This window comes from Streptomyces sp. OZ13 (genome assembly GCF_052068155.1).
Taxonomy (GTDB): domain Bacteria; phylum Actinomycetota; class Actinomycetes; order Streptomycetales; family Streptomycetaceae; genus Streptomyces.
Genome location: NZ_JBQHCZ010000027.1, coordinates 1 through 45,974 on the forward strand (window position 1 = coordinate 1; position 45,974 = coordinate 45,974).

General features: G+C 71.0%; 43 protein-coding genes, 1 pseudogene and 1 riboswitch. Of the genes and pseudogenes, 14 read left to right on the plus strand and 30 right to left on the minus strand.

The window, feature by feature from the left end; all coding sequences use genetic code 11:
• Positions 1-292: 292 nt before the first annotated feature.
• From ACTMTU_RS34875 to ACTMTU_RS34885, 3 genes and pseudogenes are all read right to left on the minus strand, one after another.
• The gene (locus ACTMTU_RS34875; protein WP_441267442.1) at positions 293-751 is read right to left on the minus strand and encodes a nuclear transport factor 2 family protein; all 459 of its coding nucleotides are present in this window, start codon (positions 749-751) and stop codon (positions 293-295) included.
• A 138-nt stretch (positions 752-889) separates the two neighbouring features.
• Positions 890-1,858: a non-homologous end joining protein Ku gene (gene ku / locus ACTMTU_RS34880; RefSeq protein ID WP_441267443.1), complete on the minus strand. Its 969-nt coding sequence runs from the start codon at positions 1,856-1,858 to the stop codon at positions 890-892.
• Positions 1,859-2,134: 276 nt separating this feature from the next.
• Positions 2,135-2,284 (minus strand): annotated as a pseudogene (locus ACTMTU_RS34885) (LmrA/YxaF family transcription factor); the annotation flags it as partial.
• Between the two features lie 146 nt (positions 2,285-2,430).
• On the opposite strand from ACTMTU_RS34885, the gene ACTMTU_RS34890 reads away from it, so the two are divergent.
• Positions 2,431-3,264: a hypothetical protein gene (locus ACTMTU_RS34890; RefSeq protein WP_441267444.1), complete on the plus strand. Its 834-nt coding sequence runs from the start codon at positions 2,431-2,433 to the stop codon at positions 3,262-3,264.
• 64 nt (positions 3,265-3,328) lie between these two features.
• Here ACTMTU_RS34890 and ACTMTU_RS34895 read toward each other — a convergent pair whose 3' ends face one another.
• The 4 genes from ACTMTU_RS34895 to ACTMTU_RS34910 all read right to left on the minus strand — a co-directional run bounded on the left by ACTMTU_RS34895 (position 3,329) and on the right by ACTMTU_RS34910 (position 8,204).
• The gene (locus ACTMTU_RS34895) at positions 3,329-4,777 is read right to left on the minus strand and encodes a GH1 family beta-glucosidase (RefSeq protein ID WP_441267445.1); all 1,449 of its coding nucleotides are present in this window, start codon (positions 4,775-4,777) and stop codon (positions 3,329-3,331) included.
• A gap of 64 nt (positions 4,778-4,841) precedes the next feature.
• A complete protein-coding gene (locus ACTMTU_RS34900) occupies positions 4,842-5,771 on the minus strand; it encodes a carbohydrate ABC transporter permease (protein WP_441267446.1) in 930 nt (309 codons plus the stop codon).
• The gene (locus ACTMTU_RS34905; RefSeq protein ID WP_441267447.1) at positions 5,768-6,790 is read right to left on the minus strand and encodes a carbohydrate ABC transporter permease; all 1,023 of its coding nucleotides are present in this window, start codon (positions 6,788-6,790) and stop codon (positions 5,768-5,770) included. Before ACTMTU_RS34905 ends, ACTMTU_RS34900 begins: the two co-directional genes overlap by 4 nt.
• A 100-nt stretch (positions 6,791-6,890) precedes the next feature.
• A complete protein-coding gene (locus tag ACTMTU_RS34910) occupies positions 6,891-8,204 on the minus strand; it encodes an ABC transporter substrate-binding protein (RefSeq protein WP_441267448.1) in 1,314 nt (437 codons plus the stop codon).
• A gap of 284 nt (positions 8,205-8,488) precedes the next feature.
• Here ACTMTU_RS34910 and ACTMTU_RS34915 point away from each other — a divergent pair, with 284 nt between their 5' ends.
• Both ACTMTU_RS34915 and ACTMTU_RS34920 read left to right on the plus strand, forming a co-directional pair.
• A complete protein-coding gene (locus tag ACTMTU_RS34915; RefSeq protein ID WP_441267449.1) occupies positions 8,489-9,505 on the plus strand; it encodes a LacI family DNA-binding transcriptional regulator in 1,017 nt (338 codons plus the stop codon).
• 199 nt (positions 9,506-9,704) lie between these two features.
• Positions 9,705-11,174, plus strand: a complete 1,470-nt coding sequence (locus tag ACTMTU_RS34920; protein ID WP_441267450.1) for a hypothetical protein — start codon at positions 9,705-9,707, stop codon at positions 11,172-11,174.
• A 338-nt stretch (positions 11,175-11,512) separates the two neighbouring features.
• On the opposite strand, the gene grpE is transcribed toward ACTMTU_RS34920, so the two are convergent.
• The 3 genes from grpE to ACTMTU_RS34935 form a co-directional block, all read right to left on the minus strand.
• Entirely contained in the window at positions 11,513-12,406 is an 894-nt protein-coding gene (gene grpE, locus ACTMTU_RS34925; RefSeq protein WP_441267451.1) for a nucleotide exchange factor GrpE, read from the minus strand.
• A 47-nt stretch (positions 12,407-12,453) separates the two neighbouring features.
• Entirely contained in the window at positions 12,454-14,343 is a 1,890-nt protein-coding gene (gene dnaK, locus ACTMTU_RS34930) for a molecular chaperone DnaK (protein ID WP_441267452.1), read from the minus strand.
• 109 nt (positions 14,344-14,452) lie between these two features.
• The gene (locus ACTMTU_RS34935) at positions 14,453-14,932 is read right to left on the minus strand and encodes a J domain-containing protein (protein ID WP_441267453.1); all 480 of its coding nucleotides are present in this window, start codon (positions 14,930-14,932) and stop codon (positions 14,453-14,455) included.
• A 162-nt stretch (positions 14,933-15,094) separates the two neighbouring features.
• Here ACTMTU_RS34935 and ACTMTU_RS34940 point away from each other — a divergent pair, with 162 nt between their 5' ends.
• From ACTMTU_RS34940 to ACTMTU_RS34950, 3 genes are all read left to right on the plus strand, one after another.
• Positions 15,095-15,496, plus strand: a complete 402-nt coding sequence (locus tag ACTMTU_RS34940; protein WP_441267454.1) for a hypothetical protein — start codon at positions 15,095-15,097, stop codon at positions 15,494-15,496.
• 73 nt (positions 15,497-15,569) lie between these two features.
• Entirely contained in the window at positions 15,570-16,052 is a 483-nt protein-coding gene (locus ACTMTU_RS34945; protein ID WP_441267455.1) for a hypothetical protein, read from the plus strand.
• Between the two features lie 325 nt (positions 16,053-16,377).
• Positions 16,378-16,848: a Rieske (2Fe-2S) protein gene (locus tag ACTMTU_RS34950; protein WP_441267456.1), complete on the plus strand. Its 471-nt coding sequence runs from the start codon at positions 16,378-16,380 to the stop codon at positions 16,846-16,848.
• On the opposite strand, the gene ACTMTU_RS34955 is transcribed toward ACTMTU_RS34950, so the two are convergent.
• Positions 16,835-17,485, minus strand: coding sequence for a cysteine hydrolase (locus ACTMTU_RS34955; protein WP_441267457.1), 651 nt, complete (start codon positions 17,483-17,485; stop codon positions 16,835-16,837). The two genes, ACTMTU_RS34950 and ACTMTU_RS34955, sit on opposite strands and share 14 nt — an antisense overlap.
• Before the next feature lie 157 nt (positions 17,486-17,642).
• On the opposite strand from ACTMTU_RS34955, the gene ACTMTU_RS34960 reads away from it, so the two are divergent.
• The gene (locus ACTMTU_RS34960; protein ID WP_441267458.1) at positions 17,643-18,110 is read left to right on the plus strand and encodes a pyridoxamine 5'-phosphate oxidase family protein; all 468 of its coding nucleotides are present in this window, start codon (positions 17,643-17,645) and stop codon (positions 18,108-18,110) included.
• Here the strand turns inward: ACTMTU_RS34960 and ACTMTU_RS34965 are convergent.
• Positions 18,099-19,013 carry a LysR family transcriptional regulator gene (locus ACTMTU_RS34965; protein ID WP_441267459.1) on the minus strand — a complete coding sequence of 305 codons (915 nt, stop codon included), beginning with the start codon at positions 19,011-19,013 and terminating at the stop codon, positions 18,099-18,101. The two genes, ACTMTU_RS34960 and ACTMTU_RS34965, sit on opposite strands and share 12 nt — an antisense overlap.
• A 73-nt stretch (positions 19,014-19,086) precedes the next feature.
• Between ACTMTU_RS34965 and ACTMTU_RS34970 the strand changes: the two genes are divergently transcribed.
• The gene (locus tag ACTMTU_RS34970) at positions 19,087-20,073 is read left to right on the plus strand and encodes a DMT family transporter (RefSeq protein ID WP_441267460.1); all 987 of its coding nucleotides are present in this window, start codon (positions 19,087-19,089) and stop codon (positions 20,071-20,073) included.
• A gap of 236 nt (positions 20,074-20,309) precedes the next feature.
• Here the strand turns inward: ACTMTU_RS34970 and ACTMTU_RS34975 are convergent, their stop codons facing one another.
• On the minus strand, positions 20,310-21,641 hold the full coding sequence (locus ACTMTU_RS34975; RefSeq protein ID WP_441267461.1) for an aminotransferase class I/II-fold pyridoxal phosphate-dependent enzyme: 1,332 nt from the start codon (positions 21,639-21,641) through the stop codon (positions 20,310-20,312).
• A 23-nt stretch (positions 21,642-21,664) separates the two neighbouring features.
• On the opposite strand from ACTMTU_RS34975, the gene ACTMTU_RS34980 reads away from it, so the two are divergent.
• The gene (locus ACTMTU_RS34980; protein WP_441267462.1) at positions 21,665-22,336 is read left to right on the plus strand and encodes a pyridoxamine 5'-phosphate oxidase family protein; all 672 of its coding nucleotides are present in this window, start codon (positions 21,665-21,667) and stop codon (positions 22,334-22,336) included.
• A gap of 79 nt (positions 22,337-22,415) precedes the next feature.
• Here ACTMTU_RS34980 and ACTMTU_RS34985 read toward each other — a convergent pair whose 3' ends face one another.
• The 3 genes from ACTMTU_RS34985 to ACTMTU_RS34995 form a co-directional block, all read right to left on the minus strand.
• The gene (locus ACTMTU_RS34985; protein ID WP_441267477.1) at positions 22,416-23,357 is read right to left on the minus strand and encodes a DMT family transporter; all 942 of its coding nucleotides are present in this window, start codon (positions 23,355-23,357) and stop codon (positions 22,416-22,418) included.
• 207 nt (positions 23,358-23,564) lie between these two features.
• Positions 23,565-24,575, minus strand: coding sequence for an EamA family transporter (locus ACTMTU_RS34990; RefSeq protein WP_441267463.1), 1,011 nt, complete (start codon positions 24,573-24,575; stop codon positions 23,565-23,567).
• 12 nt (positions 24,576-24,587) lie between these two features.
• On the minus strand, positions 24,588-25,277 hold the full coding sequence (locus ACTMTU_RS34995; RefSeq protein ID WP_441267464.1) for a Clp protease N-terminal domain-containing protein: 690 nt from the start codon (positions 25,275-25,277) through the stop codon (positions 24,588-24,590).
• A gap of 256 nt (positions 25,278-25,533) precedes the next feature.
• On the opposite strand from ACTMTU_RS34995, the gene ACTMTU_RS35000 reads away from it, so the two are divergent.
• Positions 25,534-25,962 carry a type II toxin-antitoxin system Rv0910 family toxin gene (locus ACTMTU_RS35000; RefSeq protein WP_441267465.1) on the plus strand — a complete coding sequence of 143 codons (429 nt, stop codon included), beginning with the start codon at positions 25,534-25,536 and terminating at the stop codon, positions 25,960-25,962.
• 104 nt (positions 25,963-26,066) lie between these two features.
• On the opposite strand, the gene ACTMTU_RS35005 is transcribed toward ACTMTU_RS35000, so the two are convergent.
• Complete coding sequence (locus ACTMTU_RS35005) at positions 26,067-26,669, minus strand: PadR family transcriptional regulator (RefSeq protein ID WP_441267466.1); 603 nt, start codon at positions 26,667-26,669, stop codon at positions 26,067-26,069.
• Between the two features lie 139 nt (positions 26,670-26,808).
• Between ACTMTU_RS35005 and ACTMTU_RS35010 the strand changes: the two genes are divergently transcribed.
• Positions 26,809-27,630 carry a PhzF family phenazine biosynthesis protein gene (locus ACTMTU_RS35010; RefSeq protein WP_441267467.1) on the plus strand — a complete coding sequence of 274 codons (822 nt, stop codon included), beginning with the start codon at positions 26,809-26,811 and terminating at the stop codon, positions 27,628-27,630.
• 69 nt (positions 27,631-27,699) lie between these two features.
• On the opposite strand, the gene ACTMTU_RS35015 is transcribed toward ACTMTU_RS35010, so the two are convergent.
• Together ACTMTU_RS35015 and ACTMTU_RS35020 are read right to left on the minus strand one after the other, a co-directional pair.
• On the minus strand, positions 27,700-28,500 hold the full coding sequence (locus ACTMTU_RS35015; protein ID WP_441267478.1) for a CPBP family intramembrane glutamic endopeptidase: 801 nt from the start codon (positions 28,498-28,500) through the stop codon (positions 27,700-27,702).
• 118 nt (positions 28,501-28,618) lie between these two features.
• Entirely contained in the window at positions 28,619-30,127 is a 1,509-nt protein-coding gene (locus ACTMTU_RS35020; protein WP_441267468.1) for a glutamate--cysteine ligase, read from the minus strand.
• A 474-nt stretch (positions 30,128-30,601) separates the two neighbouring features.
• Here ACTMTU_RS35020 and ACTMTU_RS35025 point away from each other — a divergent pair, with 474 nt between their 5' ends.
• Together ACTMTU_RS35025 and ACTMTU_RS35030 are read left to right on the plus strand one after the other, a co-directional pair.
• Entirely contained in the window at positions 30,602-31,192 is a 591-nt protein-coding gene (locus ACTMTU_RS35025; RefSeq protein ID WP_441267469.1) for a hypothetical protein, read from the plus strand.
• 329 nt (positions 31,193-31,521) lie between these two features.
• Complete coding sequence (locus tag ACTMTU_RS35030) at positions 31,522-31,728, plus strand: DUF5999 family protein (RefSeq protein ID WP_441267470.1); 207 nt, start codon at positions 31,522-31,524, stop codon at positions 31,726-31,728.
• An 83-nt stretch (positions 31,729-31,811) separates the two neighbouring features.
• Here the strand turns inward: ACTMTU_RS35030 and gcvP are convergent, their stop codons facing one another.
• Complete coding sequence (gene gcvP, locus ACTMTU_RS35035) at positions 31,812-34,697, minus strand: aminomethyl-transferring glycine dehydrogenase (RefSeq protein ID WP_441267471.1); 2,886 nt, start codon at positions 34,695-34,697, stop codon at positions 31,812-31,814.
• A gap of 180 nt (positions 34,698-34,877) precedes the next feature.
• A riboswitch (glycine riboswitch) is annotated at positions 34,878-34,975 on the minus strand.
• 113 nt (positions 34,976-35,088) lie between these two features.
• Here gcvP and ACTMTU_RS35040 point away from each other — a divergent pair.
• Positions 35,089-35,472, plus strand: coding sequence for a PRC-barrel domain-containing protein (locus ACTMTU_RS35040; protein WP_441267472.1), 384 nt, complete (start codon positions 35,089-35,091; stop codon positions 35,470-35,472).
• Between the two features lie 92 nt (positions 35,473-35,564).
• Here the strand turns inward: ACTMTU_RS35040 and ACTMTU_RS35045 are convergent, their stop codons facing one another.
• From ACTMTU_RS35045 to ACTMTU_RS35090, 10 genes are all read right to left on the minus strand, one after another.
• A complete protein-coding gene (locus tag ACTMTU_RS35045; RefSeq protein ID WP_441267473.1) occupies positions 35,565-37,202 on the minus strand; it encodes a DNA polymerase IV in 1,638 nt (545 codons plus the stop codon).
• A gap of 67 nt (positions 37,203-37,269) precedes the next feature.
• Entirely contained in the window at positions 37,270-37,815 is a 546-nt protein-coding gene (locus tag ACTMTU_RS35050) for a MerR family transcriptional regulator (RefSeq protein ID WP_244258316.1), read from the minus strand.
• A 235-nt stretch (positions 37,816-38,050) separates the two neighbouring features.
• Positions 38,051-38,524 carry a bifunctional nuclease family protein gene (locus ACTMTU_RS35055; protein ID WP_005320145.1) on the minus strand — a complete coding sequence of 158 codons (474 nt, stop codon included), beginning with the start codon at positions 38,522-38,524 and terminating at the stop codon, positions 38,051-38,053.
• A gap of 53 nt (positions 38,525-38,577) precedes the next feature.
• On the minus strand, positions 38,578-39,321 hold the full coding sequence (gene ftsR, locus ACTMTU_RS35060; protein ID WP_441267474.1) for a transcriptional regulator FtsR: 744 nt from the start codon (positions 39,319-39,321) through the stop codon (positions 38,578-38,580).
• A 42-nt stretch (positions 39,322-39,363) separates the two neighbouring features.
• Positions 39,364-40,239, minus strand: coding sequence for an FHA domain-containing protein (locus tag ACTMTU_RS35065; RefSeq protein ID WP_229835089.1), 876 nt, complete (start codon positions 40,237-40,239; stop codon positions 39,364-39,366).
• Between the two features lie 148 nt (positions 40,240-40,387).
• Positions 40,388-41,236: a DUF881 domain-containing protein gene (locus ACTMTU_RS35070; protein ID WP_441267475.1), complete on the minus strand. Its 849-nt coding sequence runs from the start codon at positions 41,234-41,236 to the stop codon at positions 40,388-40,390.
• 2 nt (positions 41,237-41,238) lie between these two features.
• Positions 41,239-41,571, minus strand: coding sequence for a small basic family protein (locus tag ACTMTU_RS35075; protein ID WP_003970459.1), 333 nt, complete (start codon positions 41,569-41,571; stop codon positions 41,239-41,241).
• Positions 41,568-42,494 (minus strand): DUF881 domain-containing protein, encoded by a 927-nt coding sequence (locus ACTMTU_RS35080; RefSeq protein ID WP_441267476.1) that lies wholly within the window; start codon positions 42,492-42,494, stop codon positions 41,568-41,570. The genes ACTMTU_RS35075 and ACTMTU_RS35080 overlap by 4 nt, the downstream gene beginning before the upstream one ends.
• Before the next feature lie 98 nt (positions 42,495-42,592).
• Positions 42,593-45,088 (minus strand): mannose-1-phosphate guanyltransferase, encoded by a 2,496-nt coding sequence (locus ACTMTU_RS35085; protein ID WP_189470220.1) that lies wholly within the window; start codon positions 45,086-45,088, stop codon positions 42,593-42,595.
• A gap of 122 nt (positions 45,089-45,210) precedes the next feature.
• Positions 45,211-45,819 carry a CDP-alcohol phosphatidyltransferase family protein gene (locus tag ACTMTU_RS35090; protein ID WP_005320121.1) on the minus strand — a complete coding sequence of 203 codons (609 nt, stop codon included), beginning with the start codon at positions 45,817-45,819 and terminating at the stop codon, positions 45,211-45,213.
• Between the last annotated feature and the right edge of the window lie 155 nt (positions 45,820-45,974).

Below are 45,974 nucleotides of genomic sequence, written 5' to 3' on the forward strand. Positions count from 1 at the left end.
TCTACTACCAGGTCGCCCCCTCCGTGGTGGCAGCCATGTCCGCCCTGCTCGACCTGCGCGCCTGACCCGTCCCGCACCGGCTGGTACGGCCGGGCGGCCGGCAGCCCGTGAGGTACGCCTTGGATCCCTCACGCAGCCCGGCGTGACCGGGCCGGGACCCGCTTCGACGCCGCGCCCCGCGCGGGTCCTGGTGAAGCCGCCGGTCTCCGCCCTGGCGCGGCGCGCCCCCGGCCGCCTCAAGGCCTGACGGCCCCCAGCGATGACCGAGGGCCGGGGCCCGGCCGACCCGCGCTCACGGGGCGCAGGCCTCGGCGATCGACAGGCTGTTCTCGTACAGGTGGTGCCGGGTGATCCGGCCGTCCTCGACGGTGAGGTGCAGCGCGAACGGGCCCTCGAAGGACTTTCCCGTCGCACGTACGGTGCCCGACACCTGCCCCATCAGGACGGCGTCGGCGCCGTCGACGAGGAAGGTGTCGACCGAGGCGCGCGCGTCCTCGGGCACGGTGTGCTCCATCAGCTCCGTGAACTGGGCGGCGCATTCTGCGGCGGTGGACCGCGGGCGGATCCAAGGGACGGCGGGGTTCTCGGCGAGCACCCAGTCGACCTTCTCGGCGAAGAGCGAGACGAGCCGCACGGTGTCCCCGGCCAGCCGCGCGGCAAGGAACTCCCCCACCACGGCCCGGGTGGCGTCGGCGACGGAACTGGCGGTGGTGGCGGCACTCGCCGTTGCGGCAGTGGACGTGACGGACATGGCGCTCTCCTCGCGGCTGCGGCCGGATCCCGGCAGGGGTTCCCGCCGATGTGCTCGATCCTGCCCGGGGAAGGGAGAGCGGTCGATTACGCCGGGGGTAATGAGCGTCCCCGCCGGAGAACCCGGCCTCGGCGCAGGCTAGGAGGCGCGTGGCTTCCGCCGTTCGGTGGCCTTCTTCGCAGTGGCCTTCTTGGTGGTCTTGGCCGTGGTCCCGGCGGTGGTCTTCTTGGCCGCGGTCTTCTTCGCGGGCGACTTCTTGGCCGCATTCTTGGCCGCCGCCTTCTTCTTCGGCTCGGGCATCTCGTGCACCGTGGCGTGCTCGCCCTCGCCACGGGACTCACGTGCCCGGGTGACGGAGGCGGTGAGAGCGGCCATCAGGTCGACGACCTGGCCGCCCGGCTCCGCCGCCTCCGCGGCGGGGGCGGGCTGCTTGCCTTCTGCCTTGGCGGCGATGAGCTCCTCGAGGGCCTCGCGATAGTGGTCGGTGTAGTGGGAGATGTCCTCCTCCCCCATCGCGTCCATGAGCGCGATGGCCCCGTCGACCTCCGAATCGTCGATCTCCACGGCCGGCGGCGCCAGCGACTCCGGAGACCTGATCTCGTCCGGCCAGTGCATCGAATGCAGGACCAGGGCCTCGTCCTTGACCCGCAACAGTCCGAGGCGCTCGCGGCCGCGGAGCGCGAACTTGGCCACCGCGACCTTCGAAGACCGCTGCAGTGCCTGCCGCAGCAGCTTGTACGGCTTGGCCGCGACCTGACCGTCGCCCTCCAGGTAGTACGAGTCGCCGATCCGTACCGGGTCGATCGACCCCGCCGGCACGAACGCCACGATCTCGATCGCCTTCGCCGTCGGCAGCGGAATCTCCGCCAGGTCCTCGTCCGTCACGGCGACCAGCTGGTCCTTCGAGACCTCGTAGCCCTTCACGATCTCGTTGTCGGACAGCTGCTTCCCGTCCAGCTCGCAGACCTTGCGGTAGCGCACCCGGCCCATGTCCTCCAGGTGGACCTGCCGGAAGGAGATGTTGTGGTTCTCCGTGGCGGGCACGACCTTGATCGGGATCGTGACCAGCCCGAAGCTGATGGCGCCGGACCAGATGGGACGGGGCATGAACAACCTCCAGTAAGGCCCCGAGCACGCTCACGCAGGCCTCGGATTTCGTGGCACAGTCTCAGCCGCGATGGCACATCAGGCACTTATGCCGCCATTGTGAGACTCCCCGTTCGGGGCTGCCACCTCTTCGGGTGCCGGCGGTTCCGGCCCGGCCCTCCGAAGGACGAGCGCTGACACCTTTGCTGTACAGGGGGCCTGTGGGCCGTGAGGGTGCCGGATGGACGCCGCGGAGCCCACCCCGATTCCGCCGCACCCGGCACACGTGGCGCCGGGTCACTTCGCGGTCGCGGCGGCGATGAGGCCCTGGAGCTGCTCGGTGGTGCGCTCGAGGGGCTGGGTGCTGCGCCGGGCGCGGCACAGGGCGACCGTGCCCTCGACGGCCGCGATCACGAGCGTGGCGAGCTGCGCGGCCTGCTCGGCCTCGGCACCATGCGCCGCTGCCGTCCGGCCTCGACCCGGTCACGATGGCCTCGGCCGGCGACAACGTCTTCGTCCGCGACACCGGCCCGCCGGTCGCGGACGTGCCAAGGGGCTGACGGGCCCGGACCGTCCGCCTTACGATCATGCTCATGTCGATCACTCCGTCCTCCCTCCCCGTCCTCCAGGGCCGCGGCGGCGCCGTCCTCACCGCCGACCGGGACGCGCTCGTCCTGGACCGCCCGCGGGAGCAGGTCACCTTCGTTCCGGCAGCCGTCGCGCGGGTACGCGCCGAGGGCAGGACGGTGACGATCGAACTGCGGGCCCCTCGCGGGACCGCCCCGACCGTCTACCAGGTGGAGGACGTGAGCGAGGCAGCCGCCGCCGTCTTCGCCGACGGAGTGAACGCGATGCTCCCGGACCGGGAGGACGACGAGACGGACGGCACCGCCCTGACCGTCGTCCGCGCCCTCACTCCCACCTGGCACCAGAGGTTCGTGCGCCGGCTTCTGTGGGGCCTGCTCGGATTCTTCGTGGCGCTCGTCGCCTTCACCGTGGTCGCCGGTCTGGCAGGCACCGCGGCGTCGGTCATCTTCATGCTCCCGATCGGCGGTATCACCTGGGTGTGCCTCGGGGTCGGCGTGTACACCGTGCGTCGGTGGCTGCGCGAGCGGTGGCTGCGCCGGCACGGCATCACCGTGACCGCCACGGCGGCGGCGACGCCGGGCGCGTACGTGTACATGGACGGCACCGGCACGTACCGGGGCTTCGTGCACGGCGACGACGGCCCGTACGTCACCGTCAGCTACGACCCGCGCGATCCTGCGGACGTGCTGGTCCCGCAGGCCCCGCACCTGCGTCTCCTGAACACGGTGCTCGGCTCGTTCCTGCTCCTCTGCTCGCTCGGCGGCGTGGCCCTGCTGGTCCTGGTGGTGGTGGACGCGCTCACCGGCGGCGAGCTCAGCCGCGGCGCGGACGGCGTCTAACCGTTTCGTGAAGCCGTGCGGGCCAGGTCCGGTGCCGCGCACCGAACCTGGCCCTTGACGGACGTCAGTCGAGGGGCGTCAGCGCGCCCGTGCGCGCCAGTTGCGCGTACCAGCGCGAGCTCGCCTTGGGGATGCGCCTGCCCGTCGGGTAGTCGACGTAGACCGTGCCGAAGCGCTTGCTGTAGCCGTAGCCCCACTCGAAGTTGTCCAGCAGCGACCAGAGGAAGTAGCCGCGAACGTCCACGCCCGCCTCCATCGCCCGGTGCACCGCCGTGAGGTGACCGTGCAGATAGGCGATCCGGTCCGGGTCGCGGACCTCGCCGCTCGGGTCGACGTAGTCGTCGAAGGCCGCGCCGTTCTCGGTGATCACGAGGGGCATGCCCGGCAGGTCCGCGCCCAGGCGCAGCAGGAGGTCGTGCATGCCGGTCGGGTCGACCGCCCAGCCCATGGCGGTGGTGCTGCCGGGCGGGAGGTGGAAGGCCACGTTGTCGGCGCCGATCCAGGGGCTGTGGTTGCTTCTGCCGTGGCCGTCGGAGCCGTGGCTCGTCCCGTCGGCCGCGGCGGACACCAGTGTCGGCGTGTAGTAGTTGACGCCGAGGAAGTCGAGCCGCTGCTTGATGTCGGCGGTGTCGCCGTCGCGTACGAAGGACCAGTCCGTCAGGTGGGACGTGTCCTCCAGCAGGTCGGCGGGGTAGGCCCCTTCGAACATCGGCCCGGTGAAGACCCGGTTGGCGAGGGCGTCGATGCGGCGCGCCGCGGCGACGTCGGGCGCCTGCCCGGTGAGCGGGCGCACATGGTGGATGTTGAGGGTGACGGACACCTGGGCGCTGCCGGGCAGCGCGGCGCGCAGCGCCTGAACCGCCTTGCCGTGCGCCAGGTTGAGGTGGTGCGCGGCCCGCAGGGCTGCGACCGGCTCGGTGCGGCCGGGTGCGTGCACACCGGAGCCGTAGCCGAGGAAGGCGCTGCACCAGGGCTCGTTGAGGGTGGTCCAGGTGCGGACCCGGTCGCCGAGCGCGTCGGCGGCGAGTGCGGCGTACTCCGCGAACCGGTCGGTGGTGGCCCGCTCGGGCCAGCCGCCGGCGTCCTCGAGCTCCTGCGGCAGGTCCCAGTGGTAGAGCGTGGCGACCGGCTGGATGCCCTTGTCCAGCAGTTCGTCGGTGAGCCGGCGGTAGAAGTCCAGTCCCTTCTGCACCGCCGGGCCGCGGCCGGTCGGCTGCACCCGCGGCCAGGCGATCGAGAACCGGTACGCGCCGACGCCGAGGTCGGCCATGATCGCGACGTCCTCACGCCAGCGGTGGTAGTGGTCGGTGGCGATGTCGCCGGTGTCGCCGTTGCGGACCTTGCCCGGGGTACGGGCGTAGGTGTCCCAGATGGAAGGGGTGCGGCCGTCCAGCGCGGCCGCTCCCTCGATCTGGTACGCGGCGGTCGCCGTGCCCCACAGGAAGTCCTGCGGGAAGGTGCGGGTGGCGGGCGCCTGGTCGGCGGGGGCGACGTGCCGGGTTGCGGTGGTCACGTGGGTCCTTCCGGTGACGGGAGAGAAAGGGAGAAAGGAAGAGGGGGCGTCCGGCCCACGGCGCTCAGCCCTTGACGGCGCCCTGCATGATGCCGCCGACGATCTGGCGGCCGAAGACGACGAACATCGCCAGGAGCGGCAGCGTGCCCAGCAGGGCGCCGGCCATGATCAGTGACTGGTCGCGGATGTATCCGGCGCTGAGCTGGGTGAGCGCGACGGGCACCGTCGGGTTGCTCATGTCCAGGGCGATGAACGGCCAGAAGAAGTCGTTCCACGCGTGCACGAACGTGATCATGAACAGCACGGACATCGCGGGCCTGGCGATCGGCAGCACGATGCTCCAGAAGATGCGGAGCGAGTGCGCGCCGTCCACCCGGCCGGCCTCGACGAGTTCGTCGGGCAGGGCCTCGGCGAGGTACTGCCGCATGAAGAACACGCCCACGGCGCTGACCAGGGTGGGGAAGATGACGGCGGGCAGCTTCTGCCCCCAGCCCAGGTCGCTCATCATCATGAACAGCGGTACGACGCTGAGTTGGGGCGGCACCATCATCGTGCCGATGACCAGCATCAGCAGCACGTTGCGCGCCTTGAACCGCAGCTTGGCGAAGGCGAAACCGGCGAGCGTGGCGAAGAGCACCGTCGCCATCGCGATGCAGCCTGCGACGATCAGGCTGTTGATCATCGCCTTGCCCATGGCGGCCTCGTCCCAGGCCCTGGCCAGGTTCTCGAACAGGTTCGGCCCGGGCAGCAGCGGCGGCGGGGTCTGGGTCACCCGTGTGTTGTCCGTCGAGGCCGCCACCATCGTCCAGTACAGGGGGAAGAGCGAGGTGAGCGCCGCGATCGCGAGGAGCACGTAGGCGAGCGGGCCGGCGTGGTGCTGACGGCCGGCCCGCATCCGCATCCGCATCATCGGACGGCGGCGGGCCCTGCCGGGTGTTTCCTGCACGGCGGCGGGCCCGTGCTCGGCCCGGACCGGGAGGCTGTCGGTGGTCATGATGCGGTGCTCCTGGTCGGTCCGGACCTGCGGGACGCGGCGCGCCTGACGACGCGCTGGACGACGAAGACGAGGACCAGCAGGAGGAACATCACCCATGCCACGGTCGCGGCCCGGCCCATCTGGTAGTTCTTCCAGCCCTCCTCGTACAGCAGCAGTCCGAGGGTCTGGTACTGGTTGTCGGCGCCGCCGGTGATGCCGTTCGGCCCCTGCCCGAAGATGAGGGGTTCGCCGAACAGCTGTGTCGCGCCGATCGTCGAGAGCACGATGGTGAAGACGATGGTGGAGCGGATTCCGGGGACGGTGACGGTGAGGAACTGCTGCCAACGGGAGGCGCCGTCGATGGCGGCCGCTTCGTAGCGCTCCCGCGGGACGGCCTGCATGGCGGCGAGGTAGAGCAGTGCGTTGTAGCCGGTCCACCGCCAGATCACGATCGTGGAGATGGCGATCTGGGCGGCCCACTTGTTGTTCTCGAAGTCGACGTTGTCGAAGCCGACCAGGCCCAGCATCCAGTTGATCATGCCGAAGTCGCGCTCGAAGAGCATGGTGAACACGAGCGCGGCCGCACCGACCGAGGTGGCGTACGGGGTGAGGGCGGCCACCCGGAAGAAGGTCGAGCCGCGCATTCGGTAGTTGAGCAGGTGGGCGAGGCCGAGCGCCATCAGCAGCTGCGGCACGGTGGAGATCACGCCGAGGGTGATGGTGTTGCCGACCGCGTTCCAGAAGCGTTCGTCCTCCCACAGCGCGACGTAGTTGTCGAAGGCGACCCACTCCATGACGTTCATGGTGGCGAGCTCGACCCGGTGCAGGGAGATCCACGAGGTGTAGACGAGCGGATAGAAGCTGAAGGCCGCGAAGATGATGAAGAACGGGGCGACGAAGGCGTAGGGCGCGCCGCGCACGTCCAGGCGGTGGAGCAGGGCGCGCCGGCGCGGAGGCGCGCCGGCATCGTGCGGGCCGGGCGCCGGAGACTTGCCGACGGGTCCGCCGGCCGGCGCGACGGGGGTGGAAGCGGCCACGGGGACAACCTTCCTGTGAGGCCTGGTACGGAGGGCTCGACCCCGGTGACCGCCTGCCCCCGGGCGGGGCGGCGCGGTCACCGGGCGGACGGGGGCGGGCTCAGCCGGTGGCCTTCTTGATCCGCTCGTCGGTGGTCTTCCAGGCCTCTTCCGGGCTCTTGTTCTGGGACTCGATCAGCGTCAGACCCTGCGAGAAGATGTCCTTGATCGTGCCGTCCTTGCGTCCGAGGACCTGCTCGTCCGGGATCTCCTGGGCCGCTGCGCCGAAGATCTCGCCGATGGGCGCCCCGCCGAAGTACTCCTGCTCGGCGCCGGTCACGGCCGGCGACGTCAGCGCCTTCTGCGAGGACGGGAAGTTCCCGAGCTTCTGGAAGACGAACTCCTGCTGCTCGGGCGCGGTGAGCCAGGCGACCAGCTTCTTCGCCTCTTCCTTGACCGGGCTCTTCTCCATCACGCCGAGGAAGGAGCCACCCCAGTTGGCGCCCTTGGGTGCCTTGGCGACGTCCCACTTGCCCTTGTTCTTCGGCCCGGCCTTCTCCGTGATGTGGCCGAGCATCCACGCGGGGCAGACGGTGGTGGCGAAGGTGCTGTTGGCCAGGCCGGGGTCCCATCCCGGCTGGAACTGACGCAGTTTGGCGGTCAGTCCGCCGGTCGCGGCCTGCGAGGCGAGGTCCCAGGCAGCGGTGACGGTGGGGCTGTCCTGGTAGATCAGCTCTCCGTCCTTGTTGTAGAACTGCTCGGAGTTGCCGTAGATCATCGCGTTGAACAGGCCGCTGGCACTGTCCATGAAGGCGACGCCGTCACCCTTGAAACCGGCCTTGAAGTCCTTGCCGGCCTGGACGAACTTCGACCAGTCGCCCGCCCACAGCTTTGCGACCTCGTTCCGGTCCGTAGGCAGTCCGGCCTGCTCGAACAGGTCCTTGCGGTAGCAGACGGCCATCGGGCCGATGTCCGTGCCGAGTCCGATGAGCTTCTTGTCCGGGGTGGTGACCTGGCTGAGCTTCCAGGGCAGATAGTGGTCGATGCCGGGTACGCCGGAGAGGTCGACGAACTTGTCGGCCTGGGTGTCCACGAGCTCCTTGGCCCGGCCGATCTCTATGCCCTGGATGTCCTTCAGTCCGCTGCCGGCCGCCAGGTGCGTCTGCAGGGCCGTGTAGTAGGTCTGCTCGTCACCGGCCACCTCGGCCTTGATCGTGACGTTCGGGTTCTCCTTCATGTAGCGGTCCAGCAGACCGGTCTCCTTGTACCCCATGACGCCGAAGAGGCCCATGGTGATGGTGACCTTGCCGTCCTTGACGCCGCCGCCGGTACCGGAGTCGCCGCCGCTGCTGCAGCCGACGATCAGGCCGAGGGCAGCGAGCACGGAGACGGTCCCCGTAATTCTTGTACGCAACAGCTTCTGATTCCTGATCATGATGTCCTCCCCAGCGACGGTGCCGATGCACCGGAATGCGAACTCGTAAGCCCGCTGAACGGCCCGATTCATCGATGGGCACGTTCCCACGTTACGATGGGAACGTGCCCACCAAGGTGCACGAAGACTGACGGCCCCGTTGCGTGCCTGTCAAGAACTTGAAACCAGATCGTCTTCCGAGGCACATCTCGGAGGCGAACCGGCATGATCGCCGGGCACAGCGCGGACTTCTGGCAAAATGCGCTGCCTGGCGGCGTGTCACGCCGATCGACGAGGGAGGAGCCATGGGGGGCAGCCGGCGGCCGACCATCAAGACCGTGGCCGCGCGGGCGGGTGTGGGCCGCACGACGGTTTCGCGCGTCATCAACGGTTCGGAGCTCGTCAGCGACGAGGCACGGGACGCGGTCCTGGCGGCGATCGCGGAGCTGGGTTACGTCCCGAACTCCGTCGCCCGGGGCCTGGTCACCAGCAGGACCGACGCGATCGCCCTGGTGATCCCTGAGTCGGAGAGCCGGCTGGGCTCGGAGCCGTACTTCTCCGCGGTCATCCGGGGGGTGAGCACGGGCCTGGCCGACACCAGGACCCAGCTCCAGCTGGTTCTCGTCCGGGACAAGGGCGAACAGGACCAGCTCACCGACTCGGTCGCCGCGCGCCGGGTGGACGGCGTGCTGCTGGTCTCCGTGCACGAGAAGGACCCCCTGCCGGGGCTCCTCGAGGACATGGGGCTGCCGACCGTGCTGGCCGGCCGCCGCTCCCCCGCCGAGTCGCTGAGCCACGCCCACTCCGACAACGTGGGCGGCGCCGGCGCCGCCGTGCGGCACCTGGTGGAACGGGGCCGGCGGACCATCACTACGATCACCGGCCCGCTCGACATGGACGTCGGCCGGAGCCGTCTGCGCGGCTGGCGCGACGCCTTGGACGCGGCGGGCCGGGACTCCGGCGAACACCTCGTCGCCGCCGCCGACTTCACCGAGGAGGGCGGCAGGCAGGCCATGCGTTCGCTTCTTGAACGTATCCCGGAACTCGACGCCGTCTTCGTCGCGTCGGACGTGATGGCCGCCGGCGCGATGAGCGAGCTGCGCGCGCAGGGCCGGCGCATCCCCGAGGACGTGGCGGTGATCGGCTTCGACGACTCCTTCATCGCCCGGCACACCGACCCTCCGCTGACGACCGTGCGCCAGCCCATCGAGGAGATCGGACGCACCATCGCCCGCATCCTGCTGGCCGAGATCACCGACCCGGGCGCCCCGCGCCGGCACGTGGTCCTGCCCACGGAACTCGTCGTGCGCGACTCCACGTGACGTCCGCGGGCGGCGGACCTCATGAGGTCCCCGCAGCCGCCGGAATACCGGGCAGGTAGAACGAGCAGTACGGAACCTGGCGGCGGTGCGGCCCACCGCAGTGGATCGGAAGGTCGGCCTCGTGGGGGGCGGGCACAGGCCCTGCGAGAGACGCAGGTACCCGGCGGGGATCTTCAGCAGCCGAGTAGGGTTCGGCCGCATGGACGATCACGCCCTGGAGCTGCTGCGCACCCGTCCGGAGCTCGCCGAACTCGCCGCGTTCCCGTTCAACTTCGACATCGGCCGTGCCGATCACGTGGAGGACGTCCGGCTGGCGTCCGGCGCCCCGCTGGAAGCGGTCGCCGGGGACGACACCGGCGGCACGTACTTCGTCTGCGGCGACGGCGCGGTGCTGTACGCGTCCTCGGAAGGCGACGCCGTACTGATCGCCGACAGTGTCACCGAGGCACTGGAGACGGTCATCAGGCTGCCCCGGTGGTGCGAGGGCGTCCGCCCGGGCCTCGACGAGGAGCAGCTGCTCGCCGCGGTGCGCGAGGGGGACGAGGAGGCGCGCGAACAGTTCGCCCCCGAACTGGACGCCCAGCGGGCGGCATTGCTGAGCGGGCTGGGCCTGCCCGAGCGTCCCCTCGTCGAGCTGGCCGCCAGGGCGGAGGCCGCCGCGGGGCGCACAGAGCCGGACCATGTCCTGCTCAATGCCGAGGAGTTGACGGCATACCGCCTGCCCGGAAACTCTCCGCGCCGCTCGCTGTGCGACGTCGTGCTGGCGCCGGGGCGGGAGGCCCTGGAAAGGATGCGGTCCGGCGTGCCCGGCTCCTGGGACGAGGCGGGCGGCGACGCGGTGCTGCGGGCCGGGGTGATCCGGGCCGCGCAGTACGACCGCCGGGCGGAGGATCTGCCGTTGCTGCGCTTCCTGCTGGAACGCGAGAACACCGAACGGACCGAATGGTTCGAGGAACGCAGCCTTGCCGCCGTGCTGGTGGGCCTGTACGGCCGCGCGGAGGATGTGCCGCTGCTGCGGGAGGCGACCGGCGGCCTGGTGACGGACGCCGCCGGCGTCTTGGACGAGGCCCGGAAGGAAGACGCGGAGCACCACGGCCGGGACCCCTCGACGCAGAGCGAGTTCACGTGGGTCGAGCTGGCCCGCCGGCAGGGCCGCACGGAGCACGCCCGGGTCGCGCTGATCCGCATGCTGGACGACACGGGCCCGGACGCGGCGCGGCTCAAGGAGTTGAGCCGCGCGCTGGAACGGCTCGGCGACCACGCGCAGGCCGCCCGAGCGCAGTTCGACCTGCTGTCGCTGCGGGACACGGGGTGGGACCTGGCTGCGGAAGCCTACGTCCTGGCCCGGCTGGAACTGCGCAAGGGCGATCTGACGGCGGCGCGACGGGCGTTGGAGCGTGCGCGGGCGGCGGTGGGACTCGACGGCGCCGTGCCGGACGAAACGGTGTCCGAGTGGCACCGCCGGGGCCTCGGCCGGATGATCACGGAGCAGCATCTGGAGCTGGTGCTCGCGGCCGTGGAGGCCGGCGAGGCGGAGCTCGCGCGGGAGACGATGGGGCACGGGAAGGTCCTGCTGACCACGATCGCCAAGCAGTTCCGCTCGTCGCTGGGTGATCTGCCGGCGCGGGCGACGTGGGCCGTCGCACGGCTCGGCCGGGGGCCGTCGTAGCTCGCGCCCGGCTCAGTCCGACGTGCGTCGCAGGACGAGCCCCGGCGGTCGCGGTGGACGCGGGGATGCGCGGCCAAGGCGCGCGGCAGCCATTCGCCGCTGCCGAAGCCCAGGTTCAGCACGCGTTCGGCGCCGGGTCGGATGCCGTGCCGGAGCAGCAGGCGCCGTAAAAGCTTCTCCCGGCTCACCCATGCCGAGCGCCCCGTGGCGTCCCCGCTGGGAGGACGCCTCGGTACGTCCACCGGCGCGGCTCGGCAGGGCCGGTGGACGCCCGCACCTGCTTTTCCGGGCGCGCGGGCGGGCCGGGCGCCGGTGTCCGGCCGGACGCAGGACGCCCGTCACACGTCGGACCTGGTCCCGAGCCGGCCGCCCTCCCCCGGCCCGCCGTCCGGCCGTTCCCGACGCGAGTCCCGTTCGCTGGCGACCGGCGGGCCGTGCCCACCAACAGCGCCCCCGCCCGAACCGGTGTCCCCGTACGAACCGGTGTCCGCATCCGTGCGGGTGCCCGCCCCACCCGTGCCGGTGGCCGGTGGACCGGTGACGACTACCTGCGCGGGCCGCAGGAGATGGTCTCCGACCCGGTAACCGGGCCGCAGCACGCTGCTGCAGACCGGCCGCTCCTGCTGTTCCGACTCCGTGTAGTCGAGCGCCTCATGAGCCGTCGGATCGAACGGCTCCCCCACCTCTCCGACGGACTGCAGGCCGAGCGCGGCCAGTCGGTCCGCGAGGAGGTCGGCGACGGACGTGAACCCCTTCGAGTCCTCGCCGTGTTCGCGCGCCCGGACGACGACGTCCAGGACCGGCAGGAGAGCGCCGAGCACGTTGGACACGGCGATCTCCTGCACCGCCCTGCGGTCACGTCGCACGCGCTTGCGGTAGTTGTCGTACTCGGCCTTCGTCCGTTGCAGGTCGGCGGTCCGCTCGGACAGCTGTGACCGCAGCTTCGCGATCTCCGACGCTTCGTCGCCGCCATGCGCGTCGGCCGCCGGCGCCCGCTCCGGTGGCCGGTCCTGAACCCGCCCCTGCCCGTGGCCCGCAGCATGGCCGTGCTCCGGCTCCGGCTCCGGGCGCGGCCCCCGTGCCTGGTCCGGGCTCGCCCCCGCATCCGCACCGGGGTTCCGCGGCGCCGCGGCGCCGGTGTCCTCCGCCGAGGTCGCGGGCCCGGGGGCCTCGGTGGTCCCCCGCAGCTCGAGGGTGACCGGATCGATGCGGCGCCGGTCGCGGATGATCACGGGTGGACGCTGTTCCTTCCTGTGAGCGCGTCGGTCGTTCGGGACGCTCATCCTTCGCCTCCCTGCCGCCGGTCCTCGTCGACGATCTCGGCGTCGACCACCTCGTCGTCCGCCGGGCCCTGTCCGTCGCCGGCCGCCTGGCCACCGGCGGCCCCTGCGCCGCCCGTCGCGCCGGCCCCGCCCTCGGGCCGGGCATGGGCGTAGATGGCGGAGCCGACCTTCTGGGCGGCCACGCTGACCTTCTCCGTGGCCTCGCGGATCGCGCTCGTGTCGTCGCCCTTGAGCTTCTCCTTGAGGTCGCCGATCGCCGTCTCGACCTCCTCCCGTGCGTCCTGCGGGACCTGGTCCGCCTGGTCGCGCAGCAGCTTCTCGGTGTTGTACACCAGGCCCTCCGCCTGGTTGCGGGTCTCGGCCGCCTCCTTGCGGCGCCGGTCCTCCTCCGCGTGCTGTTCGGCCTCGCGCATCATGCGGTCGATGTCCTGCTTGGGCAGGGCGGAGCCGCCGGTGACGGTCATCTTCTGTTCCTTGCCCGTGCCGAGGTCCTTCGCGGTCACGTGCATGATGCCGTTGGCGTCGATGTCGAACGTGACCTCGATCTGCGGCACGCCGCGCGGGGCCGGCGGCAGACCGGTCAGCTCGAACATGCCGAGCTTCTTGTTGTACGCCGCGATCTCACGCTCGCCCTGGAAGACCTGGATCTGCACGGACGGCTGGTTGTCCTCGGCCGTCGTGAAGACCTCGGACCGCTTGGTCGGGATCGTGGTGTTGCGCTCGATGAGCTTGGTCATGATGCCGCCCTTGGTCTCGATGCCGAGGGACAGCGGGGTCACGTCCAGCAGCAGCACGTCCTTGACCTCACCGCGCAGCACACCGGCCTGGAGCGAGGCGCCGATGGCGACGACCTCGTCCGGGTTCACGCCCTTGTGCGGTTCCTTGCCGGTCAGTTCCCTGACCAGCTCGGTGACGGCGGGCATACGGGTCGAACCGCCGACCAGGATCACATGGTCGATGTCGCCGACACTGATGCCGGCGTCCTTGATCGCGTTGTGGAAGGGGGCCTTGCAGCGCTCGAGCAGGTCGGACGTCAGCTGCTGGAACTGGGCACGCGTCAGCTTCTCGTCCAGGTGCAGCGGGCCTTCCGCGGAGGCCGTGATGTAGGGCAGGTTGATCGTCGTCTCGGTCGCGGAGGACAGCTCGACCTTCGCCCGCTCCGCGGCTTCCCGCAGCCGCTGAAGGGCCATCTTGTCCTTCGAGAGGTCGATGCCATAGCCGTTCTTGAACTGCTTGACCAGATGGTCGACGACGCGCTGGTCCCAGTCGTCGCCGCCGAGATGGGTGTCGCCGTTGGTGGCCTTCACCTCCACCAGGCCCTCACCGATGTCCAGCAGCGAGACGTCGAAGGTCCCGCCACCGAGGTCGAAGACGAGGACCGTCTGGTCGTTCTCCTTGTCCAGGCCGTACGCGAGCGCGGCGGCGGTGGGCTCGTTGATGATCCGCAGCACCTTGAGACCGGCGATCTCCCCCGCCTCTTTGGTGGCGGTGCGCTGCGAGTCGTTGAAGTATGCGGGCACGGTGATCACGGCGTCGGTCACGTCCTCGCCGAGATAGGCCTCCGCGTCCCGCTTCAGCTTCTGCAGCACCCGGGAGGAGATCTCCTGCGCGGTGTAGCGCTTGCCGTCGATGGAGCCCGAGTCCGGGAAGCGCCACTGCGCCTCCCCCATGTGCCGCTTGACCGACCGGGCTGTGCGTTCGACGTTGGTCACCGCCTGACGCTTGGCGATCTCCCCGACGAGCACTTCGCCGCTCTTCGCGAAGGCGACCACCGAGGGCGTGGTCCGCGCACCCTCCGTACTGGCGATGACGGTCGGCTCGCCGCCTTCGAGGACGGCCACCACCGAGTTCGTCGTACCGAGGTCGATACCGACTGCACGGGTCATCTCAGCTCTCCTTCCTGCACAGGCTCGTCGGCGCGCCCGCCGGGGGCGCGCCGCGCCGGAGGTCCGACCGCGGTGGGCACCGCACCACCGCTCGTGCGGAGACGGCGGTTCACGGCCACTGCCACGGGTCCACGTCCATGGCCCATCGCAGCAGCAGGGTCAGCGGATCCGAGGAGTACGGGGCCTCCTGCGGAAGAACGTGTACCCGGACAGGGCCCGCGCGCACGCCCGGCGCCCGCAGCGCGCCTCCCAGGACCACCGGCGGCTCTGCCGGCGGGGGTCCGGCGGGTCGCGTACGGGTCGGAGGGCCGGGCGCCCGGTCGGCCGTCACCGGGATCCGCCGGGCGCCGGAGGCCCGTCCGCGGTGGCGGTCGTCGTCGTAGCGCTGCCGCAGCTCCGGGTCACGGAGGATGGCGTACGCCGCCACGACGGCGGCGAGCTCCTCGAGCCGCGTCGCTCCGTCCGGGCCGGAGTCCGGGTGCAGGGCCCGGACCTGCCGGCGGTACGCCGTGGTGATCTGGCGGGGCGTCGCGGACGGCTCGACGCCGAGCACCGTGTAATGGTCACGGGAGGGATACGGCCCCGGCATCTCGCCCACCTCCTTTCCCAGCGGGGCGGCAGCACCCTGAACCGGGCTGATCCTCGACAAATATGTACATAAAACTTGAGTCGGGTGTTGTCAAGGCTATTCCTGCGGAGATACCTAATATGGAAGCTGCAGGCCGCATCCGACGGGATGGAGGTGGACGACGTGATCACCGAGATGGCAGTCGAGCGCGTGGAGTTCACCTGCGGCAGGTGCTGGCACCAGTGGAGCGCCGACTACGACGTCCAGCAGTACCGCGACGACCTGGGCGGGCAGTGGGAGTACTTCTCCCGTGACGGCACCCCGGTGGCCTCCCCGTACACGCCCGCGGGCGCACCGCCGTGTCCCATCTGCGGCCGCCGATGGGTGGGCCGCATCCTGGCGCGGCGCCCCGTCCCTACGCCCCCGGGGGCGGCCCAGACACCCCGGTTGAGGATCACCGACGCGTCCGGGCACCGCTCGGAGCGGCACGGGGCACGCCTCCTCGGGTCGTCCGCGCACGTCCAGCCGGAACCACTGGGGCCGCCGGCGGAGGAAAGCAGCGGCGAGCCTCGCGTTCCGCGGTGATCCGACCGGCGAAGCCCGCGCAGACAGCAGTACGGCTCTGGCCGAGAACACGTCACGAAGGAGGTGCAGCGCCATGGCCCGCCTTGCAGTCAGGGGCGAGGAGCTCATCGTCGAACTGACCTGGTGGGAGAAGATCACCGCACGGCACACGGACGTCCGGGTGCCGCTCGCGGCAGTGGAGAAGGTGACCGTGGAACGCGACTGGCGGCGCGCGGTGCGCGGCGAGCCCTCTCGGGGCGTGTGGATCGGCGACCTGTTGCATCTCGGCGTGCGCAACGTGAGCGAGCAGGCGGAGGTGCGGGACTTCGTCGCGATCCGCCCCCGTCGGGGCCCCGTGGCGCGCGTCGACCTCCGTCCGGCGGCGTCGCCGTTCGCCCGTGTCGCCGTCTCGGACCGCGTACCCCAGGCGACGGCGGCCACCGTACGCACGGCCGTGAGCCACCACCTGCTCGCGCCGACCGGATCCGGTTGCGCCGACCCCGCCCCGGCACGCCGCAGAAGGCCCGCCTGGCTGCCGGGCCGGTCCCCGGCACCGGCTCCCCCGGCAGGGATCTGAGCAGGACTCACGGATCGGCGCACGGGTCGCAGGGCGCGGGCGCACAGGCCGGGCATCAGGAAACCGCACCACCGGACGCACCAGACCGCCGCCGCGCGAGGCGCTGTACCAACCAAGTTGACAAGACTCCACTCAAGTTTGACCCCCAGATCCCGAGCCGTCCCCGGCAGCGGCGTGAACGACCTCCGAAACCGGGCCCCGCAGCGGAACCGCGCCGTGACCAGCCCCCTGGGAAATTCGTGATTCCTTGAACGTCGCGGCCCCTCGGCGCGTACAACAGCACGAACCGGCCGGTACCGGGGCCGGACGAGACGAGGGAGCCAGCATGACCGGAACGCAGGGGACCGCCCGGACCGTGGCGCGCCGTACCGTCGTCGCCGCCGTGGGTGGCGCCGGTCTCTCCGTCGCCCTGACGGCGTGCGGGGGCTCGGACGACCCGCCGCAGTCCGTGTCGGACAAGCCGGCCGGCGAGGGCGCCTCCTCGGGAGGCGCCGACAGGGGTGGCGCGGGCGGCGGCACGGTGATCGCCAAGACCTCCGACATCCCGGAAGGCGGCGGCAAGATCGTCGGCGACGTGGTGATCACGCAGCCGGTCGCGGGTGAGTTCAAGGCCTTCTCGTCCAAGTGCACGCATCAGGGCTGCGCGGTGTCGGGTATCTCGGACGGCACCATCAACTGCCCCTGCCACAACAGCCGGTTCGACGCCGCGGACGGCAGCGTCAAGGCAGGTCCCGCGACGAAGCCGCTGCCGCCCGCCGCGATCACGGTGGAGGGTGACTCGATCAAGCTCGCGTGACGCGACGCCGGTCCTTCCAGCAGGAGACCACCTCGTCGGTGGTGGCGATCGTCGCCACCAGGGACAGGGTGTTGCGGATCATCGCGGGGGTGTACTCGGCGGGCACTCCCGCGATGGCGTCCGCCGCGACGACGGCGGTGTAGCCGAGGTTCACGGCGTCGAAGACGGCATTGGGCACCGCCACGTTCGCGGACACCCCGGTGACGACGAGGGTGCGGCAGCCGAGGTTGCGCAGGATCGGGTCGACGTCCGTGCCGGCCAGCGGCGACAGTCCGTGGAGTCTTCGTACGACGATGTCCTCGGGCGCCACGTCGATCGGCGGGGCGATACGCACCGCCGCGGAGCCGCTGTGCTGCTGGACGGGCAGACGGGCGGCGGCCCTGAACAGCCGCGCGTTCCGGTTGGACCCTCTGCCGTCGGGCCGCTGCTCGGCGACCGCGTGCAGCACCTGCACTCCGGCGTCATGGGCGGCGGCGACCAGCCGCGCGACGTTGCGGAGGGCGCCGGAGGAGACCGCCGCCGCGGCGAGTTCCGGCAGGGCGCTGTCCTCGCCGACGACGCCCTGCTGGCATTCGACGGTGATGAGTGCGGTGGTGGGCGCCTCGAGCTGCTCCGCGAGTTGATGGAAGGATGACACGCGGCTCCTCCTCGGTGTCCCGGCCTTTCGGCGCGGGAGCGCGACGGTAGCCGCCGTTGCGCACGAGGGGAAGAGCCTCCATGCTGGCCGGACAACATTTCTGACGACTCGTCAGTCACGGATTCCGCCGTGTCAGCCGTTGCCGGGGAGGCCGCACATGACCGCCATACAGCGCCGGGGCCGTCGCATCATGATGACCCCCGCGGAGCTGGACGCGTTCCTGACCCGGCAGCGGACGTGCCGGGTGGCCACGGTGTCGCCCGGCGGGCGGCCGCACGTCAGCGCGCTGTGGTTCGCCTGGGACGGCACGTCGCTGTGGCTCTACTCCCTCACCCGCAGCAGGCGCTGGGCGGAGCTGCGCCGCGATCCGCGGCTCGCCGTGGTCGTCGACGCCGGCGAGGAGTACGGGGAGCTGCGGGGCGTCGAACTGTCCGGCACGGCCGTGTTCGTGGGCGAGGCCCCGCGGACCGGTGAGCCCTGCCCCGAACTTGCCGTACCGGAAGCCCTGTTCGCCCGCAAGAACTTCGCGCTCGACGAGATGCCCCACGACGGCCGGCACGCCTGGCTGCGGCTCACCCCGGACGCGGTCGCGTCGTGGGACTTCCGCAAGCTGTCAGCTCTCTGACTCCTCGACCGGCCCGGCGGCGGCGCGCAGCGCCTCCACCGCCGCCCTGATGGAGGGCCTGCGGTCGGCGTCGGTGCGCCACACCGCGTAGACGTGGCGGCGCATCCGCTGCCGTACGGGGACGAGCGCGACACCCTCGGGCACCGGCCCCCGGCCGAGCCGGGGCGCCACGCAGACGCCCAGCCCGGCGGCGATCAGGGCGAGCTGGGTGTGGTGTTCGCCTGCCCTGTGCCCGATCCGGGGTTCGAATCCCTTGGAACGCAGGGTGAACATCAGCCACTCGTGGCAGAACTCGCCCTCCGGCCAGGACACCCACTCGTCGTCGGCGAAGTCCTCGAGGTCGACCTCCGCGCGGTCCGCCAGCGGATGACTCGCGGGCATCGCGACATCGGGCACGTCGTCGAGCAGTTGAGCCTGCGCCAGGCCGCCGGGGACGGGAAGCCGTTTGTTGCTCCAGTCGAGCACCACGGCGAGGTCGAGGTCCCCGCGAATGACCCCCCTGACACCGGCCTCGGGTTCCAACTCCGTGGAGAGTACCCGCAGTTCCGGGTGGTCCCGGCGCAGGGTGGACACCGCGGCCGGGAACAGACCGCGGGCCGCGGTGGGGAACGCCCCGATCCTGACCTCGCCGACCGCCTGCCCTCGCCGTGCCTCGATGTCGGACTGGGCGAGCTCGACCTGGGAGAGGATGCGCGCGGCATGGTCGGCGAGGAGCCGGCCGGCGTCGGTGAGTCGCACGCCGCGCCCGTTCTTGGCCAGCAGCTGCTGCCCGACCTCCCGCTCCAGCTTCGCCATCTGCTGGGAGACGGCCGAGGTGGTGACGTGCAGCCCGTCGGCGGCGGCGCTGACGGAGCCGTGCCGGGCCAGCGCGTCCAGGGTGCGCAGTCGCTCCAGGTTCAACATGTAAGCAATGCTAAGGGAAGAGGTCGAGAAAATCTCGCTTGTCCTAAGAGGTGCGAGGCGCGATCGTGGGGCCATGAGCAGCGCAACGACCGAGGCCGACGAGGCCCGCGCCCACACCCTTCCCCCGGCTCCGCCCGGGACCGCCCCGGCCGGGTCCGCCCCCGACGTCCGCCCGCCCCGCCGGGCCGTCGACTGGCGCATCCGCTTCGCGGTGCTCTCCGCCGTGTGGGGCTTCAGCTTCCTTCTCATCAAGGTGGGCACGGGGGCCTACGCGCCGTTCCAGGTCACCTTCGGCCGCCTCTTCTTCGGTACGGCGGTGCTCGCCGTCGCGATGGCGGTCCGCCGTGACCGGCTGCCGAGCGGCCTGCGCACCTGGGGTCACCTGACGGTCGCGGCCTTCCTGCTCAACGCGCTGCCGTTCTCGCTCTTCGCCTATTCCGAGCTCACGATCCCCTCGACGCTCGCCGGCATCTGCAACGCCACCTCGCCGCTGTGGGGCATGGCGCTCTCCCTCGTCGCACTGTCCGAGGACCGGCCGACCCGGCGCCGCGTCGCGGGTCTCGGTATCGGGTTCCTCGGTGTCCTCACCGTTCTCGGTGCCTGGCAGGGCTTCTCGGGACTCGACTTCTCCGGCACGGCCATGGCACTGCTCGCCTCGCTCAGCTATCCGATCGGCTGGATCTACGTACGTCGCACCCTGGCGGGCTCCAGCCACTCCAACCTCTCGCTGACGGGTGCCCAGCTGGGGCTGGCGACCGTCCAACTCGCCGTCGTCACACCGCTGTTCACCACGGTGCCGGACTCGTTCCCGCTCGTGCCCCTGCTCGCGGTGATCGCGCTCGGCGTCCTCGGCACGGGGCTGGCGCTGCTCATCCAGTACGGGCTGGTGGCGGAGGTCGGGCCGACGACGGCGCAGATGGTCACGTACTTCATCCCGGTCATCGCGACGGCGGCGGGCGTGGCGCTGCTCGACGAGCACCTGGCCTGGAACACCCCGGTGGGCGCCTTGATCGTCCTGGTGGGCGCGGCGCTGACGCAGAGCCGGCCGAAGCGGGCCTGAGCCCGCACGGGGTCACCGGGCCCACGTGAGTCCCGTCGCCGCCCCGGAGCCTCCCGGGGAGCCGGTGCCCCGGAGCCGACCCGAAGCCCCCGGGGCGCCGGCGCCCCCGAAGCGAACGCGAGGCCCCGGACCTCGGCGGCGGGCGGCCCGTTCCCGGGCGGCCCGCCCCGGCGACGGGACCCTCGGCGTACCGTCACCGACCGCCGGCACCGCCCACCGTCCGGATCAGCACCGGATCAGCCGTAGCTGCGGGCGGGCACCGGGCCGACCGCCGAGGCCACCGCGTCGGCGAGCGGCTCGATGTCGGCGGCCGTGAGGTCGGAGACGGTCAGACGGACTCCGGGCGGCGACGACATCCGGAAGCGCGCCCCGGGAGCCACCGCCCACCCGGCGTGCAGCAGCCGCGCCACCGCTCCCGTCTCGTCCCGGACGGGCACCCATACGTTCATCCCGCTGCGGCCTCGCGCCTCGACACCCCGCCGCGCCAGCGCGCCGATCAGAGCGTCGCGCCGTACACCGTAGGAGCGGGCGACGGCGGCGGGGTCGACGACGCCGGACGCCCACAGATGCGCGACGGTGTGCTGCAGCAGCCGGCTGACCCAGCCGGGCCCGAGGCCGAGCCGCCCCTGTACGCGGTCGATGGTGACGGTGTCCCCGGCGAGGACGGCGACCCGCAGATCGGGCCCGTAGGCCTTGGCCGCGGAGCGCACGAACACCCAGCTGTCGGTCGGCCCCGCGAGGGCGTGCAGCGGCTGGTCGACGATGGCGTGCCCGTGGTCGTCCTCGATGAGCAGGGTGCTCGGGAACCGTGCGAGCACGGCACGCAGTTCGTCCGCCCGCTCGCGGCTCAGGACCGCGCCGGTCGGGTTCTGCGCCCGGTCGGTGACGACGATCGCGCGGGCTCCCGCCCCGAGCGCCCGCTCCACCTCCCCGGGCAGCGGCCCGTCGTCGTCGAGTGCGACGGGCAGCGGCTTGAGGCCGAGCGCGGAGACGAGATCGAGCAGACTTCCCCAGCCCGGGTCCTCCACGGCGACCGCGTCGCCGGGCCGCAGATGCGCGGCGAGCACCCGCTCTATGGCGTCCAGCGATCCGGAGGTGGCGGCGAGCGGCCCGGCAGGGACCCCGTCGGCGTCCATCGACGCGCGTGCGAGGCGCGCGAACTCGGGGTCCAGCGGCGCCCTTCCGTACAGTCCGGGTTCCTCGGCGTGCCGTCCCGCGGCGGCGGCGAGCGCCTCGTGCAACGGCGGCAGGAGCGCCAGGTCCGGATTGCCCTCGCCGAGGTCGCGCACGCCGGGGGGTGCGTCGACCCGGATCGATCCGCGCGCGGTACTGGCCGGGCGGGGGCGCACCCGGCTGCCCCGGCGGCCGGAGGTCTCGATCACTCCGCGCTCGCGCAGGGTCCGGTAGGCGGCCGCGACGGTGTTCGGGTTCACCCCCAGCTCTGTGGCCAACTCCCTCATCGGGGGCAGCAGTCGGCCCGGTTCGAGCTCTCCGGAACCCACTGCCCGCTCGATGCTCGCGGCGATCTCGGATGCACGCCGCCCAACGATCCGATACTCTCCTAGCACAAAAGACATTATGCACTAGTGCAATGGAGACCGCAATGCCGGAGACCGCGGAAGCCCCGTACGAGCCGACCGACCGGACGATTCCCACCCGCTCCCGGGAGCGGGCAACGTACGACCGCGAATCGGTGCACTCGATACTCGACACGGCGTACGTCTGCCACCTCGGGTTCGTCCGCGACGGAGCCCCGGTCGTCCTGCCGACGCTGTACGCCCGCGTCGGCGAGCGGCTGTACGTCCACGGGTCGACCGGGTCGCGTCCCCTGCGCATGGCGGGCGGGGCGGACCCGGGGCTGCCCGTGTGCCTGACGGTGACGCATGTCGACGGTCTCGTCCTTGCGCGCTCCGCCTTCCACCACTCGCTCAACTACCGCTCGGTGGTGGTCCACGGCACCGCCCGGCAGGTCACCGACCCGTCGGAGAAGCGCACCGCCCTCGACGCTCTCGTGGAACATGTCGTTCCCGGCCGTTCCACCGACTCCCGCCCGGCGAACGCCAAGGAACTGGCGGCGACGGCGGTACTCCGCCTGGATCTGGCGGAGGTGTCGGCGAAGACCCGCACGGGCGGCCCTAACGACGACCCGGCCGATCTGGACCTTCCCTACTGGGCGGGGGTCGTCCCCGTCACCACCACCCGCGGCCTGCCGGACCCGGCGCCGGACCTCTCCCCGTCGACGCCGCTCCCCGCCTACCTCTGACGCGCCGCGCCGGTGCATGAGGCGCGTCCCTGCCGAACGGGGGTCGGCAGGGACGCTTCCCGCGGCCCGAGAGGCCGCCTCACGCCGTGGTCGGCACCCGCCTCCGGACCGCGGCGCCCCGCGCCTCCGCCGCCGCGAGACCGGCGACCGCCGTGAGCAGCAGCAGCGTCCCCGCCACCGTGGCCGGCGTCAGGCGCTCGCCCAGCAGGGTCACCGCGATGACCGCCGCGCTCACCGGCTCCAGCAGCATGATCACGGAGACGGTCGCCGCCCTGACCACGGCCGCGCCCGCGAAGTAGAGGGCGTAGGCGAGAGCCGTCGGTACAGCGGCGACGTAGACCAGCAGCCCGATGACCCTGGCCGCCTCCGCCGTGTGCGGCAGGAGCCCCTCGCCGATCGCCATCGGCAGCAGCCCCACGGACCCGATCGCGAACGCCCACGCGGTGGTGGACAGCGAGTCACCGCCGCCTCCGTCCCGGCCGAGCCGGCGCGTCAGCAGGGTGATCGCCGCGTATCCGGCGGCCGACAGCACGGCGAGCGCGACGCCCGTCGGCCGGACCTCCGCCCCCTCGCCGCCGAGGACAAGGACGCCGAGCCCGGCCAGCGCCCCCGCGACGGCCAGGATCCCGCCGCGGCCCAGCCGCTCGCCCATGGTGAGCCGTGCCCCCACGGCGATGAGCACAGGACCGGCGCCCAGCGTCACGACGGTTCCCACGGCGAGGCCGGTCGCCTCGACGGCCGCGAAGTAGGCGCTCTGGAAGACGGTGAGACCGACTCCCGTGGCGAGGATGCGCAGCACCCTCCGCCGGCGCGGTTCGGCGGAAGCGACGGTCCCCCGGCGACGCCGGGCGCGCATCGCGAGGACGGGCAGCAGCAGCAGGAGCCCGCCGACGCACCGCCAGAACGACAGGGCGAGCGGCCCCAGATCGCTCACCTGGAAGACGAGCGAGGCGGCGGCTCCGGCGGTCCCCCAGGCGAACCCGGCGAAGACGAGACAGGTCAAACCACGGCCCACGGACATGATGGCGGGCACGCCTACAGCAGGAGTTGAAGAGGAATTCGACACGTGACTTCTCCGTATGAAGAACGGGACGGCTGATCGCTCGGCTCAGTCACGCGGGCAGCACCGACCGCTCGGGGAAGACACCCCGAGCCGGATCTCCTTGAGAACGTCCGCCCGCGCTAGGCGGCGGGCGGCGGAAGTACGGTCGAATGCATGATCGCCACCCTACGGGGCGCGGTGGCCCGCGGACAACTCGCCGGCGGCGGACCCGTCGTCGGCCGCCACGGGCAGAGCCTCCGGCCCACCGGCCGCCACCGGCCCGGACGGCGGCCGGGGCGCCTGGGACTGCGCGATGAACGCCCCGAACAGGACGACCGCGCCGCCGAAGATCTGCGGCGCAGAAAGGTGCTCACGCAGCAGCACCCATGCCAGCACGGTCGCGATGACCGCCTCGAGGCACGCGACGACACCGGCCACCTGAGGCGAGAGCCTGCGCACCGACACGACACCGGTGACGTACGCGAGCACGGTGGCGATCAGCACGATCCACGCCAGCAGCATCGCGGCCGGGATCTCGGTTCCCCCCATGTCGGCGCTACCGGCGAGCAGTGACCAGTCCATGCCCCACGGCCGGGACACGACCGTCAGCACCAGGGCGCCGATGAGGAGGCCGTACGCGATCACACCCAGCGGGTCGGGGGCGTCGTCGCTGTCGCCGCCCTGGTCGGACAGGACGAAGTAGCCCACCTGACAGCAGGCGGCGCCGAGGGCGAGCAGCAGGCCGAGCACGTCGAACCGCAGCCCCGCCCATACCTCGACGACACACGCGAGGCCCGCGACCGCCAGCACGACACCCGCGGCGGCGGCCCTGGTCACCGGCCTGCGCTGGACGAAGCGGACCCAGCCGAGCACGAGCGCGGGGGCCAGGTACTCGATGAGCAGTGCGACGCCGACAGGGATGCGGGAGATCGCGGCGAAGTAGCACGCCTGCACGCCCGCCACGGCCAGCAGACCGAAACCGGCCAGCAGCGCGGGCCTGCGCCTCAGCAGTCCTCGGTGACGCCAGGCCAGCGGGAGCATCACGAGCGCGGCGCCCGCGACCCGTAGCCACACGACATGGAGGGGGTCGAGTCCCGCCTCGATCAGCGGCTTGGCCGCGACACCCGATCCACCGAACGCGAACGCCGAGCCCAGGGCGAGTCCCAGGCCGGCGCTCCTTCCCTGAGACGCCTGCATCGGCACATCATGTCAGCAGCCGTCAGCACCGTCACCCCTGTGACACATGTCGAGACGCTTCCGGGCCGGCAACCCGGGGGCCGACCGGGCGGCGGGCCCCGCGGACACCCGTTCCGCGATCCGCGCCGCCAGCAGCGGCACGTCGACACCGGCCCTGCGCAGCACTTCGGCGGCCCGGCAGTCCAGGTCGGCCGCGATGCGGGCCAGTACGTCGATCCCCTCGGCGCGGGTGTTCCCGCGGAGCCTCGCCCTGGCCAGCGCACCCGCCAAGGCGGTCACGGCCGACGGTGACCAGCCCGGCAGGTGGGGCAGCGCGGCACCGGCCGCCTGTGCCGTATCGGGCCGCACAGCGCCCGGTGACGGCAGCCGTGGCGCACCGCCCTCCCGCACCACCGGCAGTGCGCCCGAGTCCTCGACGGAGCCCTGCCAGGCGAGCCCGTAACCGATGCTGCGCTGGACGAGGTAGCCGAGCACACGCGCCACTTGGGCGGGTGACCCGAACACGGCCCGGACCTCGGGGCCCTGTTCCAACAGGGAGTGGAGGAGATGGGCGGTGTCGATCTGCCTGTCGCCGTCCCGCAGCGCCCTCCTGCGGGCACCGGCGACCACCGATGCCAGCTCCACGGTGAGCGCGGCTTCGAGATCGGCACGGACGGGGAGGGCAGCGTGCTGCCGGGGCAGCCACGGGGCAGGACTTCGCACGCCTTCCACCTCATCAGGCATCCGCGGCCCCGGCGTCCACGCGGGGAAGCATTTGCGCATCCCACCGGAGTTGGGTACACCCGGGCGTTTCCTCCTCCTTGCGGATGACAAGGCGCCGACCGACCCTGAGTCTCCCCCTGCGGCCGTGCCGGTTCCGACCGACCGGACCGCATATCTGACATGTCGTCAGTATTGAATGTTCCCGCACCCACGGCTACGGTCCGCGCACCGGAACCCGACACGAAGGGGTGGTCGCATGGCCGAAGTCACCGCTGAGGCGCGCATCGAGGCACCGGCCGCGAAGGTCTGGGCCCAGCTCACCGACTTCTCCTCGTACGGCCGCTGGAACGCCACTCACACGAGCTTCCCCGCGGGCGGCCCCGAACCGCTGGAGACGGGCGCCACCTTCGCGGAGAACATGAAGCTGATGGGTTTCCCGGCCGAAGTGACCTGGACCGTGGAGGAACTGGAGGCCGAGCGGGTGCTCGCCATCAGGGGCAAGGGACCGATGTCCGTCGTCGTGGGTACCCGCTACTCGCTCACGCCGGCCGGCGGCGCGACCGATGTGCGCATCGACGGCGAGTTCACCGGCGCGGCCGTCTCGCTCATGGCCGGCAAGCTGAAGGACTCGGCGACCGCGGCGCTCAACGAGTCGCTCCGGAAGCTGGGCGGACTGGTGGCCTGACCCGGCGGCCGCGCGGGCCGGCCGGGCAGCCCTCCACGGAAGGAGCCGGCCGCGGGCACAGCAGAGAAGGGCCCCGCGCCGACGCGGGGCCCTTCACTCCCGGCTCAGTGTTCGTCGGCCAGGATCAGGTAGAGCTTCTTGCGGGCCTCGTTGATCACGGCGACGGCCTTCTGCCGCTGCTCGGCGTTGCCCGACTTCCAGACCTGGCCGAACGCCTCCATCAGACCGAAGCCGGCCTGCCGGATCTCGTTGACCGTGTCCCAGTCGACACCGCGGCCGGCCTCCTCCCAGGGAGCCTCCGGCCCCGATTCGGCCTCGACGCGCCCGGTGTCGGTCAGCGTGAACAGCTTCTTGCCGCCGTCGCTCTCGCTGACGATCAGACCCTCGTCCTCCAGCATCTGGAGGGTCGGATAGACGGACCCGGGGCTGGGCTTCCATGCCCCGCCGCTGCGCTCGTCGATCTCCTGGATCATCTCGTAACCGTGCATCGGGCGGTGCTTCAGCAGGGCCAGGATCGAGGCGCGCACATCGCCGCGCCGCGCCCTGCCCCGGCCGCCGCCACGCCCGCGTCCGCCGCCGAAAGGCCCGCCGAACGGCGGTCCCCAGGGCCCGAACGCCGCGCGACGGCCCTCGTACTCACCCCAACCGTGATGGCCGGGCCCGCAGTGTCCGCGGCCGCCTTCCGGCCCGTTTCCACGTGAACGCATCGCTACGCTCCTTCCATCGTTGATCAGTCGCGATGCGTCAACGATATATCGGAAAAAAGCGAACGACAAGGCATCACCGTGCCGCCGACCTTGAATTGGCCTTGGCCTGCCCGTTCGCCGGAGCTCTACGGTCGGGCCCATGCGGATTCGAATCGTCGACGCCTTCACCGACCGTCCCTTCGCCGGCAATCCCGCCGGAGTGCTGCTGCTGGATTCCACCGGATTCCCTCCCGACACCTGGCTCCAGCACGTCGCGGCGGAGCTGAACCTCTCGGAGACCGCCTTCGCCCACCCCCTGCCCGCCGGGAGCGACGCGGACTGGGCACTGCGCTGGTTCACCCCGGCCACCGAGGTCGACATGTGCGGCCACGCCACCCTGGCCACCGCACACGTGCTGCACACCACGGGGGCGGCGAAGGGCACGGTGCGCTTCACCGCGCGTTGCGGCAACCTCCGGACGACCGCGCACGAGGACGGCACGATCACCCTCGACTTCCCCACCGCCCCACTGCGGGAGGTGACGGTCCCCGACGGCGTCGCCGAGGCGCTCGGCGCGAAGGTGCTCTCCGCCCATGACACCGGACCCCACATCGGGGACCTGCTGGTCGAACTGGCCGACGAGCAGGCCGTGCGTGCTCTGGAGCCCGATTTCGCCGCACTGGTCGCGTATTCCGAGCGCGGCATCATCGCCACCGCCACCGCGGCGGACGCCTCCGCCGGCTACGACTTCGTCTCCCGCGGCTTCTTCCCCCAGGTCGGCATCGACGAGGACCCGGTCACCGGGAGCGCCCACACGGCACTCGCGCCCTTCTGGTCCGCGCGCCTCGGCCGCGACGAGCTGACCGGCCTCCAGGCGTCCGCCCGCTCCGGCCTGGTCCGCACCTCGCTGCGCGGCGACCGCACCCTGCTGACCGGGCGCGCGGTGACCGTGGTCGACGGCGAACTGCTCACCACTCCCTGAACGCACCACGACCGAGGGGGTGCACGGCGGACGCCGTGCACCCCCTCGGTCGCGCTGCCGGGCCGCCGCTCACGGCGTGGGAAGCCAGTCCACCTTCCCGGACAGCAGCCCGTATCCGACGAAGGCGACGATGTCGAGCAGCGCGTGCGCCGCCACCAGCGGCCCCACCCGGCCCCATCTCCGGTACAGCAGCACGAAGACCACGCCCATCACCATGTTGCCGACGAACCCGCCGATGCCCTGGTACAGGTGGTACGAGCCGCGCAGCACCGAGCTCGCGACCAGCGCGGCCATCGGTGTCCAGCCGAGCTGATCGAGCCGGCGCAGCAGATACCCGACGACGATCACCTCCTCGACCACGGAGTTCTGGATCGCGGAGAGGATCAGCACCGGGTACTTCCACCAGACCTCGGGCAGCGCCTCCGGCACGACGGTGAGGTTGAAACCGGAGGCCCTCGCCACCAGGTAGAAGGCCAGTCCGGCGCTGCCGATACCGGCGGCGACGAGCGCGCCACGGCCGATGTCGGACCAGGGCCTGCTCCGGTCGAAACCGATCGAGGAGAGCCCGGCACGCTCGCGGACCAGCAGATGCGCGACGAGCACGACGGGCACCAGCGCCGTCGCGATCCCGAAGAGCTGCCAGGCCAGATCGAGCCACGGCCGCCCCGGCGCGAAGGACCCGTTGAGCGTCGCGGCCTGGTCCTTCAGCCCGCCGGGTTTCGTCAGCGATCCGATGAAGCTGATCAGCGCGGACACACCACTGGCGCCGAGCGACAGGGCGAGCACGAGCAGCATCTCCGACCGGAGGGTCCTGCGCGACACCGCCTCCCGCGGAAAGGACCCGGCCGCGTCTCCCGCCTGCGCCTGCACTACAGCCTCCAGTTGCTCCACCGCATGGGACGTCACAGCTTGCCCGACGAACCTACGGCGGTCGCAGCCAGGCCCCGCGCACGCGCCTGGCCGCCCCGCGGCCGCACGCGCGGGTCGGTCAGGAGCGCGCCCCCGGGAATCCCACCGGCCATGTGTGCACCGGCTGTCCCTCACGCATCAGCTCGCAGTAGCGACGGGTCATCGCCGCCAGCGCCACCTCACGCTCCAGCCCCGCCTCACGGGCGCGGTGATAGGTGTCCGCCTGCCAGGAGGCTCCGTTCATCCGGCGCCGGCACCGCTCCTCGATCACGCCGAGATAGAGGTCTCGATCGGCGGGCGCCACGTTCCACGCGTCGAGACCCGCCGCGGCCAGCGGCAGCAGCTCGTCCCGGACCAGCTTGACGACCGGCACCTGTGTGACGCCGCCACGACCGGGACGGGGCCACTGAAGCTCGGCGTCGATACCGTGCCGGCACGCGGTCGCGAAGTTCTCGTCGGCGGCCGCGAAGGGCAGCCGCGTCCACACCGGACGAGCGTCCTCCGCGAGCGCTCGCACCAGACCGTAGTAGAACGCGGCGTTGGCGATCACGTCGGTCACCGTCGGCCCGGCGGGCAGCACGCGGTTCTCCACCCGCAGGTGGGGGACGCCGTCGACGACCGCGTACACCGGACGGTTCCAGCGGTAGATCGTGCCGTTGTGCAGGACCAGCTCCTGGAGCCGCGGCACTCCGCCGTCCTCCAGCACCCTCAGCGGGTCCTCGTCGTCACAGAAGGGCAGCAGCGAGGGGAAGTACCGGATGTTCTCCTCGAAGAGGTCGTAGGCCGAGTCCACCCAGCGCTCACCGAACCAGGTCCGCGGGCGCACCCCCTGTGCCTGGAGCTCCGGCGGGCGGGTGTCCGTGGCCTGCTGGAAGAGCGGCGGCCGCGATTCGCGCCACAGCTCCTTGCCGAACAGGAACGGCGCGTTGGCGCCGACGGCGACCTGCACGGCGGCCACCGCCTGCGCCGCGTTCCACACGTCGGCGAACCGGCCCGGGGTGACCTGCAGATGCAGCTGCACCGACGTGCAGGCGGCTTCCGGCGCGATCGACGCCGATGTGCACGTGAGCCGTTCCACCCCCTCGATGTCGAGGGTGAAGTCTTCCCCGCGTGCCGCCACGATCTGATCGTTGAGCAGCATGTAACGGTCCACGTCGGAGAGGTTCGCGGATACCAGATCCTGCTGCGCCAGCGTCGGCAGAATGCCGATCATCACGATCCCGGCACCGAGCTCCTGCGCCTTGCGATCGGCATATCCCAGCCCGGTGTGCAACTCCTCCGCCAGCTGGTCGAGTACACGGCCGCCCAATCGGTGCGGGACGATGTTTACTTCCAGATTGAACATGCCGAGCTCGGTCTGGAAATCGGGACTGGCGATACGGGAGAGAACTTCGGCATTCATCATCCGAGGCATCCCGTCCGCACCCGCGAGATTCAGCTCTATCTCGAGCCCCATCAGATTCTTGGGCCGGTCGAACCTCTTCTCCGCCAGAAGCCGCCCCAGGCCGGCCAGGCACCGTTGCAGCTTGCCTCGGTACCGTTGCCGATCGGACAGGTCGAACCCGCCTGCCTCGACCTTCTCCCCCATCGAAGGGTCCCTCCTCGTGTGGGTCCCACGTGGCGAGGTCCGCTCACGTCACGGACGATAATGCCCAGCCTCATTGATCCATAACGCCCCACGCGGACTCGGCGGCCGGTAGTCTGGAGACAGACGCTCGACAGGCACATTCCCCTGGCATGAGGCCAACAGCAATTGCAGGCACGGACGGCGGTGAAAACCACAGGCTTGATTCGGCCTACCGCGCCGGAGCCGAAACCGCAGGCCGCAGCCTCGACAGCACGGGAAAACGCCAGAAATGCCGCATGAAACGGGCCGGTTCACGCCTTGCCCGAAATACCCGCGACGGGTAGCGGAAACATTGCGTGAACACGCGTCGTATAAACTCCGCGAGGGCGGTGAGTTCGTATCCGGTGTCTTCCGGCGGCTGGCCGCCCCGCACGCAGACAGTGACGTCCGCACCTTCACGCTCCACCGTGTCTCCTGAGTGAGAGGCGACCCACCATGCCGCTGCTTGTCCCCCCGGCCCCCGCGCCTGCCCTGCGAAGCGTCCTCGCGGCACTCGGTTCCCCCACAGCCGTCCGCGAGGCCCGAACCCCCGCTCTGAGGTCCGTCCAGGGGCCCCTGAGCGCCGAACTGCCGCTGCCGGTCCATGTACTGGACCGGATCGTGCCGAGCGGCCGCACACCGCACACCAGGCTCACCGGCTGGCGTTTCCTGATCCGCAGCGGCGACCGCACCGTGGCCGCCGCGGACACCATGCTCACGCCGGACGGCTGGACCTTCTCCCACTTCTTCGAGGGCCCCTACCTCGACTCGACCGAACGCGCCCTGCGTCAGGCCGAATCGACGGGAACCCCGTTCCAGCCCAGACTGCTGTCCGTTCCCGAGCTCTACATGCTCACCCTCTGGCTGCACGGCGACGTCGAGGCCGACGCCGCGTCCGGCACCCCGCAGCCTTCCGACGTCCTCGTCCCCCTCGCCCCCGCGCCACCGGGCATAGCCGCCCACCGGCCACACCGGGTCGCGGACCTGCTGCCTCTCATGACCCTGCGGGTGACGCCGGCCCCGCTGCTCGACTCGCCGGCCGCTTGACGGGAGAACATCCCGGACATCGCACCCACAGGAGACACTCGATACGCCCCGCCACCTCCCGGTCGCGGGGCGTATCGGTGTCCGAGAACTGGCCCGTTGTGACTAGCCCGGCCGGGCCACCGCGAACCACCCGAAAGGACAGGCCCGTTGAACTGAACCGCCCGAGCGGGTGGTGCGTCATCAATCAGTAGGAAGAGCTGCTGTGAAATGCCTGCGGAGCGACCTCCGTGGGTGAACACTGGGGACCGACCGACAGATACGGGGGAGCGGCCATGAACACCTCATCGAGCCGCACGACACACACCACATCACAGCGAAAGAACCCATCCATGTGCCAGCATCAGCCAGCCTGTCCCACATCCGACTCCGCCGACCGTGAGGCGGCCCGCCTCGTGGCGCACCATCCGGAACAGGGCTGGAGCCTGCTGTGCAACGGCGTGCTCCTCTTCGAGGACACCGGCGAGCTGCTGCCCGACGGCCGGATCATCGCCCCGCGCCGTACAGCGGCCGCCGGCCCGCTGGTGACCGCCGCCTAGGCCTCTTCGGTAACACGGGAAACAGAAGGGCCGGCCCGGAGAACTTCCGGACCGGCCCCGACGCATGTGCCGCGCGGCTCGCGTCAGTTGTCGTACTCCTCCAGCGGCGGGCAGGAGCACACGAGGTTACGGTCGCCGAACGCTCCGTCGATGCGGCGCACCGGCGGCCAGTACTTGTCGGCCGCGTTCACGCCCGCCGGGAAGACGGCCTCCTCGCGGCTGTAGGGGTGGTCCCACTCGCCGCCGAGCGCGGACGCCGTGTGCGGGGCGTTGCGCAGCGGGTTGTCGTCGGCGGACCACTCCCCCGACGCGACCTTCTCGATCTCGCCGCGGATCGCGATCATGGTGTCGCAGAAGCGGTCGAGCTCGGTCAGGTCCTCGCTCTCGGTCGGCTCGATCATCAGCGTGCCGGCCACCGGGAAGGACATCGTCGGCGCGTGGAATCCGTAGTCGATCAGGCGCTTGGCGATGTCGTCGACGCTGACGCCGGTCGCCTTGGACAGCGGCCGCAGGTCGACGATGCACTCGTGGGCGACCAGGCCGGCCGGACCGGTGTAGAGCACCGGGTAGTGCGGCTCGAGACGCTTGGCGATGTAGTTCGCCGCGAGCACGGCGACCTGCGTCGCCCGCTTGAGGCCCTCTCCGCCCATCAGGCGCACGTACGCCCACGAGATGGGCAGGATGCCCGCGGAGCCCCAGGGAGCCGCGGAGATCGGCCCCACGCCCGTCCGGGGGCCGGCCGCGGGCTGGAGCGGGTGGTTCGGCAGGTAGGGCGCGAGGTGGGAGCGCACACCGACCGGGCCGACGCCCGGACCGCCGCCGCCGTGCGGGATGCAGAAGGTCTTGTGCAGGTTCAGGTGCGAGACGTCGCCGCCGAACCGGCCCGGCTTCGCCAGGCCCACCAGGGCATTGAGGTTGGCGCCGTCGACGTACACCTGGCCGCCCGCGTCGTGCACCTGGGCGCAGATGTCGGCGACGTGCTCCTCGAACACACCGTGCGTCGACGGGTAGGTGATCATCAGCACGGACAGCTGGTCGCGGTACTGCTCGATCTTGGCGCGCAGGTCCTCGACGTCGATCTCGCCGTCGTCGGCGGTCTTCACCACGACGACCTTCATGCCGGCCATCACGGCGCTGGCGGCGTTGGTGCCGTGCGCGGAGGAGGGAATCAGACAGACCGTGCGGCCCGCGTCCCCGTTGGCGCGGTGGTAGGCGCGGACGGCCAGCAGACCGGCCAGCTCGCCCTGCGACCCGGCGTTGGGCTGAATGGAGACCTTGTCGTAGCCGGTCACCTCGGCGAGGCGGTCCTCCAGCTCGTGGATCAGGGTCAGATAGCCCTGAGCCTGCTCCACCGGTGCGAAGGGGTGGATCTGGCCGAACTCGGGCCAGGTCACCGGCTCCATCTCGGTGGTCGCGTTCAGCTTCATGGTGCAGGAGCCGAGCGGGATCATGCCGCGGTCCAGCGCGTAGTCGCGGTCGGCGAGCCGGCGCAGGTAGCGCAGCATCGAGGTCTCGGACCGGTGCTGGTGGAAGACGGGGTGGGTCAGGTACTCGTCGTCGCGCAGCAGCGCGGCCGGCAGCGCGTCCGCACCGGCCGCGTCCAGGGCGTCGACGTCGCCGTCCACGCCGAAGGCGGCCCAGACGGCGGTCAGCTGCTCGCGGCCGGTGGTCTCGTCGCAGGCGAGGGAGACGTGATCGGCGTCCACCAGGTACAGGTTGACGCCGCGCTCGCGGGCGGCGGCGACCACGTCGGCGGCCCTGCCGGGCACCCGGGCGGTCAGGGTGTCGAAGTACGAGCCGTGCAGGAGCTCGACGCCGCCTGCGCGCAGCCCTGCGGCGAGGATCGCGGCGTAACGGTGGGTGCGCCGGGCGATCGCACGCAGCCCGTCCGGGCCGTGGTAGACGGCGTACATGCCCGCCATCACGGCGAGCAGCACCTGCGCGGTGCAGATGTTGCTGGTCGCCTTCTCGCGGCGGATGTGCTGCTCGCGGGTCTGCAGGGCCAGCCGGTAGGCCTTGTTGCCGTCGGCGTCGACGGAGACGCCCACGAGGCGGCCGGGCAGGCTGCGGGCGAACTTCTCCCGGACGGCCATGTAGCCGGCGTGCGGTCCGCCGAAGCCCATGGGGACACCGAAGCGCTGGGTGGTGCCGACCGCGATGTCCGCGCCGAGCTCGCCGGGCGAGGTGAGCAGCGTCAGGGCCAGCAGGTCCGCGGCGACCGTGACGATCGCGCCGAGCTCGTGCGCCTGCTCGATCACGGGCCTGAGGTCACGCACGGCACCGGAGGCGCCCGGGTACTGCAGCAGCACACCGAACACGCCGCGCTCGGCGATCTCGGCGGGGATGCCCTCGCTGAGGTCGGCGGTGACGACCTCGACGCCGGTGGGCTCGGCACGCGTCTCTATCACGGCCAGGGTCTGGGGCAGGGCGTCCGCGTCGACCAGGAAGACGCCGTTCTTGACCTTGCCCACCCGGCGGGCCAGCGACATGGCCTCCGCGGCGGCCGTGCCCTCGTCGAGGAGCGAGGCGCCGGAGGTGGGCAGCCCGGTCAGGTCGGCGACCACGGTCTGGAAGTTGAGCAGCGCCTCGAGCCGCCCCTGCGAGATCTCCGGCTGGTACGGCGTGTACGCCGTGTACCAGGCCGGGTTCTCCATGACGTTGCGCAGGATGACCGGCGGCGTGAACGTCCCGTAGTAGCCGAGTCCGATCATGGGGGCGAGCACCTGGTTGCGGTCCGCAAGGGTGCGCAGCTCCGCGAGGACGTCCGCCTCGGTGCGGGCGTCAGGGAGGTCCAGGGCCTCGGCGCTCTTGATGACGTCCGGTACGGCGGCGGCGGTGAGCTCGTCGAGGGAGCCGTAGCCCACATGGGCGAGCATCTTGGCCTGGGCACCGGCGTCGGGCCCGATGTGCCGCTGCTCGAACGGGATCCCTCGCTCCAGCTGGGAGAGCGGAATGCGGTTGGCGGTCATGGTGGGAGGCCTCCTGGTCTTCGCGACCTGCGAGGGGCATCACGGCAGGGATGCCCGGACGGCCTCCCCCTCTGTCATCTCGACCTGAGAGCTTCACCGGGCGTCACGGAGCGACATCCCGGCTTTCACCGTCGGTGAGAGCGGATGCCGTCCGACGCCCGCTCTGCTTTCCAGAGTGACCTCGTCCGTGCGGTACAGGTGCCTGAGAGATTCCGGGGAGGATTTGCTCCTTCGGCGCCTCCGGACTGCTCTCCGGAGGACTCTCCCGCACAGGGTCAGCGGCCGTTTGCCAGGGTACCAGCGTGCATCCACACGATCGCTCGAGTGGCCGACACCCGGAATGTGGACTTCTGTAGTCGTTGGAGAGCAGTTGCGACCATTTGGAGGGACCGTGCAGACCGACATCGATCCGCGCAGCCTGATCGGCCGCAAGGCGTTCGACCGCAACGGCAACAAGATCGGAACCGTTGACGAGGTGTACCTGGACGACGCCACGGGCGTGCCCGAGTGGGCGGCCGTGCGCACAGGCCTCTTCAGCCGCGACGCCTTCGTCCCTCTCGAGCCGAGCGAGCTCGTCGACAACGCGCTGCACGTCCCCTACGAACGCGCGCTGATCAAGGACGCGCCCGACTTCGGAGTGGGCCGCCATCTGTCGCCCGAGCAGGAACTCCAGCTCTACCACCACTACGGGCTCGACCTCTCCGGTCCGCCTCCCGCGCCGGCACCCGCCTCCGGCGACCGGTCCTTCGGCCGGGTCGCGGGGCAGGAGGACTGACCGCCCGCACGCCGGCGTCATCGGGGCTCGGGCCGCACGGACGGGCCCCCTGCTCACCGCCGTTTCGTCGCCTCTCCCCCGCCGCGCCCGGGTCAGCCCGCACGCCGGTCCGGGACAGGCTCCCGAGGCATGACCGGCGGCTCGGCGCCGCCTGCCGCGGAGGGCTGTGGCGGCGCCGCTTCCGTGGAAGCCGCTGAGGCCCCCGACGGCGCCGATTCCATGGACGTCCCGGAGCCGGTGGCGGGCCGGGAAGACGTCGGCGTTCTCCCCGCATCCTCGCCCGGTGCCGCAGCCTGATCCGTCTCGCCGCTCCCGCCGTCGGCCGCGGCCGACGGGGGCTCCGCCCGCCCGGTGGGCCGCACCAGCGGCAGTGGGTCCGCGGCCTCGAGGTCCTCGTCGTCCACCCGGAAGGTCCGGACCCTGCCCGGCGCCGACCACGGCTCCTCGAACCGCACGGTGACCCTGCCGACGCCGCTGCCCTGGACCCAGCCCGGCCCGTACCTCGCATGGCGCACGTCCTGTCCGGCCGCCCAGCGCCGCTCCGCCGGGTCGGGCCGGCCGGGCTCGGTACGGTGCGGTTCGCCCGCCCCTGCGGGTGCGCCCTCGGCGGCGGTGGGCTCACCCTCCTCCGGTTCGGCCGCCTCGGCCTCCGCCTCCGCCGCGGCCTGCGCGAACAGGTCCTCCTGGGTGTAGTCCGCGAGCCCCGTCACGCCCACACCGAGCAGCCGTACGCCGCCGGTGGTATCCACCGACTCCAGCAGCCTGCCGGCCGCCTCCCGCACCACCGTCGGGTCGTCTGTCGGCCCACGCAGCGTTTCCGACCGCGTCAGCGTCGAGAAGTCGTACCGGCGGACCTTGAGCACGATGGTCCGGCCGGAGTGACCGCTGCCGCGGAGCCGCTGCACGCACCGCTCGGCAAGCCGGTCCACCTCGAGCCGGACCCGCACCCGGTCGTGCAGATCGACGTCGAAGGTGTCCTCGACGGACACCGACTTCGCGTCCCTCTCGGCCACTACGGGCCGGTCGTCGTGCCCCAGCGCCATCCGGAACAGCGATGCCCCGTGCGCCCTGCCGAGCAGCCGTACGAGCTCGTCCTCGCCCGCCTCGGCGAGGTCCGCGACGGTAGTCATGCCGGCCCGCCGCAGGTGCTCCCCGGTCGCCGGCCCCACGCCGGGCAGGGTCCGGACGGACATCGGCCCGAGCAGGTCACGCTCGGTGCCGGGATCGATCAGCACCAGGCCGTCGGGCTTGGCCTGCTCGGAAGCGATCTTGGCGATCATCTTGGAGCCGGCCAGCCCGACCGACCCGGTGAGTCCCGTGACGGCCCGGATGTCGGCGCGCAGCCGCTCGCCCGTCGCACGGGCGGACGGGGCGTCATGGGCCGCGCCACCGGCCTCCAGGTCCACGAAGGCCTCGTCGAGACTCAGCGGTTCCACGAGCGGCGACAGCCGCCCCAGCAGCTCCATGACCTGCTCGCTCACCGAGCGGTACAGCGAGAAGCGTGGTACGAGACAGGCCGCGTTGGGTGCGAGCCGTCTGGCCTGCGCCATCGGCATCGCCGAATGCACGCCGAAACGCCGGGCCTCGTAGGAGGCCGTGGCCACCACACCCCGCGGACCGAGTCCACCGACGATCACCGGCTTTCCGCGCAGCGACGGCTTCGCCGCCTGCTCGGCGGCGGCGAAGAAGGCATCCATGTCGAGATGCAGGATCGTCGGCGCGGTTCTCACATGTCCGATGCTCCCCCACAGCACTGACAACGGGGAGAGCACTGACAACGGGGAGCGGCGAGCGCCGTCAGACGGCCCGGTCGCGTCTGCGTCTGGCCAGCTCGTCCGCGGGGTTGTGCCCCACCAGGGTCTCCCCCGTGTCGATCCGCTCGCCGTGCAGCTGCGACAGCGCCGTCTCGACGTCCCGCCACACGACGCCCACGGCGATCCCGAAGACGCCCTGACCGCCCTGGAGAAGGCCGACCACCTCGTCGGGCGAGGAGCACTCGTACACCGTCGCGCCGTCGCTCATCAGCGTCATGCGCTCGAGGTCCCGGAACCCCCGGGCCCGCAGGTGCTGGACGGCCGCCCGGATGTTCTGCAGCGCCACTCCGGTGTCCAGGAAGCGCTTGACGATCTTGAGGACGACCACGTCGCGAAAGCTGTAGAGCCGCTGGGTGCCGGAGCCGTACGCGGGCCTGACGCTCGGCTCCACGAGACCCGTGCGCGCCCAGTAGTCGAGCTGCCTGTAGGTGATCCCGGCGGCCGCGCAGGCCGTGGGCCCGCGGTAGCCGATGGTGTCGGTGGAGGGCGCGGCTGCGCTGTCGTGCAGCGGGTACGGCCCGCTTTCCACCGGACCGCGTCCGGGGCCGCCCCCAACCGTACTGTCGCCGCTGCTTCTCACGCCGACCTCCGTCCTTGACCTGCCACCTCGAAGGTAGGGAGTCACCAGGGGTGCGTCAACGATCGCCACACTCGGCACGCCGAGTGATAATCACCCTGAGAGTGGTTTCCCGTGCCCCCATCCGGGGAAAGGCTGCTCGAATGCGCCGACACGGGAGCGATCCGCCCACGCGTCGGCGGAACCGTCACTGGTTGCTGGACCCGAAGTCCTCGGGGGAGATCTGGTCGAGGAACTCGCGGAACTTCTCCACCTCGTCCTCCTGCTCGTCCGGGATGGCGATACCCGCGTCGTCCAGCACCCCGTCACTGCCGTAGATCGGCGTACCGGTGCGCAGGGCGAGCGCTATCGCGTCGGACGGCCTGGCACTCACCTCGACCCCGCTGGCGAAGACCAGCTCCGCGTAGAAGACGCCTTCGCGCAGGTCGGTGATGCGGACCTGGGTGAGCTCCTGGCCCACCGCCTCCAGCACGTCCTTGAAGAGGTCGTGAGTCAGCGGCCTGGCCGGTGCCATGCCCTGCTGGGCGAAGGCAATGGCGGTCGCCTCCCCGGGACCGATCCAGATGGGGAGGTACCGATCGCCTCCCACTTCACGCAGGAGCACGATCGGTTGGTTCGAGGGCATTTCGACCCGGACACCCACAACGTCGAGCTCGTTCACACAGCAACCCTAGGACGTGCGCGACCGGTTTGGGTAGTCGGGCTGGTCCAAGATCAGTGGAGCCGCACTCCGAGGGCGGTCTGCACCAGTGCCGCATGGAGCTTCACGGACAGCGTCACGAGCTCTTTCGTGGTGGCCTCCGCATGGGCCCTGGTCTGCGGATTACGGTGCCGGCGCAGCGGTGCGACGACCTGTTCGACCAGGCCGGCATCGCGGTCCGCGGAGGCTTTCATGGCACGCAGGTGCCTGGGCTCGAGACCGAATCTGCCCAGCTCTGCGACCATCCGTGCGACCGTGACCGCCTCCGGCTCGTAGGCGCCGCTCCCGTCCGGCGTGAGCAGGCCGTACGACTCCCACTCGGTGAGCTGCTCCTCGGACACCTCGGCGGCGGCCAGCAGGGCCGCCCGGCCGATACGGCCCCCGCGGGGACGCTCGGCCTCCGGTTCCCAGGAACCGTCGAAGAGGTCCCGCTGGGCGCCCTGTGCGGGCAGCTGCACCTGCTCGCCCCGTTCGAGGGCGTCCAGCTGCTCGCGGATGACCTTCAGGGGAAGGTAGTGGTCACGCTGCATCCGCAGCACCAGCGCGAGCCGCTCGACGTCCCGGGCCGTGAATTTGCGGTACCCGGAGGGCGTACGGCTCGGCTCGACCAGGCCCTCTGCCTCCAGGAACCTGATCTTGGAGATCGTGACTTCCGGGAACTCGTCGCGCAGGTGCCCGAGGACCGCGCCGATGCTCATCGGGCGGTCGCCCGCGGCGGCGGTGCCGTGACCGGCACCGCCCGTCGGTGTTCGCAGCATGTGCCTTCCCTGGGGGTCACCCCGGACGGAGTCTGGGGAGGGTTACACGCCCCGCTGGCTCGCGTAGAAGACCAGCCGGTACTTGCCGATCTGAACCTCGTCGCCGTTGGCCAGGACCACGGAGTCGATCCGCTCACGGTTCACGTACGTACCGTTGAGGCTGCCGACGTCGGAGACGGTGAAACCGCCGTCCGGCCCGCGCCTGAACTCCACGTGCCGCCTCGACACCGTGACGTCGTCGAGGAAGATGTCGCTCTGCGGATGGCGCCCCGCCGTGGTCAGCTCACCGTCCAGCAGGAAGCGGCTGCCCGAGTTGGGTCCGCGGCGGACGACCAGGAGGGCAGAGCCGAGCGGCAGAGCCTCGACGGCGGCCTGGGCCTCCGGCGAGAGCGAGGGGACGGCGGTCTGGCCGGTCACCTCCGAGTCGTAGGCCTCGATGCCGGAGATGGAGATCGTCGACGTCGTCTCCGACGCACGCTCGGCCGGCGCGCCACCCCTCAGCGGCGCACCGCAGTTGGAGCAGAACCGACCGGCCTCGGTGTTCCGGTGGCCGCACCTCGAACAAACCGGCAAACCCGCCATGGACGGATCCTCCTGCCGCGGCTGCCCCGCGTGGGGATTGGTCGCATACGGGTCGGAGGCAAACCCTCCACCCGCACTTGAGGTTGATGGATCCCCGAAACCTATGCCGCGGGCACCGGCAGGGTCAACAGACGACGCGCCCTGTCCGCCCGAATTGTCACCACCGGCCACCTCGTCCCGGAACAGCGGGCGCTCGCCGCCCTGCTCCTCGCTCTGACCATGACGCGGCGCGCGATGGCGGGCGTTGCCGTCCTCGCGTGAACTCTTGCCGAACAACTTCGCAAACAACTTCACGGGCGTTTCCCCTTGACCGAAATAGACCCGCCCGTGGGGCAGGACGAACCCTCAACCAACACACCTGCCGAACCGGACACCCTCACAACGTCCGTACCCTCCGGACAGTTTCCACCACGCACCACATATGTGATGCGTCGCCCCCCTGCAATCCTCTGCCCGGGTCCGGCACTCCCCATGTCCCCCCGCTTCACTGCGGTGACGACCGAGCGTAGTCAGGCCGCTCCGCCGGTCGCAAGGCGTCGACAATGATCTTCTCTGATGGCTCCACGGTAGCCGTGGCCTGCTCCTTCTCCAGGGTCTGCACGACACCGCCGGGGATGTTCAGGGCGGGCTCCAGGTCCTGCGGCTTGCCGATGACCTTGAAGGTGTACGGAGCCGTGATCCGCTTGCCGTCGACCTCTATGTCCCCGGCGGCCCCCGAGAAGAAGGTGTCCGCGACGACCCGGGTGCCGTTCACCTGGATCGCCTCCGCACCGGCCGCCCGCAGCTCCTGGATCGTGTCGAGCAGCATGTCCGACTCCACGGTGCCGGAGGGGTCCTGGATCGTGAGAGTGATGCCCGGCCCCTCCGCGGCGACCGTGCCGGCCAGGATGCCGAGCTGCTGTTCCTTCTGCTGCGTCTGCTTCCGGGCCTCTTCGGCCTGGTCCGAGCTGTTCTCGAGTTCGGTGCGCTGGTCCTCGAGGCGCTGCTTCTCGTCCTCGAGCCGCTGGGTGCGGTTGTCCAGTTCGTCGAGGATGCGGACCAGGTCCTCCTGCCGGGCACCGCGCAGCGCGCTCTCGTCGCTGTTGGAACGGACCTGGATGGCCAGGCCCAGACCGAGGACGAACAGCAGCACCGCGACGATGAGTTGGGCACGGGTCACCCGCGGCGGCCACACCGCCGCACCGAGCCGCTGCCGCCCGGTCCGGACATCGGCCTTCGACGGATCGGGTTCCTGCGCGACGGGGGGCGCGGGCGGCTGCGCCTGCGGGAGCGGCTGGGCGCGCGGCGGCCGCGACTGCGGCGCCTCGTTCCTGGGGGTCTCTTCGCTGCTCATCGTCACGCCCGGAAGACGTGCCGGCGGATGGCCGCGGCGTTGGAGAAGATCCGGATGCCGAGCACGACGACCACACCCGTGGACAACTGCGCGCCGACGCCCAGCTTGTCGCCGAGGAACACGATCAGCGCGGCCACCACGACGTTCGAGAGGAAGGACACGACGAAGACCTTGTCGACGAAGATTCCGTCGAGCATGGCCCGCAGACCGCCGAACACAGCGTCGAGCGCGGCGACGACCGCGATCGGCAGATAGGGCTCGACCACCGCCGGCACTTCGGGCCGGACCAAAAGCCCGACCACGACTCCCACGACGAGGCCCAGTACCGCGATCACGATGTGCCCTTCTCTGATTCGGCCGCTCCCGGCCCACTGCCCTGCGGGGCGTCGGCGGTCGTCGGCTCAGCTGTTCGTACGATCAAGCTCGGGGCCGCGGGCAGTCGCACCGACTCCTCGTCGGAGATGCTGGTGCGGATTCCGAAGTCCTCTTTGAGGACCTGGAGATACTGCCCGTCGGCACTGCTTTGGAAGGCGGTACGCAGCTTGCTGCCGTCCCCCACCGCGAGCACCGTGTACGGCGGCACCAGCGGCCTGTTGTCGACCAGTATGGCGTCGCCGGCCGCGCGGATCGCCGACAGGGCGGTCAGCCGCTGCCCGTTGATCGCGATCGCCTCGGCACCGGACTCCCAGAGGCCGTTGACGACCCGCTGCATGTCCCGGTCCCGTACCCGGCCGGTGTCGGAGAAACCGCTGCTCTCCCGCGGCCCGTCGCCGCCCTGGTCGGTCCCCTTGGCATCGTCCACGACGAGTTTGACGCCCGGGCCGTGCACCTCTGTGGCGCCCGCCAGCAGAGGAACCGTCGCGCCCTGCTCCTCGCCCTGCGCGTTCAGGGCCTTGCGCTGCCGCTCCTCGACGTCGGACCGCAGAGCCTCGACGTCCCGCTCCACGGCGTCGGCCTTCTCGGTCTGCGCCTCGACGCGGTCGATGAGCTCCTCGCGCTCCTTGGCCAGGACCGGTGCCGAGATCTGCGCCTCGGCGGCTCCGAGCGTGACGACGGCGGCCGCGAGCACGAGACCGGCGGCCAGGCCCAGCTTGGCGCGCAGCGTGCGGGGCATGCCGCCGCCCTCCGCCCGGCGCGCCGCCGCCTCGGCGTAACCGTCGTCGAGGCTGTGCTCCATGACATTGGTCAGCAGCGACATGGACGCATCAGGGCGCGCGGGCGGAGAACCTGTGCTCCGAACGGGGGGCTGCTGCGACATGCCGCACATCGTCGCACGTCGCAACCGCTACCGCCGAATGGCCCCACCGGTGTGCCGACGGACGCCCCACAGGAGTCCGTCGGCACACCGGCAATGCGTCAGTGACCTGCGCTGTCCACCACCGACGACCATTCGTCCAGGAGCGCTTGGGCCGACGCGTCGTCGGGCCCCTCCGCCCACAGATGGGTGACGGCCTCCGACGGGTCGGGGAGCACCATCACCCACCGGCCGTCGGCCTCGACCACGCGCACACCATCGGTGGTGTCCACGTGCCGATCGCCGGCGGCCTCGACCACACGCCGCATCACGAGCCCCTTGACCGCCCACGGCGTCGCGAGGTCCCGCCTGAGCACATGGGCCCGCGGGATACGGGCGTCGATCTGGCTCAGCGTGAGCTGCGTACGGGCGACCAGGCCGACCAGCCGAACGAACGCGGCCGTACCGTCGAAGACGCTGCTGAACTCCGGCACGATGAAGCCGCCGCGACCGTCGCCGCCGAAGATCGTGGTCTCCTCCCGGCACACCCTCGTCAGGTCGTCAGGGGACGTCGTCGTCCATTCGACCTGCGTGCCGTGGTACGCCGCGACCTGCTCGGCGATCCTCGTCGTCGTCACCGGCAGCGCCACGCCGCCGCTGCGCCGCTCCGCCGCGACCAGGTCGAGCAGCACCAGCAGCGCACGGTCGTCCTCGACGATCCGGCCCCGCTCGTCGACCAGCGAGATCCGTTCGCCGACGGGGTCGAACCGGACGCCGAACGCCGCACGCGCGGAGGCGACGATCTCCCCGAGCCGGACCAGACCGGACCTCCGGGTGTCCGCGGACTCCGTGGGTCGGGACTCGTCGAGGCCGGGATTGATCGTCAGCGCGTCGACCCCGAGGCGTCCCAGCAGGCTCGGCAGCACAAGACCGGCGCTGCCGTTGGACGCGTCGATGACGACCTTGAGACCGGACTCTGCGATCCCGGTGGTGTCCACGTTCCGCAGCAGGGAGCCGGTGTACGAGTCGAACACGCTCGACGGGAAGTGCAGATCGCCGATCTCGCCCGGGAACGCACGTCGGTACTCCTGCCGCGCGTACACCCGGTCCAGCTTGCGCTGACCGCCCTGCGACAGGTCGGCACCGCGTTCGTCGAAGAACATGATGTCGACGGAGTCGGGCACACCCGGCGACGTACGGATCATGATGCCGCCCGCACTTCCGCGGGCCGTCTGCTGGCGCGCCACGGGCAGCGGCACGTTCTCAAGGTCGCGTACGTCGATGGCGCTGGCCTGCAGCGCTGAAATCACGGCGCGCTTCAGGGCACGGGCGCCACGCGAGTGGTCACGTGCGGTGGTGACGGTGGCGCCCTTCTTCAGCGTGGTGGCGTACGCACCGGCCAGGCGCACCACGACCTCCGGCGTGATCTCCACGTTGAGGATGCCGGACACGCCTCTGGCACCGAAGAGGTGCGCCTGTCCCCGGGACTCCCAGATGACGGACGTATTGACGAACGCGCCGGCCTCGACGGTCTTGAACGGATAGACCCGGACGTTGCCCTGGACGATCGATTCTTCGCCGACGAGGCACTCGTCACCGATGACGGCGCCGTCCTCGATGCGGGCGGCGCGCATGATGTCGGTGTTCTTGCCGATGACGCAGCCGCGGAGATTGCTCTGCGGACCGATGTAGACGTTGTCGTGGACCACGGCCTTGTGCAGGAACGCCCCGGTCTTCACGACGACGTTGGAGCCCACGACTGTGTGCTCGCGGATCTCGACGCCCGCTTCGACCTTGGCATAGTCGCCGATGTAGAGCGGGCCTCGCAGCGTCGCGTCGGGATGCACCTCCGCGCCCTCCGCGACCCACACACCGGGAGAGATCTCGAAGCCGTCGAGCTCGACGTCCACCTTGCGCTCCAGGACGTCGGCCTGGGCCTTCACATAGCTTTCGTGAGTGCCGACGTCCTCCCAATAGCCCTCGGCGACATAGCCGTAGATCGGCTTGCCTTCCTTCATGAGCTGCGGGAACACATCCCCGGACCAGTCGACGGGAACGTCGGGCTGGACATAGTCGAAGACCTCGGGCTCCATCACGTAGATGCCCGTGTTGACCGTGTCGGAGAAGACCTGCCCCCACGTCGGCTTCTCGAGGAAGCGCTCGACCTTTCCCTCTTCGTCGACGATGGTGATGCCGAATTCCAGCGGATTGGGCACGCGCGTCAGACACACGGTGACCAATGCGCCCTTCTCCTTGTGGAAGGAGATGAGGTCGGTCAGGTCGAAGTCGGTGAGGGCGTCACCGGAAATAACGAGGAAGGCGTCGTCCTTCAGCGCTTCCTCTGCGTTCTTCACACTGCCGGCAGTGCCGAGTGGCTTCTCCTCATTGGCATAAGTGAGCTCCATTCCGAGCTCTTCGCCGTCACCGAAGTAATTCTTCACGAGTGAGGCGAGAAATTGCACGGTCACAACGGTCTCGGTGAGCCCGTGCCGCTTGAGCAGCCTGAGCACGTGCTCCATGATGGGCCGGTTGGCCACCGGCAGGAGCGGCTTGGGCATGCTCGAGGTCATGGGGCGAAGTCGGGTACCTTCGCCGCCGGCCATCACGACGGCCTTCATGTCGGAAGCGTCCTCCTTGAAGAGACGACTGTCTGGCCGACTTCACCCGTCCAAAGGTGACCGCTGGTGACGTGTGGTGACACACGCGGCCGGCGACACAGCGCGCTCCCACACCGACGAGGTCAATCGGCCATAGTGTCCGCTTTGACGAGACGGCGGACCTGAATCACATAGAGGATCCCTGCCCACCAATACAGAGTTGTACCCCATCCCGCGAACGCCCATCCGAAAATCGCCGCGAGTGACGCAAGCCACCCCGTTCCGTCACTCAGGAGCAGCAAGGGGAAGGCGTACATGAGGTTGAAGGTGGCGGCCTTGCCCAGGAAGTTCACCTGGGGCGGCGGATAGCCGTGGCGACGGAGGATTCCCACCATCACCAGCAGCATCACTTCACGTGCCAATAGCGCGGCCGTCAGCCAGAGCGGCAGAATCTCCCGCCAGGTGAGACCGACAAGGGTCGACAGGATGTAGAGGCGATCGGCGGCCGGGTCGAGGATGCGCCCCAGGCTGCTGATCTGGTTCCAGCGTCGGGCCAGCTTGCCGTCGAGATAGTCGCTGACGCCACTGAGCATGAGCACCAGCAACGCCCAGCCGTCACTCTTGGGCCCGCCGAACTCGGGGCGGAGAATCAGCCACAGGAACAGCGGCACGCCGACGAGGCGAGCCATGCTCAGGATGTTGGGGATGGTGAGTACCCGGTCCGTTTGAACGCGGGTCTCCTGGACCTCCACCCGGGGGCCTCCTGTGTGGAACGTGCCGACGATGCTCCCTGACCTTACCTGCAGCGGGAGCCGGCCTGTGCAGTGCCCCCCTTGAACGCAGGAAAGCCCCGCACCAGAGGTGCGGGGCTTTCCCACAATGATTGTTCGGCGGCGTCCTACTCTCC

Excerpts from the sequence above, each read along its gene's own strand:
- ACTMTU_RS34875 (WP_441267442.1), bottom strand. The coding sequence starts at position 751 with ATGTCCGTCACGTCCACTGCCGCAACGGCGAGTGCCGCCACCACCGCC.
- ku (WP_441267443.1), bottom strand. The coding sequence starts at position 1,858 with ATGCCCCGTCCCATCTGGTCCGGCGCCATCAGCTTCGGGCTGGTCACG.
- ACTMTU_RS34890 (WP_441267444.1), top strand. The coding sequence starts at position 2,431 with ATGTCGATCACTCCGTCCTCCCTCCCCGTCCTCCAGGGCCGCGGCGGC.
- ACTMTU_RS34900 (WP_441267446.1), bottom strand. The coding sequence starts at position 5,771 with ATGACCACCGACAGCCTCCCGGTCCGGGCCGAGCACGGGCCCGCCGCC.
- ACTMTU_RS34910 (WP_441267448.1), bottom strand. The coding sequence starts at position 8,204 with ATGATCAGGAATCAGAAGCTGTTGCGTACAAGAATTACGGGGACCGTC.
- ACTMTU_RS34915 (WP_441267449.1), top strand. The coding sequence starts at position 8,489 with ATGGGGGGCAGCCGGCGGCCGACCATCAAGACCGTGGCCGCGCGGGCG.
- ACTMTU_RS34920 (WP_441267450.1), top strand. The coding sequence starts at position 9,705 with ATGGACGATCACGCCCTGGAGCTGCTGCGCACCCGTCCGGAGCTCGCC.
- dnaK (WP_441267452.1), bottom strand. The coding sequence starts at position 14,343 with ATGACCCGTGCAGTCGGTATCGACCTCGGTACGACGAACTCGGTGGTG.
- ACTMTU_RS34935 (WP_441267453.1), bottom strand. The coding sequence starts at position 14,932 with ATGCCGGGGCCGTATCCCTCCCGTGACCATTACACGGTGCTCGGCGTC.
- ACTMTU_RS34945 (WP_441267455.1), top strand. The coding sequence starts at position 15,570 with ATGGCCCGCCTTGCAGTCAGGGGCGAGGAGCTCATCGTCGAACTGACC.
- ACTMTU_RS34950 (WP_441267456.1), top strand. The coding sequence starts at position 16,378 with ATGACCGGAACGCAGGGGACCGCCCGGACCGTGGCGCGCCGTACCGTC.
- ACTMTU_RS34960 (WP_441267458.1), top strand. The coding sequence starts at position 17,643 with ATGACCGCCATACAGCGCCGGGGCCGTCGCATCATGATGACCCCCGCG.
- ACTMTU_RS34965 (WP_441267459.1), bottom strand. The coding sequence starts at position 19,013 with ATGTTGAACCTGGAGCGACTGCGCACCCTGGACGCGCTGGCCCGGCAC.
- ACTMTU_RS34970 (WP_441267460.1), top strand. The coding sequence starts at position 19,087 with ATGAGCAGCGCAACGACCGAGGCCGACGAGGCCCGCGCCCACACCCTT.
- ACTMTU_RS34980 (WP_441267462.1), top strand. The coding sequence starts at position 21,665 with ATGGAGACCGCAATGCCGGAGACCGCGGAAGCCCCGTACGAGCCGACC.
- ACTMTU_RS34985 (WP_441267477.1), bottom strand. The coding sequence starts at position 23,357 with ATGTCCGTGGGCCGTGGTTTGACCTGTCTCGTCTTCGCCGGGTTCGCC.
- ACTMTU_RS34990 (WP_441267463.1), bottom strand. The coding sequence starts at position 24,575 with ATGCAGGCGTCTCAGGGAAGGAGCGCCGGCCTGGGACTCGCCCTGGGC.
- ACTMTU_RS35000 (WP_441267465.1), top strand. The coding sequence starts at position 25,534 with ATGGCCGAAGTCACCGCTGAGGCGCGCATCGAGGCACCGGCCGCGAAG.
- ACTMTU_RS35005 (WP_441267466.1), bottom strand. The coding sequence starts at position 26,669 with ATGCGTTCACGTGGAAACGGGCCGGAAGGCGGCCGCGGACACTGCGGG.
- ACTMTU_RS35010 (WP_441267467.1), top strand. The coding sequence starts at position 26,809 with ATGCGGATTCGAATCGTCGACGCCTTCACCGACCGTCCCTTCGCCGGC.
- ACTMTU_RS35020 (WP_441267468.1), bottom strand. The coding sequence starts at position 30,127 with ATGGGGGAGAAGGTCGAGGCAGGCGGGTTCGACCTGTCCGATCGGCAA.
- ACTMTU_RS35025 (WP_441267469.1), top strand. The coding sequence starts at position 30,602 with ATGCCGCTGCTTGTCCCCCCGGCCCCCGCGCCTGCCCTGCGAAGCGTC.
- ACTMTU_RS35030 (WP_441267470.1), top strand. The coding sequence starts at position 31,522 with ATGTGCCAGCATCAGCCAGCCTGTCCCACATCCGACTCCGCCGACCGT.
- gcvP (WP_441267471.1), bottom strand. The coding sequence starts at position 34,697 with ATGACCGCCAACCGCATTCCGCTCTCCCAGCTGGAGCGAGGGATCCCG.
- ftsR (WP_441267474.1), bottom strand. The coding sequence starts at position 39,321 with ATGCTGCGAACACCGACGGGCGGTGCCGGTCACGGCACCGCCGCCGCG.
- ACTMTU_RS35070 (WP_441267475.1), bottom strand. The coding sequence starts at position 41,236 with ATGAGCAGCGAAGAGACCCCCAGGAACGAGGCGCCGCAGTCGCGGCCG.
- ACTMTU_RS35080 (WP_441267476.1), bottom strand. The coding sequence starts at position 42,494 with ATGTCGCAGCAGCCCCCCGTTCGGAGCACAGGTTCTCCGCCCGCGCGC.
- ACTMTU_RS35085 (WP_189470220.1), bottom strand. The coding sequence starts at position 45,088 with ATGAAGGCCGTCGTGATGGCCGGCGGCGAAGGTACCCGACTTCGCCCC.